The following is a 47195-nucleotide window of genomic DNA, read 5'->3' as shown; positions in this document are numbered from 1 at the left end:
CCGGCTTCCGCCTCTTTCAACACACCGATAATCTGCTCTTCGGAAAATCGCTTCTTCATGTCGTTCATCCTCTTCTGAGAGGGACACTACTAAGTCAGAAGCGGTTAAGCTAGAGGGGAGCAGGTCAGCCGGCCAATTCATCAAGGAAGGCAGCTCGCTCCCCGGCCTGATTATCGGAGTCGCCTTCCTTGTGCGGGATTGCACTTACCAGACAATCCCAGTCATCACACACCTTTGTCCAGTGTCGAGGCCACGCTTTCGGAATGTTGTACGCCAGGACGAGTAAGCCGATAACCGAAAGGCTCGGAGCCAACAATGGTATCTGCGACCTAAACTCCGAGAAAAATATCACCGCTGCCCCCAGCAGCAGGAGCCAACCCTTACGGACTTGGTCGGTCGCCTTCTGCGACCCGATATACTCCTCGCGCAATTTAGGCGACAAACGATGCAAAAGGTGCACCTTCTGCGTGTTCCCGCCGAAGCCATTCTGTTCTTCATAGAGATATCGCTCATCGAAGGACAGTGTATATCGAGCCCTGCGATACACGAATGCGAAGCTCGGCTTCGATTCGTGCAAGGCCACGACATTATCTTTCTGCTCGGCCATTCAGTTGCTCTCTAACGCCAGAGTAACGGGCCGGTTTGTGGAGCGGCAGCGGAACAAACCGGTCTCGTTGACGCATTTGTTATAGCTTGGATCATTCCCCGTAGGACAGATGCTCATTGTCTATAATATCGACCATCTGAATCCTTTCCCCAACATCTTCGACTTCGGTATATAGCTCGTCCACCTCATCGCCTACTAGATGTAAATGCGAATCATTAATTAAAGCCTTTATGTAGTAAGGCGCCATTCCTAGATCGAATTCAAGAGGCTCAAAGGATCTTACTAGCTGTAGATGCCCCTCAGACTCATTGGAGTTCATCAGAAACAGCAAAATCTCTTTCTTCTTTATCCTCTCATCAATAAAATCAAGGCGATCACCATAAAATATACGAATAGCTTTAGAATCGCCCCTTAGCTCGTCAGTATAGATATTGAGCTCTGACGTTTTTCTGTTCACGACTGAAAATATTGAACCAGAAATTTTGTGTACTACCTTGCCAACGAATTTCCTTATCTTGTCTGAATTGAATACAGGAAAAAATGAGTCTTTCGACGGTAACTCTATTTTTAGATACTTACTAATGTACCGGAGGAATGCTTCCTGTTCTCTTTCTATTTCCGGAACGCTAGCAATAGAAAACCTCCCATATCTGTACGTCTTGTAGAACTTCGATAAAATTGAAAGAAGCTCTTTATGGACGGAGGCTAATCCCAATTTACAAGAAGACTCTAATCTATTGGTCAATTCAGACACATTATGGGTAATAAGGCTTTCCTCTAAAGCCTCCATGTCAGTCTGCTCATCGTGCTCAACTAAGATTATGGCGACTTTTAGTAGGCGCTCAACACCAACCGAGAGATTGTAGAAAATTTCGAAGATATCAGTGGGGTAATAGAAGTTGTCAACTTCATCTAGCCGTTTTATTCCATTAAATATAAATGTTCCGGCGACATCCAACTCCATTCCAAGTGCAAAATTCTTCCACCATTCTTCTGGAGTCATAGATCACTTCCTTCTTCATTGCTATAACGCCAGTGGTAACGGGCGGCAACGGAGTTCAGCGCAGTTGGCGTCCCGTTGACCATTTTGGTTAGGCACTTCGACCGGAATCAAAAATTTCAACTCCAACCACATACTGAGCGTATTCTTGGTAGCCCTCGAGGAGCTCATCCATTCCCTTTTTATCTAGAATGTAAGTACTCAGGTATGGTTCATCCTGATACGGGGTTATGGTCGTCACTTTGTACTTTGCTCCCGAGTAATGTTGCTCTTCCTGTTTGCTAATAGGCCTTTTCTCGACAGCTTTACCAGGCAAGCCTCTAAATATCCTCCGCAGCTCAGCAATAACTTTCACGCCGAGGTTAGCCAAGCTCTCCGCGTCACTGGCCTTGATCGATTCGCCATGAATAGCTCTATTGGCGAGGGAAAGCACATCACGGATACTGGAAAGCAATGCAATTGGAATAACGCGCTTTTCAGCCAATTCGTTCATTAGCCTAGAAAGAGGTACCCGATCAATATCCAAATCAGGCCTTTCAACTCTGAAATAGATGACTTTTATGATTTTCTCTAATTCGATTCGAAGCTTTGCCATACCGAGTTGAGGATCTGATTCGACGAGCTTCGGGATGTCTGATTGAATCTGAGCCGGAATGCTGGGCTTATCCGCCTCCGAGAAGCTCAAGCTTTCACTCACTTTCTCAATTTCTCTTGATCCTATCTCAGCTGCGAACTCTCCAAATTTTATCTTCTTTATTAGGTCACTTAGTGGAGCGAGAACGATTAAAACCAGCAGAAAAATGCTAGTTGAGTCAACACGAAGAGCACCCCAACCGAAGGTATGGATTACCAACAGGAGGAGCGCCAGAGCGCTCACTAAAATGGGGAACATCTTACTAGTTTGCATCTAGCGTCCTTGTGCCTAACGCAGAGCGCACCGGTGGCCTTTTCGGAGCAACGCGGAGAAAAGGCCATCCGCGTGGCGCAACTTGTTATGTTGTTTAGCCACGGAGCCTCGGTTGATAAATTGATTCGATGTGCCGGACCGCCTCAATAAGCCGCTGCGAAAATTCATCGGAATCGTCAGCCTTGTACACGATTGCATCATTCTTATGGATTCTTTCCGGGCTTCTATCGACATGAGCGCCAGGCCCGGCGTATGCCCCTTTGAGCCAAAAATGGAGCCATATCTCTCCATGCAATTCTCCGACGAGCTCATGGAGAGGCGCAAAACACTCCTGGGCACTTTCACCCCAAATAGCCCTAGCCTCGAGTGCTAGCGTGCGTAGCTCCGCTCGATGCTCATTTACTTTTCCGAGGCGTTCAGAATAGATTCTCTGCTCTTCTTCAAGCTGTCTGCCCGCCTCAACTTCTTCTTTGTTTAGTTGAATCATTGGATTACGAGCCCAGTCAATCGCATCCTGAACCCGGTAGGTTGTCGTGAGAATCCTCTTCGCAACTTCAAACTTGGAGGTCCCATGAAGCTGTCTACGCCAAGTACTTAACCCCAGCCCTCCAATGATTAAAGCCCCGACTGTACCGACCATCCCCACGACGTCTCTTGTGATACTAAGGTCGGCATTGGTGAAGCTGAGGCACAGACTCAAAAGCTACTCCTTGAAACATAACGCAAAACTAACGTGCGCCGCTTGCGGCGTCACCGTTAAGCGTCTTGTTAGCAGCATCAGCTTCCAGGCGCTCAACCAGCCAGACCTTGATAATCGACTGCCTGGTAACACCTATTCGCGCGGCTTCGCGATCCAACGCCTCGACAACCCAGGATGGAAAATCAACGTTGATCCGTTTCTGTTCCTGATTCACCCGACGCGCCGTCGAAAGATCCAGATCGTCGACGACATCTTCCTTTCCCGCATCAAACTTTTCGTCGAACTCTTCAGCGTTCATACAACTCCACCTCTCTCTTGCGAGCTCGCCTGACCGAGATCAGACGGTTTCGCTCGTCGCGGTACGTGACCACAGCAGACCAGTGTTTTGCTCCAATCCGGCCGATGATCAGGAAGCGTGACTCACCATCTGCTTTAGCCTGAATTTCCAAAAGGTCAGGATCTTGCCGAAGCTCCTGAGCGGCCTCGAAGTCAATCCCGTGCTTCGCAAGATTGCCTTGCTCTTGTCCTCATCGAACTCGAATCCTTCCATGAGTACAAATTATCCCTTTTTTACTCACCGGGCAAGATCTTGGAGGGGGGGTACAGCTGCTAACAGGTAATCGCTGGAATTCAGCGATATCAATATTCGTGAATTCTAGATAGCGCCGCTTGCTTCAATGAGAGGCCAGGGCGCAAACCCCCTATAGAATAGAACCTTAGCGCAGAATCCAAGGTGATGCAGTGGAATCGTTTGACTTCTCGCTTTTGCTCTTTCAATAAAACTGTATATAGTTACAGTTATCGGCAAGGAGCGCCTCATGCCATCAACAGCAAGCACCAACCTACGGTTGCGTGATCAGGTCCGGAGGGTGATTCGACTCAACCGATACAGCGTTCGCACCGAGAAGTCATACTGGTACTGGATTCGCTACTACATCCGTTTCCACGGAGTTCGCCATCCGCAGGAGATGGGTGCTAAAGAGATTCGCGAATTTCTCACATGGTTGGCCGTGGAACGCAACGTCGCGGCCGCTACCCAGAACCAGGCACTGAACGCCCTTGTCTTTCTCTACGACAAGGTCCTTGGCGTTCCCGTTGGGGATATCAGCGGCACTACCCGGGCAAAGCGGCCTCCGAGACTTCCCGTAGTGCTCACTCATGAAGAGGCCATGCGGCTTATCGCGGAGCTCTCCGAGCCCTACGACCTGATGGCCTCACTGATGTACGGCGCAGGCCTTCGCGTTGTTGAATCCACACGGCTGCGCGTAAAAGACGTCGACTTCTCCCGGGGTGTGATCACTGTACGAGACGGCAAGGGCGGTAAAGACCGCACAACGTTACTTCCTGGTCCTCTTCTCGAAAAACTCCAGGCTCATATCGAACAAATACGTTCCGAATGGAAGATGTCGAACCCGGATTATCAGGTGCCCGTCAGCCTTCCATTCGCACTTGTCCGCAAATACCCCAATGCGGGGCATTCCCTGGCTTGGCAGTGGTTATTCCCGTCGAGCGGCTGCTGCACGGATGAGTCGGGCAACATTGTCCGCCACCACGTTCATTCCAGCAGCGTCCAAAAGGCCGTGAAAGCTGCAGTCAAACAGTCGGGAATCGGCAAGGCGGCCGGCTGTCACACCCTCAGGCATACGTTCGCGACTGAGTTGCTAAGACGGGGTAGCGATATCCGTACGGTTCAGGAGCTACTGGGTCATTCGGATATACGCACGACGCAGATTTACACACATGTGCTCGGGCAAGGCTTTGCAGGCGTGGCCAGCCCGCTGGGCTGAATATGACACAGCGGCCACGCTACCGCCCCGGCGGACTTTAGTCACCGTCCAATCAGCGTAGAGCGGGGAGGAGTTTGGGCCAATTCGCCGCTGGCAACCGGGTTCGCATTTTTGGACAATAGGGCGCATCCGCCCCATCACCGGAACGTCGCAACGCCCATGCCCCGATTTGAATCCCCCTTTACCCAACGCGAACCCACCTTCGGCCTTGCTCTGGGCGGGGGCGCTGTGTTCGGCATTGCCCACCTCGGGGTACTGAAAGCCCTTGAGGAGCATGGTCTTCGCCCGACGCACATAACCGGCACCAGCATTGGCGCGATTATGGCCTCGCTCTACGCCTTCGGCCATACACCGGAGGGCATCAGGGAAGCGTGCTCGGGGTTGGACTGGTGGCATCTGTCGAGTTTTGGCTGGTCGAAGTACGGCATCATGAACAATGCCGCTATGGGCGATTTTGTTCGCCACCACATCGGGGATCGGGATTTTTCCGGGTCGCCTTACCCGATGGCGTTCATTGCGACCGACCTTGCCAGGAGGACCAAGGTCGTTCTGGACAAGGGAGACGTGGCCGAGGCGGCCATGATCAGTGCCTGTGTACCGGGGCTCTACAGCCCCATCGAACGGGAGGATCAGCTGCTGGTGGACGGTGGGCTTGTTGAGAACGTGCCGATCTCGCCGTTTAAGCAGTGGGGCGTGGACTTCGTGATGGGGGTCGACCTGAACGGCAGCACACGGCGGCGGGTGCCGGGCGGGTACTTTGATGCGCTGGTAACCGCCTTCGACATTGCCATCGATAGCCACACCCAGACGCAGTTGGCCGAGGCGGATTACGTGCTGGCACTGGATCTGGCGGATTACGACCGCACCGATCCGGAACAGAGCCAGGCCCTGTTTGATGAGGGGTACAATGCCTGCCAGAACGCAATCGACACGATCCGCAGACGGCGGGCCGCGCAGGCGCCGGGGCTCCTGAAACAGCTCCGGCGCGGGCTGGGCCGTTCAGCGCCCTGGCTTCAGGCCGGTTCCAGCGGGGCGTAGGCCAGCACCAGCCACTTGCTGCCTTCCGCGAAGTTCACCTGCACCCTGGCATGGGCCCCCGCGCCCTCGGCATTCATCACAACGCCTTCCCCGAACTTGGGGTGGACCACGCGCTGGCCGAGCTGAAAGCCGGTGTCGGCGCCGCTGCTGGCGGCACCGCCCGCGTCGCTGAACATGGTGGGGCGGGTGACGGTGTTGCGCAGGCGGACCTCGCGCATGTGTTCGTCCGGGATCTCGCGGATGAACCGGGAGGGCGCGTTGAAGCGCTCCTGGCCATAGAGCTTGCGGGATTCGGCGTAGGTGAGGGTGAGTTTGCTCATGGCGCGGGTCATGCCTACGTAGGCAAGCCGGCGCTCCTCTTCCATGCGGCCGGGTTCCTCGGCGGACATGCTGTGCGGGAAGAGCCCTTCCTCCATGCCGGTGAGAAAGACCATGGGGTATTCGAGGCCCTTGGCCGAGTGCAGGGTCATGAGCTGGACGCTGTCCTCGTCCTCTTCCGCCTGGGACTCGCCCGCGTCCATGGCGGCACGGGCGACAAATTCGCTCAGCGGGTTCTGGTCGTCCTCCACGCGGAATTCGCGGGTGGCGCCTACCAGTTCGTCCAGGTTCTCCACGCGGGCCTGGCCCTTCTCACCCTTTTCCCGGCCATGGTAGTCGCGCAGGCCGGTCTCGCGCACGGCACGCTCTGCCAGCGAGTGCAGCGGCAGGTTCTCGTGGTTGTCGGCCAGTGCCTCGATCAGGTCCACGAAGGTCTGCAGCCCGGTCCGGGCCTTGCCCTTGAGCAGCTGGTGGTGGAGCAGGTTCACGGTGGCCTGCCAGAGTGAAACCCCCTCGCGCCCGGCGGCCTCGCGCACGGTCTCCAATGCCTTGGCACCCACGCCCCGGGTGGGGATGTTCACCACGCGCTCGAAGGCGGCGTCGTCATGGCGGTAGTTCACCAGCCGCATGTAGGCCAGGGCATTGCGGATCTCCTGGCGGTCGTAGAAGCGCAGGCCGCCGTACACGCGGTAGGGAATACTCTGGCGCAGCAGCGATTCCTCGAGCACCCGGGATTGGGCGTTGGAGCGGTAGAGGATGGCGCACTCGGAGCGGGCGTTGCCCTGTTCGGCCCAGCTGCTGATGGTGTCCGCGATGTAGTTGGCTTCGTCCTGCTCGTTGAAGGCCGAATACACATCGATGGGATCGCCGGTCTCGCCGTCGGTCCACAGGTCCTTGCCGAGACGGCCCTGATTGTTGGCGATGACGGCGTTGGCGGCTTCCAGGATCGTCTGGGTGGAGCGATAGTTCTGCTCCAGTCGCACCAGCCGGCTGCCGCCGAAGTCCTGCTGGAACTGCTGGATGTTCTCGATGCGCGCGCCACGCCAGCCGTAGATGGACTGGTCGTCGTCACCCACAATCGTCAGCGGCACGCGGTCGCCGCTGAGCACCCGCAGCCAGGCGTACTGCACCGCGTTGGTATCCTGGAACTCGTCCACCAGCATGTGCCGGAAGCGGTTCTGGTAGTGGGCGCGCAGCTCCGGCTTCTCCAGCCACAGCTCATGGGAACGCAGCAGCAGCTCGCCGAAGTCCACCAGGCCGCTGCGCTGACAGTTCTTCTGGTACTCACGGTAGACGTTGATCAGGGTGGTGGTGAACACATCGCCGTGGTCCTCGATGTGATCCGGGCGCAGCCCCTCATCCTTGCTGGAGTTGATGAACCATTGGGCCTGCTTGGGCGGCCAGCGGCTCTCATCCAGCTGCAGCTCACGCATGACACGCTTGACCAGGCGCAGCTGGTCGTCCGCATCCAGCACCTGGAAGTTCTCGGGCAGGCCGGCGTCCTGGCAATGGGCGCGCAGCAGCCGATGGGCCAGGCCGTGGAAGGTGCCAACCCACATGCCCCGGGTCGGGATCTGGAGCATTTCCTCGATCCGCCCCCGCATCTCGCGCGCGGCCTTGTTGGTGAAGGTCACGGCCATGATGCTCGAGGCCGGAACCTGCTCCACCTGGATCAGCCAGGCAATGCGGTGCACCAGCACCCGCGTCTTGCCGCTGCCGGCACCGGCCAGAACCAGCACGTGGCTGTCCGGCGCGGTGACGGCTTCGCGCTGGGCGTCGTTGAGGGGGTCGAGGATGGAGGAGACATCCATAGTGCCACTGGGCCCTTTGCCGATGCGTGAAACCTGCGCAGTATAACAGGGGAACCTGTTTGTGCATCCAGTATTCCCCCGGCTCGATCCTTCTTCAAATAAGCCCCGATCAAGGAGTTGCAGGCTGAAATGTTGATTGCAAGCTAATTACAAATTGAATACATCTCTTTTCACCAAACAACACCGCGTTTCCCCCATAATCCCGCAACTCCGCACCGCTACACCACAGGGACGCAATGCTACAGAGACTCTCCATTTCGCTGAAACTCTCGCTTCTGGTTGGCATCGCGATTCTCGCCTTTGTCATCACACAGGGCTTTAACTTTTACGTCCAGAATAACAACGCCGGCCGCCTGCACGAGGTGAATGACCAGCTGTATCCAATGATGGAGAAGGCGACCGTCAATCTTGGGCAACTGGAACTGATGGAAGCGCAGATCAACGCGGCCGTAACCACCGGCAATGAGGAGAGGCTTGCCGAGACCGAAACCTATTACAACACCATCCAGACAAACCTGGATGAACTCCAGGATCTGGCTCCCCGGATGAGCGACCGTTTCAACCGGCTTTCCAGGGATCTGGAACGCTACTACAGCGAGGCCACCCGAATCGCCTCGGCCTTCATTGAAGGTGGTGCCGATATGCGGGCGCTGGGTAAGGATGCTTCGGCCAATGCCAAGCGCCTGAAGGAGCTGATGAGCGATATGACCACCGTGCGTGATGAAGCGCGCACCGCCTTCAGCAACTCCATCGACGAGACCCTCGTGACCACCGAACGCAGCACGACGCTGGGGCTGAGCATTGCCGTTTTTGCGATCGCCACCCTGGTTGTTGTCAGCCTGTTCATCGCCCGTTCAATCACCAGCAGCCTTAACCGTGTCATCCACTCGCTGCGCAACATGGCCTCGGGTGAGGGTGATCTCACTTCACGCATCCAGTATGACGGCCGGGATGAGCTCCGGGAGCTGGTCACCCATTTCAATGCTTTCATCGAAAAGCTGCATTCCGCTTTCGGAACCATCAGCAAGGACGTGGAGGGCCTGGAAGAGGTCTCCCAGCAGCTTTCCGAAACCAGCAGAGCGAACCTGCAGCGCATCAACGATCAGTCTTCGGCCATCGCCTCGGCACGCCACTCCGTGGATGAGCTGGTCAAGAGCGTGGAAGAAGTAGCCAGTTTTGCCAGCGACGCCTCCGAGCAGACCCAGGGCGCGGCGGAATACGCCAACCGCGGCAAGGATCATGTCTCCGGCAATGTGCAGACGATCCAGGATCTGGCGCAGGAAATCGACCAGAGCGCCGAGCTCGTCAACCAGTTTGAAACCCACTCCACCAAAGTGGCCGGACTGCTGGACACCATCAAGACCGTTACCGAACAGACCAACCTGCTGGCCCTCAATGCGGCCATTGAGGCCGCCCGGGCCGGTGAACACGGCCGTGGTTTCGCGGTGGTTGCCGATGAAGTTCGGAACCTCGCCGTCCGCACCCAGAACTCCGCCCAGGAGATTGAGACAGTGATCTCCGACCTGTCGAGCCTGGCGGAATCCTCCGTCAGCGCCATGCAGAACAGTGTCGAAAAGGCCCGCACCGGTGTGGATGCCACAAAGGAATCCGGAGAAGTGCTGCAGAGCATCCTCGAGAACGTTGAAAGCATCAGCAGCATCAACGAACAGATTGCGGCCGCCACTCATGAGCAGACGGCCACGTTCAATGATGTGGTCAAGAATATCACCGACATCCACGGCAACGCCGAACAGATTACTGAAACCACTCAGGAGCTGGACCAGGCGAGCCAGGACAGCCGGGAAATCACCCAGCGCCTGCACCAGATCGCTTCACAGTTCCGCGTCTGACCCCAACAAACTCAAACCCCTTCAATGGAGATAACCATGAAGCAACTGCGCACCACTAAAACCCGCCTCGCCTTGTGCCTGCTGGTCAGCGCCGGCGTCACCGGCGCCCATGCCCAGGAAGAGCGGCTCGACCGCCTCGAGAGCCAGCTTGAACGGCTCCAGCAGGACATGCGCGATTCGCGTGACACCGACTTCCGCATCAACGGCTTCATGAGCACCGGCTATGCCCGTGCCAGCAACAATGCCGGGTACGCTGGTGTTACCGAAGAATCCGAGATCCGCCCCCTGACACTGTTCGCCGTCCAGGGCACCTTTGACCTGAGCGATCAGACCAGAGCCACTTTTCAGCTCCTTTCCCGGGGCGAGCAAGAGGCTCGGGATAACTGGGAAACCCAACTTGAATGGGGTTACCTGAGTCACCAGATGGATAACGGCCTGCGTGTTCGGGCCGGTAAGATGCGCATGCCCCTGTTCATGTATTCCGACTCCCTGGACCTGGGCTATGCGCAGCCCTTTGCGCGCGCTCCCAGCGCTGTCTACGACCAGGTCTCTCTCAGCTCCTATACCGGAGTGGATGCAACGTACACGTTTGACGTGCTTGGCCAATCCATTCGGACTCAGGTTTTCGGGGGGCACAGTCAGGAAGACCGGCTCGCCGGCCAGAATAACGACATCTTCGAATTGGAGCTGCGTAACATCGCAGGCGCCGTGATGTCGTGGACCGACTACACGTGGACGCTCCGTGGTGTTGCCGCCCGCGCGGACACAAACTTTGTGCCTTTTGGTGCTCAGGACGATGACGGCGAATTCTTTGGCCTAGGGGTTGAGTATGAGAAGGGCAATATCATGGCTGTTTCCGAAGTCACACGGCGTAACGTCGATGGAGCCTTCCCGGACCGGGACGGTGCCTACGCCACTCTTGGCTACCGGTTCGACAGTGTCATGCCCTACGTGACCTATGCGTGGGTTGAAACCCAGGATGACGAAAACCGTCCAGTAGCGCCCACGAGCTCTCAGGCTTCTCTGGCGACTCAGAATGAAAAACGTGAAGATTACAGCATCGGGGTACGCTGGGATGCCATGCCGGGTATCGCCCTCAAGGCGGACTGGACCCACTCACGGGCCTTTGGGGATACCTCCGGTGCTTTGAGCGGTAACGCTGCGAGCTTTGCCAGTGGCCAGGGCAACCGGTTCGACCACACCAACGTCTACACCCTGAAGCTCGACGCGGCATTTTAAGGAGCCCCGACATGAAAACATTACGCATGATCGCGCTTGCCGGCCTCTTTGCCGCCCCCCTGAGCATGGCGGACGTGGTGGTGATCGCTCACCCGAATGGCCCCGACAACCTGTCTGAGAATGACGTGCGGGACCTTTACCTCAACCGCAGCAACGCGGCCACGCCGTTTGAGATTGCGAAGGGAAGCGACGTCCGGCGCGAGTTCCACGACTGGATCACTGGTCGCAGTAACTCGCAGCTGCAGTCCTTCTGGGCTGAACAGACCTTCACCGGTGAAGGACAGCCACCCGCGGAAGTCAGTGATTCAGCACGTATGGTCGACGAGGTTGCCGCCACGCCGAACAGTGTCGGCTATGCCGACCCGGCGGACGTGGATGACTCCGTTGAGGTCATTCTGACTCCATGATCCCCCAAGGACCCATCACGCCGTCAAAGCGATGTGATGGGTCCTGGCAACAAGCAATCCTGGCAACAACTCCCTCCGTACAATTCAATTCCAAATAACTTTTTAAGTGCAACTTAATTTTGGAAACTCGTTTCCAATAACAGGTAGTCAGAGCCCAGGGGAACAGCCCAATGGGAATTTCGATGACCAACAGTAGCGCACCGCGTAAGCACTCCCGGCCATGGGCCCGGCCAAGCACAATCATCGCTGCCTTGATTCTGGTTCTTACAGCGCCTGCCACAAGCTTCGCCTGCGAACTCCGAATGGGTTGGGAGCCCTGGAAGCCCTACCAATATAGAGACGACCAGGGAGACCTTAGGGGTCTGGATATCGACCTTATACGAGCCATAGCGAACCGGATGGACTGCGAGCTGGCCCTGGTCAAGCAGCCCTGGATGCGACACCTGAGAGAACTCAGGGAAGGAAGGGTCGATCTGGCGGCTGGCGCGGATTACACCCCGGAACGAGCTGATTTTGCCTACTTTTCGCGCCCTTATCGTACAGAAACCGTGCGCTTGTTCATGCGACAGGGAGAGCCGGACGAGTACGAGCTGTCAGCACTCAAAGACGTGATAGAGCGGGATCTGAAAATCGGGATCACCCAGGGTTATGACTATGGCAAGCAGTTTGAGGCCCTGAGGCAACATCCCCATGCCCATAACCATATAGAAACGACCCGAAGTGATCTCCTGAACTACAGGAAGCTCGCCCGCAAACGCATTGACGCTATTCTCGCTGACCCTCTTGTACTGCGTACCCGGGTCAAAGGGTCAGCATTCGAAGACGCCTTTGAAGCACACCCCCTCAGGGTAAAGCAGGCGCCCATCCACGTTATGTTCAGCCGTGCCTCGACCTCGAAAGCCCTGGTGCAGCGTTTCAACAACGCCCTTGAAGCCATTACGGGCACAGGCATGTATGACCGCATATTCAACCGCTACAACTCAGTGAGACAGTCAAAGCCTGCTATTTTTAGTGAGTAGGTAATGCACCCACTGCAGGAAGAGCCGCAATGTCGATCACGAAAAAGCTGGTACTGACTTTTATCCTGGTGCTTGCCACCGTTATTGGAAGCGTCTCGGCGCTTGCTATCTACGAGGCACGACAAGCCGCCGAGAAGGATTCTGAAAGAGCCAGTCTCCAACAGATCAAACAGGTTGACTATTCGATCACCCAGTTTTTCAGGACGATGCGTAAGGAAGCCAGGTTCCTGGCCTCGGATCCCCGTATCTCCCAGTCAGTAGGCTCCCTTTCCCGCTACTTGGATGCAAGCCGCGCTGGCGAAATGACGCCCCTGGAAAACGGCGAATCGGAAGCGGACCTGTATCGGCTTTTCAGGCGTTACGCCGAGGCCAAGGGTGGCCTGGCCTATGTCTACTTCGGCAGTCGTCAGGGTGAGTTCGTTCAATGGCCAATCGGCGCCAGTGGTGCCCCCTACGATCCCCGTGAAAGACCCTGGTACGAACAGGTCAGGAACACAGACAGCGGCAGCATCATGACCGATGCCTATTACTTTGAAGCGGACGATACCAGCCTGGTCAGTGTTGCCCATGAAGTTCGTGATGAAGACGGTAATTTTGTCGGCGCGGTTGGCATTGATGTCTCGCTCCAGGGTCTTATGGACATGATTAACAACATCGAAATGGGGGAAGGCGGACGCCTGGTACTTATAGAGGATAACGGAACCATTCTTGCCAACCCGCTGGCTCCGGAGACCAACTTCACCAACGTGGATGAGCTTGACGATCCGACCCTGTCGAGGTTGGCGAGCATAGACGAGGGGAGCCGCACGGTAACCCTGGAGGGCACGTCCTATCAGGCAACAGTTTTCACGTCCCCGGAGCTCGGATGGCGGTTCATGGGGCTTATCCCGAGAGACGAAATGATGGCCGGTGCCAACCAGCTGGCTTGGCAGATCGGGGTTATCGGGCTTCTGGCCATTCTTATTTCAGCTGGCATTGCAGTAGGACTCGCGCGCTTCCTCACCAGCCCTATCCGCAGGGTCACCAGCCGTATGTATGACATCGCTGCCGGCGAGGGCGACCTGACACAAAGGTTGCCGGAAGAAACGAACGATGAAATCGGTCAGCTGTCACGCCAGTTCAACGCGTTTGTCCAGCGGATGCAGGAAACAATCCAGGAAGTCGATGGAACCACGCAGAGCCTGGCTTCTGCAGCGGAAGAGCTGAACCATATCGCCACGCAGACACGGCAGTCGGTTGAGCGTCAGGGCAATGACACTGACCAGATTGCCACCGCTATTAACGAAATGACGGCAACGGTGCAGGAGGTTTCCCGCAATGGTAGCCAGGTGGCCGACGCCGCTTCAGATGCCGATACGAAAGCCCGGGAAGGCGGTACAATCGTCGCCGAGAACGCAGCAGCAATGGAGACCCTGGGCAACGAACTTGATGAAATGACAACGGTTGTGGGTCAGCTTTCCGAGCGCAGCCAGGAGATCAAGACCGTTCTCGACGTCATTCATTCGGTCACGGAGCAGACCAACCTCCTCGCCCTGAATGCCGCGATAGAGGCTGCAAGAGCCGGCGAACAGGGCCGGGGTTTCGCGGTCGTTGCCGACGAGGTCCGGGCGCTTGCCCAGCGCAGCAGTAAGTCAGCGGAGGAGATCCAGGGCATCATTGATGGCTTGATCGCGGAGACAAACAAGGCGGTCGAGACCATGAAACAGGCCAAGGAACGCTCCAACGAGAATCAGGAGCGGGCAACGAGTGCCAAGGAGTCGCTAACCTCAATCGAAGAATCGGTCTCAACCATCAGCGACCAGGTGACCCAGATTGCAACGGCCGCCGAGGAACAGAGCCAGGCAGCCGAAGAGATCAACCAGAACGTCACCCGTATTGTTGAAGCCGCGCAGGAAAGCAGCTCCGGCACCGAACAGACCAACCGTGCGAGCGATGAAGTCGCCTCCATGGCGGAGCGTCTCAGAGAGGTCGTTGGCCACTTCAAAATCTGAGACCAACAGCAGGCAGAGCTGGAATGTCCGGGGCGGGCTCAATCCTGAGGGTCGTACACCACCACGTTCTCATGCCCCTCCGCGATGAGATGTCCGGCATGCAGGGTACTCATGCTGCCCTCATCGCAATAGAGTAGGTAGCGGTTGCCGGCATCCAGCTCCGCAAAGCGGTGATTCAGTTCGTAGAAGGGAATGGAGCGGATCTCATTGTTGGTGAGCGTCAGCGGCGCATCCGCCGCCTCACCGGGATGGCGGATGTCGATGACCACATCGCCGGGTGAGGGCGTGTTCACCCGCGGCACATCGTCGATCCCCACCTCGCTTTCCAGCATCTGGTCCACCGGCGTCATGGTGCGGTTCGCCACGGCGGCATCCAGCACCGCATCATCGAAGAAGGACTCGTCGCGCTCAATGCGCCCTTTCTTCGCCCGCGTGGTCGGCCGGTCCGAGATCACGCCACAGTATTCCGGCATGTTCGCCGCCATCCAGTAGGCGCCGATCCGGTCCGCGACGTCGATGATCTCGTCTTTGTTCATGAACACCAGCGGCCGCATCACCAGCATGTCCGTGCTCTGGTCAATCAGGCCCAGGTTAAGCGGCGTCTGACTGGAAACCTGGGAAATACTCTCGCCCGTGACCAGCCCGGAAATGTGCATCTCATTCGCAATGCGCTCCGCCGCCCGCATCATCAGCCGCTTGAGCACGACACCACGATACGAGTGGTTGATGCGCGTCATCAGCTCGCCGATCACCCCTTCGAACGGCACCGAGATCATGTAGACCCGGTGGGAAGACTGGTAGTCCGCCCAGAGGTGGCGGACCATCTGCCGCACACCCGCCTCGTGGGCCGTACCGCCGAGATTGAAGAACAGGAAGTGGGTCTGGAGCCCGCGCCGGATGGCCATGTAGGAGGACACGGCCGAGTCGAACCCGCCCGAGATCAGGGACAGCACCGGCTCCTGGGTCCCGATCGGGAAGCCTCCCTGGCCCGGGTAGCGCCGACGCACCACCACCATGCTCTCGCGTTTCACCTCCAGATTCACCGGAATCTCCGGGTGTTTGAGATTCACGCCCGCGGCGTCCGTGTTCTTCAGCAGATGCCCGCCCAGGAACTGTTCCAGTTGCTGGGAGCTGAAACCGTGCTCCCCCCGGCGCTTCACGCGCACGGCAAAGGTCTTGCCCGCGAGCCGCTCGCGGTAGACATGGGTCACTTTCTCGGCCGCATCCTCGAAGTTCTGCCAGGGCAGATCGTCGACCAGCAGGATGAACTGGGCACCGGGCATACGCTGGAGGTAATGGATAACGCGCTCGGCCAGGCCCGCCTCCTCGCCGTGTTCCACCGTGCGCCGCTGCTCCGCTTCAGGGTCCTCGCCCGGCACATACACGTCGATACGATCCCAGCCCGGGCGCACATCAATCCGCTCGTCGAGCTGGCGCATCATCCGGCGGACATTACGCCGCATCTGGCGCAGCTGCTTGCGCCGCACGGGATCGGATTTGACCGCCATTTCCGGCGAAATCTTGATGAGGTAATGGACCATGGGTAACACTAGTCGGCTTGGATCGCGCTTTGTTCAGCAGAAGCGCGATTTTAACCGACACCGAAGGCCAAATACTATGTCCAGAAACGGCGTTCACGCGCGCGTCTCTCCCGAAGGCAGTCTCGAGATCCTCTCGAACAAGGAGGTGAACCAGCTCAAGGACGACGGCGAAGGCGGCCTCTACCATCTCTTCCGCCAGTGCGCCCTCGCCGTGCTCAACAGCGGCACCATCAGCGATGACAGCAAGGCCATCATGGAAACCTACCAGGACTTCGGCCTGGCCCTGCTGCAACAGCCGCGCGGCATCAAGATCGAACTCCACAACGCCCCGCCCAGCGCCTTCGTGGACGGCACCATGATCCGTGGCATCCGCGAGCACCTGTTCTCCGTGCTGCGTGACATCGTCTATGCCAACTCGATACTGGCCACCGCCGGCTGGTACAACCCCGAGCACTCCGAGGACATCACCAACCTCGTCTTCCAGGTCCTGCGCAACGCCGAGATCCTCAGGCCGGAAAACGAACCCAACATGGTCGTCTGCTGGGGCGGCCACTCCATCAGCCGCGACGAATACGACTACACCAAGAACTGCGGCCACGAACTCGGCCTGCGCGGCCTCGATATCTGCACCGGCTGCGGGCCCGGCGCCATGAAAGGCCCCATGAAGGGCGCCACCATCGCGCACGCCAAGCAGCGCATCGACGGTGGCCGCTACGTCGGCATCACCGAGCCCGGCATCATCGCCGCCGAGGCCCCGAACCCGATCGTGAACGAACTCGTGATCATGCCGGACATCGAAAAGCGCCTGGAAGCCTTCCTGCGCGCCGGCCACGGCATCGTCGTCTTCCCCGGGGGCGCGGGTACCGCAGAGGAAATCCTCTACCTCCTCGGCGTCCTGCTCGACCCCCGAAACGCGGACCTTCCCTTCCCGCTGATCTTCAGCGGCTCAAAGGAGAATGCCGACTACTTCGAGATGATCGACCAGTTCATCCGCAACACCCTCGGCGACCAGGCCGCGAGCCGCTACCGCATCATCATCGACGATCCGGAAGAAACCGCACGCGCCATGAAAGAGGGCATGCAGACCGTGCGCGATTACCGCCGCGAAAACCGCGACGCCTACTATTTCAACTGGGTGCTCACGGTTGACCCCATCTTCCAGACCCCGTTCGAACCTACCCACGACAGCATGCGCGCGCTCAACCTCAGCCGCGACCAGGAACCCCACCGCCTCGCCGCCAACCTGCGCTGCGCCTTCAGCGGCATCGTGGCCGGCAATGTCAAAGCCGATGGCATCCAACAGGTGGAAGAACACGGCCCCTTCGAGATCGAAGGCGACCCCGAGTTCCTCAAACCCCTGGAAACCCTGCTGGACGCTTTCGTGGCCCAGAACCGCATGAAACTGCCTGGCCAGGCCTACAAGCCGTGCTACCAGATCATCGACAAGCCAGGGTAAACGCTGTCAGAGAAAGCAATACAGCTGGAAGGGTGGGGGTTTGGGGCCTCTCGGAGGGAAACTCGATTGCCAGGGATGGCACTCGGTAGCCTACACGGACGTACTTGTTGGCGGCTCCCGGAGAGAGGCCCCAAACCCCCACCCCAGCAACCACCTCTCAGTCTTCTTTCGCACCCGTCCGAGGCATCTCAGCATAGTAAGCCGCCAGATCCCGCAACTCCTGCTCCGAAAGCCCCGAAACCTGCCCATGCATCACCGTCGCCTGCCCCCCACGCCGGTTCCCGTTCTGATACGCCTTCATCGCCTGGAACAGATACTCCCCATTCTGCCCCGCCAGCGACGGATAGCGATCCACCGCCGCAATACCATCACCGCCATGACAGGACGCACAGCCACTCGCCAGCGCCTCGCCGGCATCCGGATCACCGGCCGGCGCCTGACCCACAAAGAAAAATACCAGCGCCAACGCCACCGCAGCCAGAACCGCCAGGATACTCCGCATGCACACCTCCCATTCGCGAAGCCCGCATTATAACCGCTCCCCCGGCGCACGCATCCGCCTCGATTGGTGCCCCGGCGCAATTCCGGTAGGATAAGGACCCGTATTGAACGGCCAAAGCGGTATACAGGAGGCACGCCCATGGGCGCCGACACAGCGCAGAACCAGGCCGAGGACCCCGTCCTCTTCGAGAAACAGGCATGCCAGGAGGGCGCACTCGGGCTCATCACCCTCAACAATGCCCGTAAATTCAACGCCCTCACGCTGCCGATGATCGAAGCCATCCAGCAACAGCTCGACGCCTGGGCCGAGGACGACGACGTCCGCGTGATCGTCCTCTGCGGCAACGGCGAGAAGGCCTTCTGCGCCGGCGGCGATGTTCGCTCGGTGCACGAAGCCATCCAGGACGCCAAGGGCCGGCCGGGAAATGACGGCGAACGCTTCTTCGCTGCGGAATACCGCATGGACTACACCATCGCCACTCACCCCAAGCCCGTGGTGTGCTGGGGCCAGGGCGTGGTGATGGGCGGCGGCCTGGGCATGATGAACGCCTCCCGCTACCGCCTGGTCACCCCCGATCTGAAAATGGGCATGCCCGAGGTCAGCATCGGTTTCTTCCCGGACGTGGGCGCCAGCCGCTTCCTCAACCGCCTGCCCGGCAGCATCGGCATGTTCATGGGGCTGACAGGCGCCACCCTGAATGTGGCTGACGCGCTGCGCGTGAGCCTGGCCGACTATGCCGTGCCCAACGACGGCTTCGACCAGCTCATGGACCGTCTCCGTGAGCAGAGCTGGACCCGCTCACCGGAGACCAATGACCGCCACTTGCTGGAAACCCTCCAGGGTTTTGCCGCGGGCTATCAGCTGGACCTCTCCGAATCCAACCTCGAGCGCCACGAACAGTTCATCAGCCGGATATGCCGCGGTCGGGACGTGGTGGCAGTGGTCAACGCCATTCTCAACACCGAGGCGGAATCCGAGTGGTTCCAGGCCGCCCAGAACAACCTGCGTAACGGCTGCCCGGTCTCGGCGCACATTGTGTTCGAGCAACTGCACCGGGGCCTGCAGCAGAGCCTGCGCGACATCTTCATGATGGAGCTGATGGTGGCGGTGCACTGCGCCCGCCATCGTGATTTCCTGGAGGGAGTGCGTGCGAGGCTGATCGACAAGGATCACGAACCGCGCTGGACGCACAAAGACGTAGCCAGTGTTCCAACGGGCTGGGTCCGTTCCCACTTCACCGCCCCCTGGCCGGAAGACGAGCACCCGCTGCAGGACCTGTAGCGGGGTCAGTCGCCTCCGGCGTTCTTCAGCATCATCACCAGGTCCCGGTTGCCGTTCGCCCGCGCCACATCCAACGCGGTGCGGCCATCCGCCGCCTGGTAGTTCACATCCGCCCCGGCATCCACGATGACCCCGGCAAGCAACAGGTCATTGCGGGCCACCGCGCGCATCAGCAATGACTCACCTTCCTCATTAACCGTATTCACGTCCGCATCCGCCCGCAGCAGCCGGTTGGTTGCCCCCAGCTGGCTGTTCAGAGCCGCATAGGTCAACGGCGTCTCGCCCGCGTCGCTGCGTGCATTCACATCCGCCCCGGCGCGGATCAGAAGATCAATGATGCGTTGCTGGCCGGCGGCAGCGGCCGCCATCAGGGGTGTTACACCACCTTCCAGTCCCCGGTCCGGGTCCGCCCCCTGGCGCAGCAGGTACCACACCGTCTCCTCGTGCCCCGCGTCCGCTGCCTGATAGAGCGGGGTGCCGTCCGGGCCCATGGCATTGAGTGCGCCACCCTCAGCCAGCAGTGCCTCCACCCGCTCCCGGTCGCCCTCGGAGGCGGCCGCCATCAGGGCTGTGCTGGCATCCGTGCGGGTTTCGGCACGGTCAGGCCCGGGCGAACTGCCGCAGCCGGCAAGCACCAGGGAACTGAGCAGGAGCAGGGCCGGCAGTGGATTCAGGGGGCAGGGGCGCATGGGTTACTCCGAGGAATGGATTTCGCCACATTGTTCGCGGATCACCACCCCGATGAAACCGAAGCAGTCACACTCCGCTTTCCGACCATGCCTCAACAAGGGACCGGGCCAGCGACCGGAGCCGCTTTAACCCCGGACGCCGCCCCGCCACCAGCCCTTCCTGGCGCAGCGCCTCCCAGTCCGCTCTCCCGGTGACCGCCCGCTGCCAGAGCTGTCGCTCCCCTTCGCTCCAGCCAGCAACCTCGGAAGGAACCAGCGCAGCGAGTATGGCCAGTGGCAGCCGGGTTACCTCCAGTTCCCTTGCTCCCTTCACGAAGGCCTCGATCTCGCGCCAGTCGTCGTCACTGAGCACCCCGGCCTCCCGTTCCGGGGGCGCCGGCATCATCGCCTCCACGGCTGCCTGCACCTCAGGCTCAAGACCGTTCAGTGCCGGCAGAAGCCAGGGCCAGTGCGCCGCAAAACGCTCGGCCTGGGAGCGGCACAGTACCGTGCCTTCATGGTTGAGCGGCCTGCCCAGCATAGCGGCATGGGTCCCGCTGGCCGCGTCGCGCTTCGTGCCCAGGCGCAGGAAGCGGAACCCGGCGGCCCGCCAGAACGCCATCAGGGCCGGCGTGGCGCCAAAACTGGTGGCCAGAACGTCAACGCCGCCCGCGACTGCAATCCTCTCCATCTCCGCCAGCAATCGCTGCCCGATCCCCTGACGGCGCCTATCCGGGTGCACAGCAATCCGGGTCACGCGCAGGTAGCACCAGCGTGCCGCCCCCGGGTCACCGCCCTGAAACGCCAGGGACTGCGCCACCAGGTGCCCGCGAGGCCGGCGCTCGCCCAGCCAGACCGAGCGCGCCAGTTCCGCCGCAAGCCCGCCCTCGTGCAGCCCCCAGACCACGCCCACGGGGGCGTCGCCCTGCAGGGCCGCAACAATAACCGTCTCGGGATCATCCAGGAGCTGGCGCAGGTCGTCCGGGGAGGTCTGGTAATGGGCGCTGACCAGCAAACCCATCACGGCCTTCAGAAGCCCGTCATCGGTCAGCAGCTCATCCTGTGTCACCACCCGGTAGGCCACCGGCTCATCCGAAGAGGCGATCTCCGACAGATCCGCATCCAGGCACAGCAACCGGTTCATCAGCGTTTCCAGCGGATCGTCCGGCGCCCAGCGGATGGGCTCATCCAGCATCACCCTGTCCCAGCCCGGATGGTTACGATCCAGCACGGCACGGAACCGAAGGTCGAAGCCCCGCCCGGTCCCTTCGTACCCGTGCACGGTGGTCGCCAGAACCGCGCCCGGCCAGCGCGCCGTCATCGCCGTCAGCATCGGTAACGGCAGGGTAGCCGCCTCATCCACCATCAGAACGTCAACCTCCGGCACCTGGCGAAGCAGTTCATCCGGCGCCCGGAACATCACCCCATCCCGGCATTCTTCAGGGACGAAGTGCCAGAAACTGTCCAGCGCGGAGGGGCGAGCAGCGGTTACGCAGACCCGCGTACCGTATTCATTGACCAGCCGTGTCGCGGCCATGCCCAGGGCCGCGGACTTACCCCGGCCCCGGTCCGCACGCAGGACCACGGGTGCGGGCTCCGCCGCTCCGCCCATGGCCATAACAGCCTCAATGGCGCGCTGCTGATCATCTGTCGGCCCCTGGGGAGCCTGCCGAGCCGCTGCGGGAGGGACCGGTGGCTCAAGGAAGGCGGAATCCGGGGTAACCAGCGCATTGGGGGGTTGCTCCGCCGCCTGCCCCAGAAGCCGCGCCATCCGGGCCAGAAATCGATAGGGTGGGGCATGGTGGCGCAGGCGGTCGTAGTCCGGATCCGGCCCTTCCGACCAATCCACGAGAGGCGGCACCAGCCAGACCAGCAGGCCGCCGCCCACCAGGGCCCCGCTGACCGCGCCCAGCCCCGCCGGATGGGTGCCCGAATGGCTGTCCCAGACAATCAGCGACAGGTTCCGGCCCAGCCATTGGCGAGCCTGCGCGCCGCTGCACTGGTACATCCCCGGAGCCGGGTCGGCATCACCCACCCACAGGCCGGCGTCTTCCCGATACGCGGCCACCTCATTCGCAATCGCCCGCCCCCAGTCCGCGGGGCCCGCCAGCACCAGCACACTTCGATGCCGCCGCGCCCGGATCACGGGCAGGGTCGCCTCCAGCCACTGGCCGAGTGCCGGTTCCATGCTCAGTTGAGATCCACCGCGTAGGCCTTGAGCGTGGCGAAGTCCACGTACTCCAGCATGGACTCATGGGTGGCCTGCAGCACCAGCCTGGGGGCGCAGCCGGCCTCGTGGGCCTCTCTCCAGCGCGCGGCGCACAGGCACCAGCGGTCGCCGGGCTTCAGGCCCTCGAAGCCAAAAGCGGGCATGGGCGTGGCCAGGTCATTCCCCTGGGCACTGGAGAATTCCAGGAAGGCCTCGGTGACTTCGCTGCAGACCGCATGTACGCCCATGTCCTCGGGCCCCACATGGCAGCAGCCATCCCGGTAGAAACCGGTCATGGGATCGTAGCCGCACGCCTTCAGGGGCTCGCCCAGGACGTTGCGCTGAATGCTTTCCGGTTCGCTCATACCATTACCCTCATTACCTCTGCTGCCGTTACAATGGACGCCGCTGCCCGAAGGTCCCCCGCATGATGTCACTGACGGACGAACAGAACAGGGTCGTCACCCTCGATAACCAGCACTGCGTGATCACCGCCGTAGCCGGCAGCGGCAAGACCACCACGCTCGCCTGGCGCATCCGTTACCTGCTGGAGCAGGGCCATGACCCGGCGCGCATCCTGATCCTGATGTTCAACCGCAGCGCCCGGGCGGATTTCCAGGCCAAGCTCCAGACCATCACCGCCGACACCCGGCTCCAGCTTCCCGAGATCCGAACCTATCATGCCATGGGCCTGCGCCTGTACCGGCGTTTCGTACAGGAAGGCTATCTACCGCCCTGGCAGGGTGAGGTACTGAGCGAACAGGAGGTCAATTTCCAGGCCTGGCAGTTGACCCTGCGCTTCGCCCCCGAGGACCTGCAGGACGAGATCCGGCGCAACAAGAAGGAGTTCGTGGAAACGGCCACGGGCTTCATTGACCGGGTGAAGACCACTCTAGACAGTGCAGAAACCGTCTTCGAGGCCCTGGGGTTCGAACCGAAACACCGCTACCTGCTGGACCTCTACCACGCCTTCGAGAAATGGCGTAAGGACCACCGGCGCATCACCTTCGCGGACATGCTCTATGAGCCGGTGGTGGCGCTGCACGAACACCCCGAGCTGCGGGAGCTGGTATCCAACAAGATGGACATGGTGCTGGTGGATGAGTACCAGGACACCAACGAGATCCAGCACCTGCTGTTAAAGGTGGTGGCCGGGGACCGCGCCCGTGTGACAGTGGTGGGCGACCCGGACCAGACCATCTACGAGTTCCGTGGCGCCCGGCCCGAGTTCATCCTTTCCCGGTTTCGCGAGGAGTTCCCGGACCCGGTGGAACTGAGCCTCTCCTACAGCTTCCGTTACGGCCACCGCGTGGCCCTGCTGGCCAACCACCTGATCGCCCACAACAGCGACCGCAAGGAGGTGCTCTGCCATTCGCATCCAGGCACGCCGGATACGAGCATTGAGCTTGAACGGGTACGCGAGGATGCGGACGCCGTGGTGCGCCTGGCCGAGCAGCGTCAGCAGGCCGGCCAGCCGCTGGGGGACATGGCGGTTCTGGTACGGGTCTGGAGCCAGAGCGTGCCGATTGAGCTGCGGCTGCTGGCCCGGGGCGTCCCCTACCGTATTGATGCCCATAAGGGCGCGCTCTTCACCCGCGAGGTGGCAGCACTGATGGAGCTGCTGGCGCTGGCGGCCGGCGAACACCGCGAGCCCGGGGATGCGGCCCGGGCGGAACGGCGGCAGTGCTTCCAGCAGGTGCTGCGCTTCCCGCACTGCGGCCTGAAGGAACAGGAACTCAACGCCATCGCCGATCAGCTGGCCGCGTTCACCCGGGACTGGGGTCAGGTGCTGCAGCAGCTGGACACCAGCGACTGGAAGCCGCTGCCCGCGCGCAAGGTCCGCAAGCTGGGTGAGGCACTGGCGGCACTGGAAGGCAGTCGCCGGCCAGCCCATCAGATCCTGGAGGACTACGCTACGGCCACCGAGCTGTTCGAGGGCATCCGCAGCCTGGCACTGACGCACGAGCAGGCGGACGAGCGCATAGGCACCGTCGCCGGATTCCAGCGCTACCTGGCCACCCTGGGCCTGGACGCCCAGACAGCCCTGCGCCACCTGCGGGACCTCAAGGCCCGGGCCGGCTCCAACCAGCAGCAGGGAGTGCACCTGGCCACCATCCACCGCACCAAGGGGCTGGAATGGCAGGTGGTAGTGATCCCCGGCCTTCAGGAGAAGACCTTCCCGTACACGGCGCGTGGCAGTGCGGACCTGGATGCCCTGCTCGAGAGCGAACGCCGCCTGCTCTACGTGGGCATCACCCGCACCAGGGAACACCTGCACCTGCTTACCACGGACGGCTCGGACCCGGAACGCCTGCCCAGCCGCTTCGTGGCGGAATGCACTTTCGGGCTGAGCCGGGAGCTGGGCGAGGGCATTACGGACGGAGGCAGTGAGTCGATAACCGTGACGGAGCCGGCCACCCGTATCGCTCAACGCTACGCGGATCTGCACGGCGTGACTCTGGACGCGCCCTCACCGGAAACGGACGCGGGCGAGGCACAGGCACAGCCCATCTGGCAGGCTCGGGAGGTGGAACACGTGCTTTACGGCGCCGGCGGCGTGGTGCGTGAGACGGATACGGCCTTCGAGGTGCGGTTCCATTCCGGCCGCACCCTCCAGTTCAGCAAACAGAGCGCGCACCTGTACTTCCGCGCCCTCTCACACTGAGCCGGTCAGCCGAAGAGCCAGGTGGTCGGGTCCGGGTGGGCCCGCCCCTCGTTCAGCGCCACCATGCCCTTCACGCACCGGATCAGGAACCAGACCACGGCCCAGATCAGGATCAACCATCCGATGCCAATAGGCATGGTGATGGTTGAGACCACCATGTACAGAAGCCCGATCCAGAAGGTGCGGATCTGGAACCGGTAATGGGTCCGCAGGCGTTCGTCTTCCACGGTTCCGTTCACATAGGCAATGATCACACCAATGATTCCGGTAACCCCGGCTACCAGGCTGGCCAGGTACAGGGCGTAAACAATCATCGGCCAGGTCTTGTCGAAGGGCGCATCAGTCTCGGTCATGGACAGCTATCCTCAATTCATCATCAATGGCCGCCAGTGTAGCCGGAGAGCCGGCACTGCAGCCAGAGTGGCCCGTCAATCCGCACGCAACGGTGAAAATCCACACACCTTCCGGTATTATTACGGGCCGCAACACACCATCACCCGGTTGCCCATGAGCTGGTATCACTACCTCCTACCCTATGACTTCTCACCGCTGACGCTGATCGCGTTCGTGGTGGTGCTGACGATGTATCTGCAGGGTCTCTATGCGCTGCCGGCGGAGGAACGCCCCGGCGCGCTCCGGGTCTTCACCTTCCTGCTGGGGCTGCTGCTGTGCTACACGGTGATGCACACGCGGTTCGACTACTACTCCCAATACATGTTCTTCATCCACCGCGGCCAGCACCTGGTCCTCCACCACCTGGGGCCGCTGCTGTTGGTGCTTTCCAACCCGCTGCCCATCATGCGCTTCTGGGCACGCCAGATTCCCGGCTGGCTTGGTCCCGTCCTGTGGCCGGTGAAGATGGCCTACCGGGTGCTGCAGCAGCCACTGATCGCCGCGACCCTGTTCGTGGGGCTGATCTACCTCTGGCTCACCCCTGAGCTGCATTTTGATGCCATGCTCAGCCGCCCGCTTTACTGGTTGATGAACTGGTCCATGCTGCTGGACGGGCTGCTGTTCTGGTGGCTGATCCTGGACCCGCGCTCGCCGCACACGGAGCGGGTCCTGGGCTATGGCAAGCGCATCATCCTGCTGGTGCTGATCATTCCACCCCAGAGCGCGCTCGGGGCCTGGATCCTGTTCTCGGACAGCATGGTGTATGACGTCTACGAGGTCTGCGGCCGGGCCTGGCCCCTGGCGCCGGAGACCGACCAGATGCTGGGCGGGATCCTGACCTGGATTCCGCCGGCGATGATGAGCGGTATCGCCATCCTGATCGTGGTCGGGCGTATGATGCGCGATGACCGCAACAGCGCAAAGACACAGCAGGCTGATGAAGCCGGGGAGGTACACGCATGACGGGAATCATCCGAGCCCTGAGCGTGATGGCACTGATGCTGGCCCTTGCCGGCTGCGGTGGCAGCGGCGTGGAGTGGCATGCCAAGAACATACGGGGGTTGATGCCGGACCTTGAGTTCACGCTCACGGCACCCGACGGCGAGCCATTCACGGCCGAGGACAGGGCCGGCCAGGTACGGCTGCTGTTCTTCGGCTTCACCAACTGCCCGGACATCTGCCCAGCGACCATGGCCCGGCTTCAGAACGCCGTGAAACAGATGCCGCAGGACATGCGGGATGAGGTGACGCTGCTGTTCGTGAGCGTGGATCCGGAACGCGATACGCCGGAACGCGTCGGGGAGTACGTGGACTTCTTCGGGGACAACATCGTGGGCCTGACCTCGGACGAGGAGACGCTGCGGACACTGGCGAAGCGTTACCGCACCACTTTCGGCTACGGCAAGCCCGATGAGAACGGCGACTACGACGTCTCACACAGCAACGCCGTCTACGTCTTCGACGGCCAGGGCCGGGCACGCCTGCTGATCCGCTCGGATCAGTCCATCAGCCAGATCAGTGAGGACCTGGAAACCCTGGTGCGTCAGGGGCGGGACTGAAGGCCGAAACCAGCGGCGGCATTGAGGCCACGCCCGAGCAGGGCGACGCTGCGGTAGGACAGCCGGCTGATACCGTGGTGCATGAGCCGTACCGGCTCACTCACCGGCCGCGTCACCGGAATCGCTTCCAGCACATTGAACGTCTCGTCCGCAATGGACAGGTGGATGCGTTCCAGGCCCAGCGCCGCCTCTTCCAGACTCACGCCTGCCAGGTCCGCAACGCCAAACCACCAGCGCCTGTTGCTGCCTGTGGTTTCAGTGGTCATGTCAGCCACTCCTTCAGTTGCCGGGCCACTTTCGGCTCATGGGCGAGCCGGATGTGGTGGGTCCCGGGGAAATTCGCAATGTCCCTGAGTACCCAGCCGGAGCGTTCATCGCCCCGCGCACTGGGTTCCTGGACCAGGGCGTCACCGAACAGTGTATTCACGGGGTGCGCCCGGTTGCGCGTAAGCAGTCCCGAAATCACGTAATGATCCGCACCGGGCAGCAGTGGCGGCTCTTCCGCGTCAGGCCGTGTCACCTCGCCGCGGGACAGGTTGCGTATGCCCTCACTGCGGAGGTCGATGAACGCTCCGGCCACCCGCAGGTAATCCTTCGGCATCGCTGCCAGATGGTCCGCGACCCGGTGCGCTCCCCGGGCCAGCCAGGAGCCGTCATGGGGTGAACCGATGTAGACGCAGCTGCCGACACTGCGACACCACTGGTGCCCACTCTGACGCCCGTGATGGCAGGCAGCCCGGATCAGAAGCCCGCCCATGCTGTGACCGATCAGGATCAGGTTCGTCACCGGCACAGGCCAGTTCTCGAGAAGGGTTTCGAGCGCCTCCGCCATCAGCTCGCCGTTGCGGTAAACGGGCAGGCCGGTGTTATAGCGCAGGGTCAGCGAGGTGCCCCCCAGAGCCCGGGCCAGTTCCGGTCCGTAGCCATTGTCCGGTTCATCCCGGTAGGACCAGACGGATTCCAGTTCGGTCAGGCCATGGATCAGGAAAACGAGGGTACCGGAAGCATCCGGCACATCGGGGGCGCCAGTATTGATGGCGCGCCCCTGATGGCGCACCTGCATGGGCATGGCGAGCGGGCTCTCCCGGGCCTGGAGCCAGTCCCCGAGAAACCCGCTGGCAATGGCGGAGGCGTGGTCCTGCCAGCGTGGCATGGGCGTCCTGATGGAGGATTCAGTGGTCATGGTACCCCAGTATACACAAGTATACCGGGGTACCACTGACTTCAGGGCCGGTCAGGGCCGCCAGCGTGGCCACCGGCGGCTCACTCGTTCAGCTTGAGGGTACTCAGGGTATAGGGGCGGACCTCATTGAGCAGATCGGCGTCCTCCTTGAGCGAACGGCCATGGGAAGGAATCATTTCCTGCAGCCGGCGGGTCCACTCGCCATCCTCGGCCATCTGCCCCGGGAAGCAGCGCTCCAGCACATCGATCATCGCCTTGGCGGCAGTGGATGCCCCCGGCGATGCCCCCAGCAGAGCGGCCAGACTGCCGTCGCTGGCGGCCACCACTTCCGTGCCGAACTGCAGTACACCCCGTCCATTGGCGTCTTTCTTGATCACCTGAACGCGCTTGCCGGCGTGCTGCAGTGTCCAGTCATCGAATTTCGCACGGGGATAGAAGTTGCGCAGCGATTCGATCCGCTCTTCAGCGGACTGGAACACCTCACCAATCAGGTAGCGGGTCAGGTCCATGTTGCTCATACCCGCGCCCATCATGGAGGAGAAGTTGCTGCCGCGCAGGGAGGAGAACAGGTCGAAGAAGGAGCCCTCCTTCTGGAACTTGGTGGTGAAACCGGCAAAGGGCCCGAACAGCAGGGCCGGCTCACCGTTGATGATGCGGGTATCCAGGTGCGGTACGGACATGGGCGGCGCGCCTACCGGCGCCTTGCCGTAGACCTTGGCGTCATGGCGCTCGACCACGTCCGACTTGCGGCATACCAGCCACTGGCCGCTGACCGGGAAGCCGCCGTAGCCCTTGCTTTCCTCGATGCCGGATTTCTGAAGCAGCGGCAGGGCACCGCCGCCGGCACCGATGAACACGAAGTCCGCCTCCAGGTGCCGGTTGGCGCCGGTATGGCGATCCCGGCAGGAGACCTTCCAGCTGCCATCATCCGCCTGGTCCATGGTCGTGACCGAGTTGTTCAGAAGCAGCTCAAAGTTGGGCTTGCTTTCAAGATAGCGCACCAGCGCCCGGGTCAGTGACCCGAAATCCACGTCCGCGCCATGTCCAACCCGGGTAGCCGCAACCGGCTCCATGGGGTCACGGCCATCGGTGATCAGCGGCATCCACTCCTCGAGCACACGCGGGTCCTCGGAGAATTCCATCTCCTTGAACAGGTGGTGCGCGCTCATCAGCCCATGGCGCTTGCGCAGGAAGTTCACGTGGTCCTCACCCCAGACAAAGCTGCAGTGGGGCGTGGTGTGGATGAACTCCTCGGGCTTCAGTTCGCCCTTGCTCACCAGGTAGGACCAGAGCTGGAGCGAAACCTCAAATGCCGAATTGATATCCAGGGCACGGTCGATGCTGATATTGCCCTGATCGTCCTCGGGCGTGTAATTCAGCTCGCAGTAACCAGCATGGCCGGTTCCCGCATTGTTCCAGCCGTCAGTACTTTCGTGGGCAACATGGTCGAGGCGCTCGACCAGGGTGATGTTAAGGGAAGGATCAAGCTCCCGGAGGATCACCCCGAGAGTGGCACTCATTACGCCCCCGCCTACGAGGACGACATCCGTGGTGGTCGTCATGAACACACTACCTCAGCCTTTTGGGCGACACGGGGCACAATGGTAACAGATGTTTACCTGGAAAACCGGCTTGCAGCATTCGACCTTGGTGGTAGATGACCAGTGACACACGGACACATTCTGGTAACGAAGTTACCGTAGGAGCCGGGTGGGACTGGCACCAGAATAGTCGAAACAGGATTCTGGCGATCAGCACGAGGTCGATATGCCGGTCAGTGAGGAAACACTTGAATGCATCCAAGGGTATACTGTCGTTCGTATCACCGAGACGAACGGTCACGGCCAGCCCGAACTCGAAACCTATGCCCTGCGCCATGAGGCGGGAGGACAGCTGGACGAGTTCGCCGATTACCTGGATGCGGTAAAAACACTCAACCGGATCCTTTTCCCGCTGCCGGGGCTCCCTGAAGTAAGACTCAACAAAGCAGGTTAACCGACAGCGGCATGTTGCCAACACCCAGCACTCTGATCGGAGCAGCGCAGGCCCCCTCTGCCTATGGCCCCGTGAGCACCCATTGGCGATCGCCTCTGGGCTGGATCACCCTTGCCCTCGTCCTGATCGCCAGCGCCGAAGCATCACGCTGGTTCACCATCGGTGACCAGTCGATGTCCGCCCTCTGGCCACCAGCCGGGATCTTCATCGGCGCCACCGCGGCGCTGGGCTATCGCGCCCTGCTGGTCCTGACGCCCGTTTTCTTTATCTGGCTCCTGTGGCTCGACGGCTCACCTCCTGTGCTGGCTGCTCTGGCAGCAACCGGTCAGTGCCTGGGGGCGGCAACCGGCGCTTTCCTGATACGGCGGTTCTGGCGTCTGGGCCAGAAGAAGGGTCCCTTTTCCGAACTCATCGCCCTCTACACCCGGGCGGCCCTTGCCGGGGGGCTCGTCACGTCCCTGTTCGGAGCCGTCGGCTATCGTCTGGGCAGCTCGGTAGCCGGAGCGGCCGCGCTCCACGACACCGTATTCGTGTACCTGGCGTTCGAGGCCCTGGGCATCATCCTGTTCGCACCGCTGACCTATTCACTGCTGAGCAATCCCCGCTACTTTTTCCAGCAGATCCGGCTCGACTGGATGCAGCGCATGCCCTGGATCTGGTTGCTCCTTACCTCAGGGCTGATCCTGATGGTACTGCTGGTGCATGGTCTCAATGAAAGCTCCTACTCCACCGCCATTGGCTTCGCCTTTTTCCCATTGCTGTGCTGGTTCATTCTCCAGACCAGACCGCCCAGTGGGCTGGTTGCCATCCCGGTCTTCGTGGGCGTATTCCTGGGGCTTTCCCTCAATGGCATGGGCGGCCTTCCCCACATCATCACACTCCCGGACCTGATCCGTTCACTGCTGCTGGTGGGCGGTCTGGCGGTCATGTGCCAGGTGCTGTCCGCCATCACGGCGGAGCGGACCCGGCTGATACAGGGTTTCCAGGAACAGGCGCGAACGGATTTCCTGACCGGACTGCGCAACGACCGGGCTTTCACCGAGGACCTCAGGGCCGCACTGGATGACCGCAGTCAAAGCGACAGGGCGCCCGACTGGCTGGTCTATCTCCGGGTCCTTGAAGCGGATCGCATCGAGGAACTGCTGGGGTTCGAGGCCAGTCATGCACTGGAGCGCCAGCTGGCAGCCCGGCTCATGGGGACAACCGGGCCCAGGGCCATGCCCGCCCGCATCGCGGACGCCACCTTTGTTCTGCTGATACCGGCAGAGTCCACAGCCGTGCTGTACCGGAAGCTGGAGTCACTCTACACCGACTTCGACGGCAGTGTACTGGAGCCCGGCGGGCACCAGACCCAGATCCGCGTTACCGTTGGCGCAGCGCCGCTGGACGGCAACCTTGAGGACCCCATCCACTATCTCAGCGCCGCCACGCAGGCCGCACACCAGGCCGAGCAGCATTCGCCACGCATCCACATCATTGAGAACACCCGCACCCTGATCTCAGAACGCCACGCCACAACCCAGCAGATCGAACGGCTCAAATCCGCACTGACCGAGGAGCGCCTGGAGCTCTTCGCACAGCGGATCCAGCCGTTCCTACCCCAGGATACCGGTCTGCATTACGAGATACTGGTACGCCTGCGCGAGCGCGACGGGGAACTGGTCAGCCCGGGTGGCTTCCTGCCGGTGGCGGAGACCTTCGGCTTCATGGGCGAGATTGACCAATGGGTGATCCGCGCCACCCTGAGAACCCTGGCCGCCAATCCAACATGGCTCGAAAGCACGGCCAAATGCGCCATCAATCTGGCAGGGACCTCCCTTTCCAACCCGGAGCTGGTGGCCTTCATTGACCAGGAACTCCGGGTTGCCGGTGTTCCCCCCGCCAAGATCAGCTTTGAGATCACCGAGACGGAACAGATCGGTAACCGCTCCGCCGCTGTCGCACAGGTCCGCGCCATGCGCGAACTGGGCTGCAGCGTCTCCCTGGATGACTTCGGAACGGGGCTGGCAACCTTTGACTACCTGCGCAGCTTCGAGCTGGATTTCGTCAAGATTGACGGGATCTTTGTGCGGGATCTTCTGGCCAACCACCAGGACCAGAGCATGGTACGCGCCATCTGCGAGGTGGCCCGCAGCATGGGCCTGCGCACCATTGCGGAGTTCGTGGAAGGTGAGGACCTCATCGAGGCCCTCCGGCAGCTTGGCGTGGATTACGGGCAGGGCTTCGGGATCGCCCGGCCCGCGCCCATCCATGAGCTGTTCGAGCAGCCAGCGGCCTGATCAGGCCCGGCCCATCTTCGCCAGCGAATCCGGCTGGAAGAGCTCCACCCAGTAGCCATCCGGATCCCTGACGAAAGCAATGCCTTTCATATTGCCGTCGTTGGGCCGCTTCTGGAAGGGTACCCCCAGGGTCTCCATGCGCTGGCAGGCGGACTCCACGTCCGGCACGGCCACACCGATGTGCCCGTAACCCTTGGGCTCTTCATTGCCGTTGTGGAACTGCTTGTCCGGATCCTTCTCGTCACCCCAGTTGTGGGTCAGCTCAATCAGCGCTTCACGCCCGAAGTTGTAGGTCGTGCGCGCCGCAGGGTCTGATGGCACCTCGGACTCTCCCCCTTCGGGCAGATAGCCCAGAAAGTACAGGGTGAACTGCATATCCTCAAAGTCCAGCTTCCGGATCAGACGCATGCCCAGCGCACGGGTATAGAAATCCAGACTTTTCTCCGGATCCTTGATGCGGACCATGGTGTGATTCAGGCGATACTGCTGCGTTTCCGCATCCGGTTCATGGCAGAGGCCGGGGGCGTCGTCGAAATGCTGTGGCATGGTGCTCTCCTGTTGGTGGCTTTACACAGGAGATGGGTACGAAGGGGCGGTGTTCCAAGGCCACCGGGGCCACAATCAAAAACGGCACCCCGAGGGGTGCCGTTCCGTGCTGCAGTTGCTTCCGATCGGGTGATCAGAAGTTGTGCTGCAGGGCGACCAGTGCGACCGTTGCGCTGGAGTCCTGAGCATTGTCGTATTTCACGTGCTCAAGCTCGAGGCGAACATCTGTACGATCCGACAGAGCCTGCTTCACGTAACCGTACACGTCGAGATCCAAGTCGGCCTTATCCCCATCATCAGAAGCTTGTGCAAAGCCAAGATGGCCTGTCAGGCCTTCACCGAAATCCATGAAGGATGCCACGGCGATACTGTCACGCTTGTCATCCGAAGCGTTATCCAGATCAACCTGAGTGTAGTTTGCAGTGAGTTCCAGAGCGTCTGTCACGCTCCAACGTGCGCCTACGTTGATCAGCTGAGGTTCTTGATTAGCTGATCTTGCATCCGAGCGAGCATCAGCGGCAGTGTAAAGATCCGTGTTATTCGCGTTATTGACTACTGCTTCTTGGTATGCGCCCGAATCATAGTCGTTAAACTCTTTGACATAAACTGCGTTAACGCTGATTCGCTGATCGAAGCTGTACTGGAATGCGGCCTGAATGGAAGAAATGCCTTCTTCGTTAGCAACATCTTGGCTGTTGTTGAGTTGGACAGTTTCGCCATCAGTATTAGTGCCGATATATTCACCACCTACAGAGTCACTGCCTTCGCCAACACCAAGAGTAATCTGTGCGGCGAACGGGTCCGAGTGGCCCCACGCGCTACCATACTCATAGCTGATTGCACTACTTTGCCGGAAACCATAGGAAAGCGAATTGCTCAGAGCGCTTGTGGTGTAATAGTAAGACCCATAGCCATGGACGTCGGTCCGATGCGTGTTCCAGCCACCGAATTCATAGAGTGCCTGCCACTGCGAACCAATTTTGACCTTACCCCAGTCGCCACCGAGTGCGGCCCATCCCAGCCGGGTCCCGACGGCATTACCAATACCACCTCCATCTTCGTCCAGTACGTCAATCGCGAATTCCATGTTGTAGGATGCGGTCAGACCAGCTACCGGCAGCTCTTCACTGCCCCGGATGCCGATGCGAGACTGCAGGCCGTTGGAAAGCTCAAAGTCCTTGGCATCACTACGGCTTGCAGAGGTAAAACCATCGGTCGAGTTGGTTCCATCAACAGAGTTCAACCCACCAAAGAGTTCGTTTGCTGCAACACCATCTGAGTCATTAAAGCTTTCAACGCCGATATCAATCAGGCCATACACTTCCGGTGCTGCCATCGCACCCATGGGTGCAGCTGCCAGACCACCACTAACCGCAAGGGCCAGAATCTTCTTTTTCATGGTCATCATCCTCTCTGTTTCTTCTGGTTCACTTCCCAGTGACGCATTTCTTGTTGTGCGCCTCCGAGTTTTCCCGCCTCTGCACCCACTTGGGTGAGGATGCTAAGAGGGTAGATCAGGATTTGCCGTTAAGCAAAATTAATTTGTCATCAACCCGAAACACTGATCCCTCACTATGATCTCCGTCATTGGTTCCCCTGCATGACGGGCCTGACCGGGATTTTTAGTGAGCAGGCTAAGTAGCTTTCCGTATTTTCCTATTGGAAACAAGAGAGCATGATTGTCATGTCTCTTGACGGGAGGCAATACGCCGTCCCTCCGCATGGGGTTCACTTTGCCGCAGCAGGAGGACGGATCCAATGACCAACATCAACCGGAAACCTTAGAGGAGGCGAATCATGCGCACCAAATTCGTTCAATCAGATGTTCGCCGCCGCGGTACTGCGCCGGTTGAGGCATCCCGTCGGGCCGATGTGAACCGTCCCAACAAAGACAACATGACGCTTGAAGCACTGACCCGCCCCGCTCAAACGCGCAGTCTCAAGGCGGTACTCCGTCGCAAGTAACTGGTACGCCAGGTAATCGTAAGGGAAGGCACTCAGAAAGGGCCTTCCCTTTTGTGTGTGTGAATCCCCACCATCTCCGCTAGCATAATGCCCTCTTCCGCACTGCCAGTGGAGCCGCGACGTTACCCATGATCAACACCTCCGTGGACAACCCGCGCCCGGGCCGGGAACTGTTCCATCTCACATGGCCCATGCTTTTCGGCGTGCTGGCTCTGATGAGCTACCAGCTGGTGGACAGTGCCTTCATCGGCCAGCTGGGCGTCAAGCCGCTGGCAACCCTCGGCTTCACGGTGCCACTGCAGATGTTCATCATCGGCGTTCAGGTCGGTATCGGCATTGCGACCACCGCCGTGATATCCCGTGTACTGGGCGCGGATGACCCGGTCCGGGCCAGGCGGCTCGGCGGCCTGGTGGTGGTCGCCGGCGCGGCGCTGATTGCGCTGCTGGCGCTGGCGATCTGGCTCGGTCGTTACTGGATCCTGGCGCTGCTCGGCGGCAGCGAGGACCTCCAGCCCCTGCTGGACGCCTACTGGCCGCCATTCCTGTTCGCCGCATGGCTGGGCGCCGTGCTCTATTTCGGCTACAGCCTGTGCCGCTCCCACGGGGATACGAAACTGCCCGGGGCCATGATGGTGATCACCAGCCTGATCAACGTGGCCCTGGACCCGCTGTTCATCTTCACCTTCGACTGGGGCATCGCGGGCGCCGCCTGGGCGACAGTGGTCGCGTTCGGCACCGGCACTCTCGTGGTCTTCTCCCGACTCTTCGCACGCCAGTGGATCACCTTCCTCCTGGCGGAATTGCCGATCCGGCCCGCACTGGCCCAGCTGGGCTCCATTGCCGGCCCGGCCATGCTCAGCCAGCTGATGCCGCCCATTGCGGCCATGCTGGCCACTGGCTTTGTGGCCACCTTCGGGGAGTCCGCCGTGGGTGCCTGGGGCCTGGGCTCACGCCTGGAGTTCTTCTCCCTGGTGGCGGTGCTGGCCCTGACCATGGCCATGCCCCCGATGATCGGTCGCTACGTGGGCGCGGGGCGGCCGGATCGGGTGGAACTGCTGGTCTGGCTGGCGGTGCGTTTCGTGATCCTGCTCCAGCTCGGAATCGCCGCAGCCTGGCTGCTGCTGTCCGGGCTCCTGTCCTCGCTGCTGGCCAGTGACCCCGAGGTGCAGGGGCACCTGGCGGATTTCCTGCTGCGGCTGCCGGTGAGCTGGAGCGGGCTGGGGGTTTGCATGCTGATGGTCTCGGTCTGCAACGCCATGGGGCTGCCCATGCGGGCCCTGGTCATCTCAGTGCTGCGGCTGTTCGCCTGGTTCCTGCCCCTGCTGTGGATCGGCGGCCAGATCGGCGGGCTCAACGGGCTCTTCACCGGCGCCATGCTCGGCAACATCGCCGCCGGCATAACATCCTGGCTGCTGTATAAGCGCGGTATTGCTCACCTCAAGCAGCAAGCCGCTCGATCAGGGCCCGAACCATCGGCTTCATGAACCAGGATTCCTCGGGCATGACGTCCACGCCGACGCTGTACTGGGCAAGCCTGTCCGCCACGATGGGCCCGACCGCCACCACCAGGAGCCGGTTCAGTGCCTCGACCACTGCGGACTGCATGCCAATGCCCTTCGCCACGTCCATAAGGCGCTTGACCTGGGCCTGGCTGGTGAACGCGATGGCATCCAGCTCCCCCCGCACCAGCCCCTGCGCCAGGGCCTCGACCTGTTCGCGGTTGCTCTCGTCGGCATAGACGTAGGGCGCCACGGTGTCCACTTCCGCGCCCTCTTGCCGCAGGAAACCGGTCAGCTTTTCATTGGGCTCCTCACCGTAGAGCTGAACACCCACGGTGCGACCATCGAGATCCTGCTCGCGCAGTGTGGCGATCACGCCATCGGTGGTGGCCTCGTCCGCCGTGAGATCATTCTTCAGGCCCAGCTCACGCAGGGCGTTCACGGGCTTGGGCCCACGCGTGATCTTCCGGACGCCAGCCAGGGCTGTTACGAAGGCCTCATGGCAGCCCTCGCGCTCGGCCGCAGCGGAAAGACGGCGAAGACCCTCGCCCGTAAGCAGGATCAGGTCATCCATGGCACCGGCATTAAAGCGCCCGAGCCAGGCCCGCACGGCCTCCTGATCCGGGGTATCCAGGATCGAGACCAGCGGGCAACGCCAGGTTTCCGCACCCCGGCGCTCGACCATCTGCGCCAGCACATCCAGCTGGCGGGTTTCAGGCAGGGCAATCCGCAGCCCCGCCAGGGGCTCACCCTCAACCGTCTCATCCGCCATGATCAGTAGCTCCTGGGCACGGTCTGGGGTTCCACGAACTCGAACAGGCCCTCCAGCCCACCTTCACGGCCGACACCGGAGAGCTTCATACCACCGAAGGGCGCTTCCGGTGTGGGGCCGGTGCCGGTGTTCCAGCCCACATGGCCGAAGCGCATGGCCGGGATCATCCGCTGCGCCCGGGCCTCGTCCCTGGTGAACAGGTAGGAGGCCAGGCCGTAATCCGTGTCATTGGCGGCGGCCAGCACATCTTCTTCGGTCTCAAAGGTGGCCATGGGCACGAAGGGCCCAAAGGTCTCCTCGTCGCAGCACTGCATGTCCGGGGTAACACCGGTGACCAGCGTGGGCGGATAGAAAAGGCTGCCGGACTCGGGCAACGAGTCCGGATGCTGACCGGCTTTCAGTGTGCCGCCTTTGTCCAGAGCATCCTTCACATGGCGGCGCACCTTGTCGAAGCCGGCCTGGTTGATGAGCGGACCGATATCGGTGCCTTCCTGCATGCCATCGCCCACTTTCAGGGCCGCCACTTTTTCAGCCAGCCGCTCCGCGAAGGTATCCGCTATGCCGGACTGCACGAAGATACGGTTGGCGCAGACACAGGTCTGGCCGCCGCCGCGGAACTTGTTACCGATAAGCTGGGTGATGGCGTCATCAACGTCGGCGTCATCAAAAACGATAAAGGGGGCATTACCACCCAGCTCCAGCGCCAGCTTCTTCACCCGGCCGGCACACTCACGCATCAGGTGCTGGCCCACGCCGGTGGAACCGGTGAAGCTGATCATGGTTACGTCCGGGTTCTGGCACAGCGTATCGCCGATGGGCTTGGGCGGGCCCATGACCAGGTTGATCATGCCCTTGGGCAGCACTTTCCGGTCGTGTATGGCCCGGAAGGCGGCGATCATGGTCAACGGCGTGTCCTCGGCGGGCTTGATCACACTCGGGGCACCACCGGCCAGCGCCGCCGAAAGCTTCTTGGCGATCATCCCGATGGGGAAGTTCCAGGGAGTGATGAGCCCCGCCACCCCTATCGGGCGGTAGTGAACCGTCCAGGTGCAGTCCTTGGGGGTCTCCGGAATGGTGTGCGGCGCCAGCTGATCAATGTAGTTGGCGCAGTAATTGAAGAAACCGGCGGCATAGTCCACCTCACCCACGGCCTCCTTCAGCGGCTTGCCGTGCTCAAGGCAGAGAATGCGGCCGATTTCCTCCCGTTCTTCCTTCAATGCATCGCGCACGCCCTCGAGCCAGCGGCGGCGCTCGTCCAGGGATGCGGGCTCCTGCAGGTTCAGGGCCCGGGAGGCTGCGGCAATGGCCTCCTCGGTTTCTGCAGCGCCGAGAGCCGGCACTTCGGCCAGTGTCTCGCCTGTGGCGGGGTTGGTGACGCTCAGCGTGCCGCCGCTGCCCTTTCCGATCCACTGGCCGCCAATGTAGCCTTCCGCGCGCTCGAGCAGTGGTGATTCAATCATGCCGTTTCCCCTGTTTGTGCCCGTTGCAATGGTATGCCTCGACTATAACAGGGGTTCCGGGGAGTGGCATCCGTGGTTAACCCATACCTGTACGGCGCCCTTTCTTTGCCCTCAGGGTGAACCAAACCCCATTGTCTGGACTATAGTAATGCAGCAGTCCGGCTATGGGTGGCATTACGGAGTGCAACCTAGTAGCCTCGTCGCGCAGCATTAATTCCCTTTCACGAGCACGGAAGGAGTACAGCAATGTATCGCAAAATCCTGGTCCCCGTGGACCTTGCCCACCTGGACGCACTGGAACGTGCGCTGAAAGTGGCTTCGGATCTGGGTCAGCATTATGAAACAGAAATCTGCTACCTGAGTGTCACCCAGTCCACGCCAAGCAGCGTTGCCAGATCGCCCGAGGAGTACGAGCAGAAACTCGAGGCTTTCGCCAAGGAACAGGCCAATACGCATGGGCGCCCTGTATCCGCGAAGGTTCTGGTGTCAGCGGATCCGGCGGTTGAGCTCGATGACAAGCTCATCCACGCGATCGACGACCAAGGCGCGGATCTTGTGGTCATGGGAACCCATCACCACGGCAAGCATGACATCATCATGCCCTCCAATGGCAGCCACGTTGCCAAGGAGACCAACGCATCGATCTTCCTGGTGCGGCCCTGATTCCGACCTTCTGAGACCTTACTAACGTCATCAAACGTAAAACGGAGTGTTCTCTATGGAGACGCAAGATCCGAAAAAGTCAAATGATAGCAGCGAGGGCGTCGACGGCGTCCCGGCCCCGGAGGGCCCTGCCAATCTGATCGATACCGATTACCAGATTGGCCAGGACAACTACTCCGGGCGCCTCGGCGGCATTGAGATCGACCTGCATGGCAGGGTGTTTGCCATCTCGGCCATCGCCATTCTCTTCTTCGTCGTGATTACGTTGGCGCTGCAGAATCAGGTTGCGCCTATCTTTCAGGGCATCTTCGATTACCTCACCACCAATCTGAGCTGGGTGTTCCTGCTTGCAACCAATATCTTCCTGGTTGTATGCATCGTCCTGATTTTCACGCCGCTTGCGAAGGTACGACTCGGTGGTGCCAAGGCCACCCCCGACTTCTCCTACATGGGTTGGTTCTCGATGCTGTTCGCAGCGGGCATGGGCATTGGCCTGATGTTCTATGGCGTGTCTGAACCCATCACCCACTACGGCACGTCGGTGGGCGGCACGACCGTCGAAGACGGTGTCAGAACCGACTGGGCGCCCCTGGGAGCGGCGGAAGGTGATCAGGAGGCCGCAAAGAACCTGGCGATGTCGGCCAGCATCCTGCACTACGGCCTCCATCCCTGGGCGATGTACGCCGTAGTGGCGCTGGCGCTCGGCCTGTTCTCTTTCAATAAGGGACTGCCACTGACCGTCCGGTCGATCTTCTACCCTGTTCTGGGGGAACGTGTCTGGGGCTGGCCCGGGGACATCATCGATATCCTGGCAGTTTTCGCGACGCTCTTCGGGCTGGCAACGTCACTGGGTCTCGGCGCGTCCCAGGCAGCAGCCGGTCTGTCCCATCTGTTCGACATACCCAATGGGGATGCGACCAAGGTCTTCCTGATCATGGGGATCACCGCCGTCGCCCTTGGCTCCATTCTGTTGGGCGTTGACAAAGGTGTAAGACGGCTCTCCGAGATCAACCTGGTGCTTGCAGCCCTGCTGCTGCTGTTTGTGATCGTCGTGGGTCCGACCCTGTTGATCGCAACGGACTTCTTCAAGAACCTGATCGTGTATCTGGGGAACCTGCCGGCGCTGTCCAACCCCTTCGGTCGTGAAGACGCCAATTACAGTCAGGGCTGGACCGCCTTTTACTACGCCTGGTGGATTGCCTGGTCACCCTTCGTGGGCATGTTCATCGCACGGGTCAGCCGGGGCCGTACCGTACGCGAATTCCTGATCGCGGTTCTGCTCGTCCCCTCAACCGTGTCCGTCCTCTGGATGACCGCAATGGGCGGCACCGCTCTGGAGCTTTATCTGGGGCAGGGTGTTGAGAGCATTAAGGAGGCCACGCTCGAGCTGCAGCTCTTTATGATGCTGGAACAGTTGCCGCTGGCAGCCATTACCTCCTTTGTCGCGATCACCCTGGTCATCGTGTTCTTCATCACATCGTCGGACTCAGGCTCACTGGTGATCGATACCATGACAGCCGGCGGCAAGGTGGATGCCCCCCGGTCCCAGCGTATTTTCTGGGCCATTATTGAGGGTGCCATCGCGATTGCCCTGCTGCTCGGGGGCGGTCTCGAAGCGCTACAGGCCATGGCCGTATCCTTTGGACTGCCGTTCACCGTGATACTGCTGGTCGGGTGCTATGCGATCGTGAAGGGGCTGATGAGCGAGCCCCGCGCTCAGTAATCCGGTTTTCCGGATTCGCAACAGAAAAGAGCGGCCCTAGGGCCGCTCTTTTTTTGTCTTTGGAAAAGCCGTTAAACCCAAAGATCCCCGACCGGTGTCTCCGGTGAGAATCGGTGAGCAACCTGGGCCTGGAAGAGTTCGGCGGTGGCCAGGGCGTCCGTGAGGGCGTGATGGCCGCGGTAGAAGGGCAGGTTGTAGCGCGCCCGGCTCTCGTGCAGTCGGATCGACAGCGGCTGCGCGCCGAGCCACTTGCGCATGCGCGCCCGCAGCGACTGCCGGCACCAGCGCGACTCCAGCACCATGGTATCGAGCATGGGGCACATCAGGCCCTCGCCCAGGCGCACGCGCACGGATTCATCCAGGAAGCGGCGTTCGATGGGATGGTAATGCACTACCGGCAGATAGCCCGCCATCCGGTTGAGGAGCTCTGGCAGTATGTCCGCAAGATCGGGCGCATCGGCCACCTCAGAGTGGGTGATGTGATGCACCACCACGGACTCTTCCCGCAGCATCCGGCGGGGCCGCACAATGCAGTACCAGCTCTGCGCGGTATGGATCCGTTCCAGCGTGAAGGGCAGCATGCCAACGCTGACAATGCCATGCCGCGTCACGTCCATGCCCGTGGTTTCCAGGTCCATGGCCATCATCGGCACACGCTTGATGGGCGTTTCCGGGTCCAGGGAGCCCTGCTCAAAAAACGCCTTAAGATCCGCGTTCCCACACTTGCGGGCACGATCCGCCATGTATTCCGGCCAGCCGGGAGCGGCACCCTTCAGGAAATGTGGAGACAGCATAGGGAGCCTCAGGGCCTGGGGTAACGGAACTGGAGGAAGCTCTGGGCATTGCTCAGCACCTGGAACGCATCCTTGAGATTATGACGTTCGCTGTTGGAGACATCCTCGGGTTCGATGTTGTTGTCCGGCTCGCGCCCGGCCTCCACATCGTAGAGGTGGTGCCAGATGCGCGCCATGGACATGAATTCCAGCGCATAACGGAGCTTTTCAACCGCATTGGGCGTCAGAAGCTGGGTCTTGGCAATGTCATCCAGCCGCTCAAAGGAATTCTGGGCCCGTGAGCCACAAGCGAGGGCATGGATCCGGATCAGGTCGACAGTGGGCGCCGTCCCCCGCCGCTTGATGTTGATGGACTTATTCTCGTGACCGTTCTTTTCCATCACAAAGGTGCGGAAGAAACCCAGCGGGGGCGTGCGATTGAGCGCGTTGCGCGCCATGGCCGCCAGGAAGCGATCCGCCAGTGGCGCTTTGTTGGCGATCAGCCCCTGGAGGGTCTCAACGAACTCCTCCTCACCGTGCACACAGTCCAGATCGAAGAAGATATTACAGTGCAGCAGCGCCTCGGGCGTGGGGTTATCGATCCATTCCGTAAAATAGCGCCGCCAGACGCCCAGAGGCTGCCGCCATTCAGGATTGGTCGCCATAATATCGCCCTTGCAGTAGGCATAGCCACAGGCCGCCAGGCCATCCGAGGCCCGTTTTGCAAGGGTAGCGAAATAGTCGCCGTGCTTTTCCGGATCATAGTCGTCACTCAGAACCATGGCGTTGTCCTGATCCGTGACCACCGTCTGTTCGTCCCGGGCCATGGAGCCGAGCACCATGAAGGCATAGGGCACCGGGGGCGGGCCCAGTTCCTCCTCGGCCAGCTCCAGGATGCGCCGGGCGAAGCTGCGCCCGATGGCCGCCAGCGCGGTACCGATCACCTTGGAATCGGAGCCATCACGTACCATGCGGGTAAAGGCGACGGAGACCTCATGACGGAGCCCAGCCAGACCACGGAGGGTGGTCTGGTTGAGAATGCTGCCGACCAGATAGAGGCTGCTCTGGGTTTCATACCGGATGATGTCGGAAAGATGCAGAAGCCCGATGGGCCGCCGGCGATGCAGCACCGGCAGATGCTGGACGTTGTTACGCAGGATGCTGAGCATCGCCTCCTGCACGGTTTCATCCGACTGGATCGAGATCAGTGTACCGCTGTGCAGCTGACTCACGGGGGTTTCTCCTGAAAGCCCCTCGGCCACCAGCCGCACCCGCAGGTCAGCATCGGTGAGGATGCCCCTGAGGGCCCACTGACGCCCATCAGCCCCCGTGTAGATCACCGAGTCCGCATCCACAGCGGGCTCCACCACCAGTGCCGCAGAGACATTCTCCCCGGTCATACGGGCAGCCGCATCCTGCGCCGTGGTATCCGTCTCGAGCAGCAGGGGCAGGCGGTTCACCAGCTTGCGCACCCGCGTGCTCATCAGGTCGTTACTCTTGTGCTGGGCCTCAACCGTGGACTGCAGGCGAGGTTTTTCCACTTCCACGAACTCGGCAAAGGCGTCGTCCGTTTCGCAGAGCTGATAGAAAACCGAATCCGGTATGAAATAGATGAGAGTGTCTTCCATGGCCCGCGCCGGGAAGCGCACCCTGTTATTCCGCAGAAGGTTGAAGTGCCCGAAGATATCGCCTTCGCCCAGGCGGTTGTAGAGGTCGTTGTTGCGACGATAGATCTCCACCGCGCCGCTTCGGATGTAACACAGGTCGTGGAGTTCGCGGTCGGCCTCCAGGATCATGGAGCCCGCCTTGAAATAGGCCACATCAACAGACCCGGCAACGTCATCAATAAGGTCATCATCCAGGCCGTCGAACGGCGGGAAGCGGGCCATGTGGTCGCGGATCTCAAGCAGCTCGGTATTCATGACGGCCTCATCGGAACGGTGACAGCCTCAGCATGGTGCAGGCCCGGGGTCGGCGCAATCCGCATCGGCCGCAATCAGGCTTCGAGCATGGCGTCCGCCGGTTCCTGTTCATCCCGGGCCAGAGGCTGGTTGCGCGCTTCCGACTCAGGGGCGAGCGGCTGAACCATACGGGCATCCCCGGGCGTCACCCGAAGTCGTAGCCGCTGTTCACGCACCTGGCCCGCTACAGTACCTTGCACCACCAGCGTCCAATAGTGATGACAGCGCCATTCGGTCTCGCTGAGGTCCGGCCTTGGCTCCGTGCCGGTCAGTGACCCCGGCGGCTCGAAGCGGAAAGCCAGGCAGTTTGACTCGGTGAAGGCCGGCCGGGTCTCCCACCAGACCCAGTCACGACGGTGGGAGACCGTCTGGTGGCCGGCTTTCTCGCAGAGTCGGGTGCAGACCAGGGTGACCTCGGGGTCCGCCGGGAAGGCAGTGCCGTCCTCAGGGTAGAGCCGGCCGCCCACGTCGCCCCCGAGCGAACCCGGGGCGGGATCCGTTTCCAGCCGGAAAGACAGCGGCTCCGGCGCACGGGGGCGGGCAAGCCAGGCCCGCCAGCCACAGAACGCGGCGGCCGCAAGGGTCACAATCGCCGGCACCGGGTTGTATGCCAGTGCCGCAACCCCCATAACTGTGATAAGCAGGGCCATGACCAGCCAGGCGCGGTAAAGGCGCTGCTCGGGAGTGTGCGACAAATCCTCTTCTCCTGGGGCGGGTAACACGCTGTCACTATGCCATACCGATGGTTCCCGCTGAACGGGGGTCGAGATTCCCTGCCAAAGCGTCTATTCTAGGGTCAGGTCCCAGTGAACGACCTGACCCGACTCCAAGGGAGGTGCCCGTGACCGATCTCATGCACGACGCCATCACCATTGCCCATGCCGGTATTCTCGGGGAATACGACGTACCACCGACAGCCGTTGTGCTCGGCGATGGTAACAACGTCCAGCTCGTACTCGGCGGACTGCCGGAGGATGCGGAAAACGAGGAATGGCAGAACGCCCTTCGAACGGTACGTGAGGAAATGGACGCTCCGGCGGTCATGCTCTATTTCTCCGCCTGGACCACCATCCAACGCGACGGCGAGGACGAATCCCTGGATACGCTGATCGTCCAGATCGGTACTCCCGGCTGCCTGTACTTCCGTGCCTATGAACAGATCCGCGAGCCGCGTATGGGGGTCGTCACCGGTCTGAGGGAGCTGACCCATCTGCGCGATGAGGCGGACCCCGGCAAGGACACCCCCATGCAGCCAAGCCTGGGCGATGTTTTCGCGCCGGCCACGGAGTCCTTCCGTGAATCCAGCACCTATCTGGACATCATCGATACGGTAACGGAAAAACTCGACGAGAAGGCGCCATTTGCCGGCGACAGCCGCACCCACCTCCACTGACGCACCCGCGAAGGGTGCTACCCGCACCCGGCGCCCTTCAGGGCCCCGGGTGCCTGCATCCTGCTCCAGGTCCCTTCACTTTTTGAATGATAATGTTTATCATTCGATCATCGCTTCGCGGATTACCCCTTAGAGGGGCTGGCAACGCTTATGAGTCTTTCCACACCCACTACCGGGGAACTGCTTGCCCCGATAACCGAACTCCTCGCAATGGGTGGCCCTGTGATGGGCGTACTCCTGGCCATTTCCGTGCTCGGGCTGGGCACGGCGCTCTACACGCTGGTGATAAGCCTGTTGCAGGCGCCCCGGCTCAACCGCCGCATCCGGGATGGCGTCGACCAGTGGTGTGACGGCGAGGACGATGCCGCCCGTCGCAGTCTCAGCGGCCAGCGCAACCCGCTCGCCGGGCTTCTGGCATTCGTCATGCACCGCCGCAGCCAGGGCGAGACGGAAAGCAGCCTGCGCGATGAAGTCGCCCGCCGCGCCCAGCGCCTCCTTCTGCCCTTTGAATCGCCCCTGAAGATCCTGGAAGTGATCGCCGCGCTGGCACCGCTGATCGGCCTGCTCGGCACCGTGATGGGCATGATGACGGCCTTTGACGCCATGGCGAACGCTCAGGGCCAGGCGGACCCCGCCGAACTCAGCGGCGGTATCTACGAGGCCCTGTCCACGACCGCAACGGGCCTGGCCATCGCCATTCCCTTCGCTGCCATTGCCGCCTGGATGGAGTTCCGGATGCGGCGCATGCAGCAACACATCAACGACCTGCTGGTCCGGATCTTCCGGCGCGAAGTGCCGGGCAACCAGCCCCGCGAGGCGGTTACCGCCACCGGGGCCCAGCAGCACAGCGACGACCACAGGCAGGAAAACACCCAGCGCCATGCAATGGCTTGAGCCCCGACCCAGCCGGCGTGTGCCCATCCGGCTCACGCCGCTGATCGATGTGGTCTTCATTCTGCTGCTGTTCTTCATGCTCACCTCCCGCATGGAGCCGGTCGGCCTGCTGCAGCTGGATACACCGGCCCCGGATTCCGGCGGCGAGGCCTCGGACGACACACCCGCCCGACTCCACCTGACAGAGGAAGGACTCAAGTGGAATGGCGAGACGCTGGATGAACCGGCGCTGACGGAGCGAATCCAGAACTTCGGGGGCGAACGCATCGAGATCAGCACCGATGATGACGTGGCCCTGGGCCGTTTCACCCACTGGCTGGGCGTGGCCGATGACGCCGGTGTCAGCGCCAGCTGGGAGCGTGACGCAGGCAAAACCCTGGACGCCCCATGAAACAGCAACAACCGTTTTTCCCCGAATCCGACAATGACCCCTCGCTGACCGAGAAGCTTGAGGAAGGGTTGCTGCCGCTGATCAACGTGGTTTTCCTGCTGCTTCTGTTCTTCCTGATCGTGGGGATTGTCCTCCAGGACCAGCTTCCCGCGCTTCCGGATACCGCCAACGGCCGCGATGAACGCCGCCCGGACATGGATCTGGTGGTGGAAACGGACGGCAACCTGCGCTTCGAGGGCTCGCCCATTGAGCGGAGCGCACTGGGCGAAAAGCTGCCCGATTACGACGGATCCGACCGGCTGCGGCTGGGCGTGGACGAACAGCTTTCCATGGCGGAGCTTGAAAGCCTGTTCCAGACCCTGGACGAAGCCGGTCACCCCCAGGTCATCCTGCTGACGGACCCGGGCCAATGACACCGGAACGTACCCGCTCGCTCATTGCCATTGTCTCCATCAGCATTGCCGTGATTGTGCATCTGGCCGTGCTGTTCCGCTGGCCCGCGGACAGACCCGAAATGCCTGGGCCGGAGACCGGCAAACGCGGAATCGTGGTCAACACCCAGGCACCACCGCCCTCGCAGAAGGAAAGCACCTCGTCCGAATCCGAAACAACCGAGGAACCGGAACCCAGGGAACCAGAACCAGAACCAGAACCAGAACCAGAGCCTGAGTCTGAGCCTGAGCCTGAGCCTGAGCCTGAGCCTGAGCCTGAGCCTGAGCCTGAGCCTGAGCCTGAGCCTGAGCCTGAGCC

46 protein-coding genes are annotated in these 47195 nt (G+C 61.1%); 23 read left to right on the top strand and 23 right to left on the bottom strand.

Annotated elements, in window-relative coordinates; all coding sequences use genetic code 11:
* Window positions 1–124: 124 nt before the first annotated feature.
* The 6 genes from GLW01_RS15240 to GLW01_RS15215 all read right to left on the bottom strand — a co-directional run bounded on the left by GLW01_RS15240 (window position 125) and on the right by GLW01_RS15215 (window position 3708).
* A complete protein-coding gene (locus tag GLW01_RS15240; protein WP_160899635.1) occupies window positions 125–607 on the bottom strand; it encodes a hypothetical protein in 483 nt (160 codons plus the stop codon).
* A 91-nt stretch (window positions 608–698) separates the two neighbouring features.
* The gene (locus tag GLW01_RS15235) at window positions 699–1610 is read right to left on the bottom strand and encodes a hypothetical protein (RefSeq protein WP_160899634.1); all 912 of its coding nucleotides are present in this window, start codon (window positions 1608–1610) and stop codon (window positions 699–701) included.
* Window positions 1611–1698: 88 nt separating this feature from the next.
* On the bottom strand, window positions 1699–2514 hold the full coding sequence (locus GLW01_RS15230) for a DUF4145 domain-containing protein (protein WP_160899633.1): 816 nt from the start codon (window positions 2512–2514) through the stop codon (window positions 1699–1701).
* Between the two features lie 94 nt (window positions 2515–2608).
* Window positions 2609–3160, bottom strand: a complete 552-nt coding sequence (locus GLW01_RS15225) for a hypothetical protein (protein WP_425356600.1) — start codon at window positions 3158–3160, stop codon at window positions 2609–2611.
* Between the two features lie 82 nt (window positions 3161–3242).
* Window positions 3243–3512, bottom strand: a complete 270-nt coding sequence (gene brnA / locus GLW01_RS15220) for a type II toxin-antitoxin system BrnA family antitoxin (protein WP_160899631.1) — start codon at window positions 3510–3512, stop codon at window positions 3243–3245.
* Window positions 3502–3708, bottom strand: coding sequence for a BrnT family toxin (locus GLW01_RS15215; protein WP_340162467.1), 207 nt, complete (start codon window positions 3706–3708; stop codon window positions 3502–3504). Before GLW01_RS15215 ends, brnA begins: the two co-directional genes overlap by 11 nt.
* Window positions 3709–4032: 324 nt before the next feature.
* Between GLW01_RS15215 and GLW01_RS15210 the strand changes: the two genes are divergently transcribed.
* Both GLW01_RS15210 and GLW01_RS15205 read left to right on the top strand, forming a co-directional pair.
* Window positions 4033–5001 carry an integron integrase gene (locus tag GLW01_RS15210; RefSeq protein WP_160899630.1) on the top strand — a complete coding sequence of 323 codons (969 nt, stop codon included), beginning with the start codon at window positions 4033–4035 and terminating at the stop codon, window positions 4999–5001.
* Between the two features lie 159 nt (window positions 5002–5160).
* On the top strand, window positions 5161–6039 hold the full coding sequence (locus tag GLW01_RS15205; protein WP_151439702.1) for a patatin-like phospholipase family protein: 879 nt from the start codon (window positions 5161–5163) through the stop codon (window positions 6037–6039).
* Here GLW01_RS15205 and uvrD read toward each other — a convergent pair.
* Window positions 6015–8168, bottom strand: a complete 2154-nt coding sequence (uvrD, locus tag GLW01_RS15200) for a DNA helicase II (RefSeq protein ID WP_160899629.1) — start codon at window positions 8166–8168, stop codon at window positions 6015–6017. The genes GLW01_RS15205 and uvrD overlap by 25 nt on opposite strands.
* Before the next feature lie 236 nt (window positions 8169–8404).
* Here uvrD and GLW01_RS15195 point away from each other — a divergent pair, with 236 nt between their 5' ends.
* From GLW01_RS15195 to GLW01_RS15175, 5 genes are all read left to right on the top strand, one after another.
* Window positions 8405–10018 (top strand): methyl-accepting chemotaxis protein, encoded by a 1614-nt coding sequence (locus tag GLW01_RS15195; RefSeq protein ID WP_160899628.1) that lies wholly within the window; start codon window positions 8405–8407, stop codon window positions 10016–10018.
* Between the two features lie 36 nt (window positions 10019–10054).
* Window positions 10055–11257 (top strand): hypothetical protein, encoded by a 1203-nt coding sequence (locus tag GLW01_RS15190; protein WP_160899627.1) that lies wholly within the window; start codon window positions 10055–10057, stop codon window positions 11255–11257.
* 11 nt (window positions 11258–11268) lie between these two features.
* Window positions 11269–11664, top strand: coding sequence for a phosphate ABC transporter substrate-binding protein (locus GLW01_RS15185; RefSeq protein ID WP_160899626.1), 396 nt, complete (start codon window positions 11269–11271; stop codon window positions 11662–11664).
* A 170-nt stretch (window positions 11665–11834) separates the two neighbouring features.
* Complete coding sequence (locus GLW01_RS15180; RefSeq protein ID WP_160899625.1) at window positions 11835–12683, top strand: substrate-binding periplasmic protein; 849 nt, start codon at window positions 11835–11837, stop codon at window positions 12681–12683.
* A 29-nt stretch (window positions 12684–12712) separates the two neighbouring features.
* On the top strand, window positions 12713–14674 hold the full coding sequence (locus tag GLW01_RS15175; protein ID WP_160899624.1) for a methyl-accepting chemotaxis protein: 1962 nt from the start codon (window positions 12713–12715) through the stop codon (window positions 14672–14674).
* A 38-nt stretch (window positions 14675–14712) separates the two neighbouring features.
* On the opposite strand, the gene thiI is transcribed toward GLW01_RS15175, so the two are convergent.
* Window positions 14713–16215 carry a tRNA uracil 4-sulfurtransferase ThiI gene (gene thiI / locus GLW01_RS15170; protein WP_160899623.1) on the bottom strand — a complete coding sequence of 501 codons (1503 nt, stop codon included), beginning with the start codon at window positions 16213–16215 and terminating at the stop codon, window positions 14713–14715.
* A gap of 76 nt (window positions 16216–16291) precedes the next feature.
* Between thiI and ppnN the strand changes: the two genes are divergently transcribed.
* Window positions 16292–17671: a nucleotide 5'-monophosphate nucleosidase PpnN gene (ppnN, locus tag GLW01_RS15165; RefSeq protein WP_151439686.1), complete on the top strand. Its 1380-nt coding sequence runs from the start codon at window positions 16292–16294 to the stop codon at window positions 17669–17671.
* Between the two features lie 157 nt (window positions 17672–17828).
* Here ppnN and GLW01_RS15160 read toward each other — a convergent pair whose 3' ends face one another.
* The gene (locus tag GLW01_RS15160; protein ID WP_160899622.1) at window positions 17829–18173 is read right to left on the bottom strand and encodes a c-type cytochrome; all 345 of its coding nucleotides are present in this window, start codon (window positions 18171–18173) and stop codon (window positions 17829–17831) included.
* Window positions 18174–18311: 138 nt separating this feature from the next.
* Here GLW01_RS15160 and GLW01_RS15155 point away from each other — a divergent pair, with 138 nt between their 5' ends.
* On the top strand, window positions 18312–19454 hold the full coding sequence (locus tag GLW01_RS15155) for an enoyl-CoA hydratase/isomerase family protein (RefSeq protein ID WP_151439684.1): 1143 nt from the start codon (window positions 18312–18314) through the stop codon (window positions 19452–19454).
* Between the two features lie 5 nt (window positions 19455–19459).
* Here GLW01_RS15155 and GLW01_RS15150 read toward each other — a convergent pair whose 3' ends face one another.
* The 3 genes from GLW01_RS15150 to GLW01_RS15140 form a co-directional block, all read right to left on the bottom strand.
* A complete protein-coding gene (locus tag GLW01_RS15150) occupies window positions 19460–20143 on the bottom strand; it encodes an ankyrin repeat domain-containing protein (protein ID WP_160899621.1) in 684 nt (227 codons plus the stop codon).
* A 67-nt stretch (window positions 20144–20210) separates the two neighbouring features.
* Window positions 20211–22310 (bottom strand): tRNA(Met) cytidine acetyltransferase TmcA, encoded by a 2100-nt coding sequence (locus tag GLW01_RS15145; RefSeq protein WP_160899620.1) that lies wholly within the window; start codon window positions 22308–22310, stop codon window positions 20211–20213.
* Window positions 22311–22312: 2 nt separating this feature from the next.
* Entirely contained in the window at window positions 22313–22696 is a 384-nt protein-coding gene (locus GLW01_RS15140; RefSeq protein ID WP_151439681.1) for a DUF2237 family protein, read from the bottom strand.
* A gap of 62 nt (window positions 22697–22758) precedes the next feature.
* Between GLW01_RS15140 and GLW01_RS15135 the strand changes: the two genes are divergently transcribed.
* Entirely contained in the window at window positions 22759–24996 is a 2238-nt protein-coding gene (locus GLW01_RS15135) for an ATP-dependent helicase (RefSeq protein ID WP_151439680.1), read from the top strand.
* Between the two features lie 5 nt (window positions 24997–25001).
* On the opposite strand, the gene GLW01_RS15130 is transcribed toward GLW01_RS15135, so the two are convergent.
* On the bottom strand, window positions 25002–25349 hold the full coding sequence (locus GLW01_RS15130; protein ID WP_151439679.1) for a DUF4870 family protein: 348 nt from the start codon (window positions 25347–25349) through the stop codon (window positions 25002–25004).
* Between the two features lie 154 nt (window positions 25350–25503).
* Here GLW01_RS15130 and GLW01_RS15125 point away from each other — a divergent pair, with 154 nt between their 5' ends.
* Both GLW01_RS15125 and GLW01_RS15120 read left to right on the top strand, forming a co-directional pair.
* Entirely contained in the window at window positions 25504–26352 is an 849-nt protein-coding gene (locus tag GLW01_RS15125; RefSeq protein WP_160899638.1) for a cytochrome c oxidase assembly protein, read from the top strand.
* Entirely contained in the window at window positions 26349–26948 is a 600-nt protein-coding gene (locus GLW01_RS15120) for an SCO family protein (RefSeq protein WP_151439677.1), read from the top strand. Before GLW01_RS15125 ends, GLW01_RS15120 begins: the two co-directional genes overlap by 4 nt.
* Here GLW01_RS15120 and GLW01_RS15115 read toward each other — a convergent pair.
* From GLW01_RS15115 to mqo, 3 genes are all read right to left on the bottom strand, one after another.
* A complete protein-coding gene (locus GLW01_RS15115) occupies window positions 26933–27214 on the bottom strand; it encodes a hypothetical protein (protein ID WP_151439676.1) in 282 nt (93 codons plus the stop codon). The two genes, GLW01_RS15120 and GLW01_RS15115, sit on opposite strands and share 16 nt — an antisense overlap.
* A complete protein-coding gene (locus GLW01_RS15110; RefSeq protein ID WP_202405775.1) occupies window positions 27211–28131 on the bottom strand; it encodes an esterase/lipase family protein in 921 nt (306 codons plus the stop codon). The genes GLW01_RS15115 and GLW01_RS15110 overlap by 4 nt, the downstream gene beginning before the upstream one ends.
* Window positions 28132–28211: 80 nt before the next feature.
* Window positions 28212–29693: a malate dehydrogenase (quinone) gene (gene mqo / locus GLW01_RS15105; protein ID WP_151439675.1), complete on the bottom strand. Its 1482-nt coding sequence runs from the start codon at window positions 29691–29693 to the stop codon at window positions 28212–28214.
* Between the two features lie 205 nt (window positions 29694–29898).
* Here mqo and GLW01_RS15100 point away from each other — a divergent pair, with 205 nt between their 5' ends.
* On the top strand, window positions 29899–30126 hold the full coding sequence (locus GLW01_RS15100) for a hypothetical protein (RefSeq protein ID WP_160899619.1): 228 nt from the start codon (window positions 29899–29901) through the stop codon (window positions 30124–30126).
* Between the two features lie 11 nt (window positions 30127–30137).
* The gene (locus GLW01_RS15095) at window positions 30138–32405 is read left to right on the top strand and encodes a sensor domain-containing phosphodiesterase (protein ID WP_160899618.1); all 2268 of its coding nucleotides are present in this window, start codon (window positions 30138–30140) and stop codon (window positions 32403–32405) included.
* Here GLW01_RS15095 and gloA read toward each other — a convergent pair whose 3' ends face one another.
* Together gloA and GLW01_RS15085 are read right to left on the bottom strand one after the other, a co-directional pair.
* Window positions 32406–32951, bottom strand: coding sequence for a lactoylglutathione lyase (gene gloA / locus GLW01_RS15090; RefSeq protein ID WP_095616013.1), 546 nt, complete (start codon window positions 32949–32951; stop codon window positions 32406–32408).
* A gap of 133 nt (window positions 32952–33084) precedes the next feature.
* Window positions 33085–34350: a porin gene (locus GLW01_RS15085; RefSeq protein WP_160899617.1), complete on the bottom strand. Its 1266-nt coding sequence runs from the start codon at window positions 34348–34350 to the stop codon at window positions 33085–33087.
* A 398-nt stretch (window positions 34351–34748) separates the two neighbouring features.
* Between GLW01_RS15085 and GLW01_RS15080 the strand changes: the two genes are divergently transcribed.
* The gene (locus tag GLW01_RS15080; RefSeq protein ID WP_158223014.1) at window positions 34749–34916 is read left to right on the top strand and encodes a hypothetical protein; all 168 of its coding nucleotides are present in this window, start codon (window positions 34749–34751) and stop codon (window positions 34914–34916) included.
* A 128-nt stretch (window positions 34917–35044) separates the two neighbouring features.
* A complete protein-coding gene (locus GLW01_RS15075; protein ID WP_202405774.1) occupies window positions 35045–36400 on the top strand; it encodes an MATE family efflux transporter in 1356 nt (451 codons plus the stop codon).
* On the opposite strand, the gene GLW01_RS15070 is transcribed toward GLW01_RS15075, so the two are convergent.
* A complete protein-coding gene (locus GLW01_RS15070) occupies window positions 36354–37187 on the bottom strand; it encodes a uroporphyrinogen-III synthase (RefSeq protein WP_160899616.1) in 834 nt (277 codons plus the stop codon). The two genes, GLW01_RS15075 and GLW01_RS15070, sit on opposite strands and share 47 nt — an antisense overlap.
* Window positions 37188–37189: 2 nt before the next feature.
* Window positions 37190–38647, bottom strand: coding sequence for an NAD-dependent succinate-semialdehyde dehydrogenase (locus tag GLW01_RS15065; RefSeq protein WP_151439670.1), 1458 nt, complete (start codon window positions 38645–38647; stop codon window positions 37190–37192).
* Window positions 38648–38893: 246 nt separating this feature from the next.
* Here GLW01_RS15065 and GLW01_RS15060 point away from each other — a divergent pair, with 246 nt between their 5' ends.
* Window positions 38894–39310 (top strand): universal stress protein, encoded by a 417-nt coding sequence (locus GLW01_RS15060; protein ID WP_160899615.1) that lies wholly within the window; start codon window positions 38894–38896, stop codon window positions 39308–39310.
* Window positions 39311–39365: 55 nt separating this feature from the next.
* Window positions 39366–41033, top strand: coding sequence for a BCCT family transporter (locus GLW01_RS15055; RefSeq protein WP_160899614.1), 1668 nt, complete (start codon window positions 39366–39368; stop codon window positions 41031–41033).
* 71 nt (window positions 41034–41104) lie between these two features.
* Here the strand turns inward: GLW01_RS15055 and GLW01_RS15050 are convergent, their stop codons facing one another.
* The 3 genes from GLW01_RS15050 to GLW01_RS15040 form a co-directional block, all read right to left on the bottom strand.
* Window positions 41105–41827 (bottom strand): 3'-5' exonuclease, encoded by a 723-nt coding sequence (locus tag GLW01_RS15050; protein WP_160899613.1) that lies wholly within the window; start codon window positions 41825–41827, stop codon window positions 41105–41107.
* Window positions 41828–41835: 8 nt separating this feature from the next.
* The gene (locus GLW01_RS15045) at window positions 41836–43728 is read right to left on the bottom strand and encodes a DUF294 nucleotidyltransferase-like domain-containing protein (RefSeq protein ID WP_160899612.1); all 1893 of its coding nucleotides are present in this window, start codon (window positions 43726–43728) and stop codon (window positions 41836–41838) included.
* 74 nt (window positions 43729–43802) lie between these two features.
* Window positions 43803–44462, bottom strand: coding sequence for a hypothetical protein (locus GLW01_RS15040; RefSeq protein ID WP_160899611.1), 660 nt, complete (start codon window positions 44460–44462; stop codon window positions 43803–43805).
* A 146-nt stretch (window positions 44463–44608) separates the two neighbouring features.
* Here GLW01_RS15040 and GLW01_RS15035 point away from each other — a divergent pair, with 146 nt between their 5' ends.
* The 5 genes from GLW01_RS15035 to GLW01_RS15555 all read left to right on the top strand — a co-directional run.
* On the top strand, window positions 44609–45160 hold the full coding sequence (locus GLW01_RS15035) for a hypothetical protein (RefSeq protein ID WP_095616023.1): 552 nt from the start codon (window positions 44609–44611) through the stop codon (window positions 45158–45160).
* 150 nt (window positions 45161–45310) lie between these two features.
* Window positions 45311–46054, top strand: coding sequence for a MotA/TolQ/ExbB proton channel family protein (locus tag GLW01_RS15030; RefSeq protein WP_151440285.1), 744 nt, complete (start codon window positions 45311–45313; stop codon window positions 46052–46054).
* Window positions 46041–46445 carry an ExbD/TolR family protein gene (locus GLW01_RS15025; protein ID WP_160899610.1) on the top strand — a complete coding sequence of 135 codons (405 nt, stop codon included), beginning with the start codon at window positions 46041–46043 and terminating at the stop codon, window positions 46443–46445. Before GLW01_RS15030 ends, GLW01_RS15025 begins: the two co-directional genes overlap by 14 nt.
* Window positions 46442–46858 carry a biopolymer transporter ExbD gene (locus GLW01_RS15020; protein WP_160899609.1) on the top strand — a complete coding sequence of 139 codons (417 nt, stop codon included), beginning with the start codon at window positions 46442–46444 and terminating at the stop codon, window positions 46856–46858. Before GLW01_RS15025 ends, GLW01_RS15020 begins: the two co-directional genes overlap by 4 nt.
* The coding region (locus GLW01_RS15555) for a hypothetical protein (protein WP_202405773.1) at window positions 46855–47195 on the top strand (341 nt) is incomplete at its 3' end. The genes GLW01_RS15020 and GLW01_RS15555, both read left to right, overlap by 4 nt.

Source organism: Vreelandella halophila, from assembly GCF_009856365.1.
GTDB lineage: Bacteria > Pseudomonadota > Gammaproteobacteria > Pseudomonadales > Oleiphilaceae > Halospina > Halospina utahensis_B.
This window is presented reverse-complemented; position numbering and strand designations above follow the sequence as displayed.

Excerpts from the sequence above, each read along its gene's own strand:
- GLW01_RS15240 (WP_160899635.1), bottom strand. The coding sequence starts at position 607 with ATGGCCGAGCAGAAAGATAATGTCGTGGCCTTGCACGAATCGAAGCCG.
- GLW01_RS15235 (WP_160899634.1), bottom strand. The coding sequence starts at position 1,610 with ATGACTCCAGAAGAATGGTGGAAGAATTTTGCACTTGGAATGGAGTTG.
- GLW01_RS15230 (WP_160899633.1), bottom strand. The coding sequence starts at position 2,514 with ATGCAAACTAGTAAGATGTTCCCCATTTTAGTGAGCGCTCTGGCGCTC.
- brnA (WP_160899631.1), bottom strand. The coding sequence starts at position 3,512 with ATGAACGCTGAAGAGTTCGACGAAAAGTTTGATGCGGGAAAGGAAGAT.
- GLW01_RS15210 (WP_160899630.1), top strand. The coding sequence starts at position 4,033 with ATGCCATCAACAGCAAGCACCAACCTACGGTTGCGTGATCAGGTCCGG.
- GLW01_RS15205 (WP_151439702.1), top strand. The coding sequence starts at position 5,161 with ATGCCCCGATTTGAATCCCCCTTTACCCAACGCGAACCCACCTTCGGC.
- uvrD (WP_160899629.1), bottom strand. The coding sequence starts at position 8,168 with ATGGATGTCTCCTCCATCCTCGACCCCCTCAACGACGCCCAGCGCGAA.
- GLW01_RS15195 (WP_160899628.1), top strand. The coding sequence starts at position 8,405 with ATGCTACAGAGACTCTCCATTTCGCTGAAACTCTCGCTTCTGGTTGGC.
- GLW01_RS15190 (WP_160899627.1), top strand. The coding sequence starts at position 10,055 with ATGAAGCAACTGCGCACCACTAAAACCCGCCTCGCCTTGTGCCTGCTG.
- GLW01_RS15185 (WP_160899626.1), top strand. The coding sequence starts at position 11,269 with ATGAAAACATTACGCATGATCGCGCTTGCCGGCCTCTTTGCCGCCCCC.
- GLW01_RS15180 (WP_160899625.1), top strand. The coding sequence starts at position 11,835 with ATGGGAATTTCGATGACCAACAGTAGCGCACCGCGTAAGCACTCCCGG.
- GLW01_RS15175 (WP_160899624.1), top strand. The coding sequence starts at position 12,713 with ATGTCGATCACGAAAAAGCTGGTACTGACTTTTATCCTGGTGCTTGCC.
- thiI (WP_160899623.1), bottom strand. The coding sequence starts at position 16,215 with ATGGTCCATTACCTCATCAAGATTTCGCCGGAAATGGCGGTCAAATCC.
- ppnN (WP_151439686.1), top strand. The coding sequence starts at position 16,292 with ATGTCCAGAAACGGCGTTCACGCGCGCGTCTCTCCCGAAGGCAGTCTC.
- GLW01_RS15160 (WP_160899622.1), bottom strand. The coding sequence starts at position 18,173 with ATGCGGAGTATCCTGGCGGTTCTGGCTGCGGTGGCGTTGGCGCTGGTA.
- GLW01_RS15155 (WP_151439684.1), top strand. The coding sequence starts at position 18,312 with ATGGGCGCCGACACAGCGCAGAACCAGGCCGAGGACCCCGTCCTCTTC.
- GLW01_RS15150 (WP_160899621.1), bottom strand. The coding sequence starts at position 20,143 with ATGCGCCCCTGCCCCCTGAATCCACTGCCGGCCCTGCTCCTGCTCAGT.
- GLW01_RS15145 (WP_160899620.1), bottom strand. The coding sequence starts at position 22,310 with ATGGAACCGGCACTCGGCCAGTGGCTGGAGGCGACCCTGCCCGTGATC.
- GLW01_RS15140 (WP_151439681.1), bottom strand. The coding sequence starts at position 22,696 with ATGAGCGAACCGGAAAGCATTCAGCGCAACGTCCTGGGCGAGCCCCTG.
- GLW01_RS15135 (WP_151439680.1), top strand. The coding sequence starts at position 22,759 with ATGATGTCACTGACGGACGAACAGAACAGGGTCGTCACCCTCGATAAC.
- GLW01_RS15130 (WP_151439679.1), bottom strand. The coding sequence starts at position 25,349 with ATGACCGAGACTGATGCGCCCTTCGACAAGACCTGGCCGATGATTGTT.
- GLW01_RS15125 (WP_160899638.1), top strand. The coding sequence starts at position 25,504 with ATGAGCTGGTATCACTACCTCCTACCCTATGACTTCTCACCGCTGACG.
- GLW01_RS15120 (WP_151439677.1), top strand. The coding sequence starts at position 26,349 with ATGACGGGAATCATCCGAGCCCTGAGCGTGATGGCACTGATGCTGGCC.
- GLW01_RS15115 (WP_151439676.1), bottom strand. The coding sequence starts at position 27,214 with ATGACCACTGAAACCACAGGCAGCAACAGGCGCTGGTGGTTTGGCGTT.
- GLW01_RS15110 (WP_202405775.1), bottom strand. The coding sequence starts at position 28,131 with ATGACCACTGAATCCTCCATCAGGACGCCCATGCCACGCTGGCAGGAC.
- mqo (WP_151439675.1), bottom strand. The coding sequence starts at position 29,693 with ATGACGACCACCACGGATGTCGTCCTCGTAGGCGGGGGCGTAATGAGT.
- GLW01_RS15100 (WP_160899619.1), top strand. The coding sequence starts at position 29,899 with ATGCCGGTCAGTGAGGAAACACTTGAATGCATCCAAGGGTATACTGTC.
- GLW01_RS15095 (WP_160899618.1), top strand. The coding sequence starts at position 30,138 with ATGTTGCCAACACCCAGCACTCTGATCGGAGCAGCGCAGGCCCCCTCT.
- gloA (WP_095616013.1), bottom strand. The coding sequence starts at position 32,951 with ATGCCACAGCATTTCGACGACGCCCCCGGCCTCTGCCATGAACCGGAT.
- GLW01_RS15085 (WP_160899617.1), bottom strand. The coding sequence starts at position 34,350 with ATGAAAAAGAAGATTCTGGCCCTTGCGGTTAGTGGTGGTCTGGCAGCT.
- GLW01_RS15080 (WP_158223014.1), top strand. The coding sequence starts at position 34,749 with ATGCGCACCAAATTCGTTCAATCAGATGTTCGCCGCCGCGGTACTGCG.
- GLW01_RS15075 (WP_202405774.1), top strand. The coding sequence starts at position 35,045 with ATGATCAACACCTCCGTGGACAACCCGCGCCCGGGCCGGGAACTGTTC.
- GLW01_RS15070 (WP_160899616.1), bottom strand. The coding sequence starts at position 37,187 with ATGGCGGATGAGACGGTTGAGGGTGAGCCCCTGGCGGGGCTGCGGATT.
- GLW01_RS15065 (WP_151439670.1), bottom strand. The coding sequence starts at position 38,647 with ATGATTGAATCACCACTGCTCGAGCGCGCGGAAGGCTACATTGGCGGC.
- GLW01_RS15060 (WP_160899615.1), top strand. The coding sequence starts at position 38,894 with ATGTATCGCAAAATCCTGGTCCCCGTGGACCTTGCCCACCTGGACGCA.
- GLW01_RS15055 (WP_160899614.1), top strand. The coding sequence starts at position 39,366 with ATGGAGACGCAAGATCCGAAAAAGTCAAATGATAGCAGCGAGGGCGTC.
- GLW01_RS15050 (WP_160899613.1), bottom strand. The coding sequence starts at position 41,827 with ATGCTGTCTCCACATTTCCTGAAGGGTGCCGCTCCCGGCTGGCCGGAA.
- GLW01_RS15045 (WP_160899612.1), bottom strand. The coding sequence starts at position 43,728 with ATGAATACCGAGCTGCTTGAGATCCGCGACCACATGGCCCGCTTCCCG.
- GLW01_RS15030 (WP_151440285.1), top strand. The coding sequence starts at position 45,311 with ATGAGTCTTTCCACACCCACTACCGGGGAACTGCTTGCCCCGATAACC.
- GLW01_RS15025 (WP_160899610.1), top strand. The coding sequence starts at position 46,041 with ATGCAATGGCTTGAGCCCCGACCCAGCCGGCGTGTGCCCATCCGGCTC.
- GLW01_RS15020 (WP_160899609.1), top strand. The coding sequence starts at position 46,442 with ATGAAACAGCAACAACCGTTTTTCCCCGAATCCGACAATGACCCCTCG.